This window comes from Labrys sp. LIt4 (assembly GCF_017813775.1).
In the GTDB taxonomy this organism is placed as follows: Bacteria; Pseudomonadota; Alphaproteobacteria; order Rhizobiales; family Labraceae; genus Labrys; species Labrys okinawensis_A.
Genome location: NZ_JAGIPY010000015.1, coordinates 57,248 through 114,918, shown reverse-complemented (window position 1 = coordinate 114,918; position 57,671 = coordinate 57,248). Strand labels below are relative to the sequence as shown.

Here is a 57,671-nt window from a genome sequence, read left to right as displayed (position 1 = left end):
GTTCTTACCCTCCCCTGGAGGTATCGGCACTTCCTCTTGGAAGTGCCTGGGGTTGGCCCGCAGGGCCGGGGTGGGGTGTTCCTCCGTCGGAAAACTCTTTCCCTGATATTGATTGCCACGGGGTGCGTAGCCACCCCACCCCGATGCTTCGCATCGACCCTCCCCCTCCAAGGGAGGGTAGAAAGGCCACGAGGACCCCATGACCGCTTCCCTCAATCTGATGGAAATCCGCGAAGCGGCGATCCGCGCGCATTATCCCCAGGCCCTGGCCGTGATGGAGGGCTTCGAGCATGCGCCGCGCATCGCCAAGGCGAGGCCCGCGCAGGCGGGCAGCGCGCCGGCCGAACGCTCGCCCGGCATTCCAACTGCGACCGGCCGGCTGTTCCGCGCCACCACGCCGGGGCTGACCGCGCGCTCCAGCGCGGCCCAGGACGGCGTCCACCTGATCGCCCGCATCAGCCAGGCCGACCCGGGCGAAGCCTTGATGAGCCCGGCCCAGGCCAGCGTGCTGCAGGCTCTGCGCCGCTCCCTGGCCACCGCCATGGCGGTGGGCGAGCTTTATGAGGAGCGCACCGCCCTCGGCCAGCTCAAGCGCGACAATCGCGAGGGGCGCCTCGATCCGGCCCGGCGCGCCGAATTCGCCGAGCTCCTCGCGGCGGCCTCCCTCATCGGCCTGCATGTCACCGCCAACATGCTCTCCTTCCTGCTTGCCGCGCAGGCGAGCGAGGGCCAGGCCGAAGTCGGCGAACTCGATGAAATCCTCACCGACAATCCCTCCATCGCCCTGCAAGGCGCCTTGTGGGAGCTCGACGGCATCCTGAGCCGGATGGATGGCAGCCTCAAGCTGGTACCGACCCTGACCGCCTGGTGCGAGCGGCTGATGGAAGCGGTCGCCCTGCGCGCCGGCACCGCACCGCGCCTGGAAGCCTTCACCAGTGCCGCCTACCGCGTCGAGGCCGACGACTTCCAGCTCAACGGCTTCACGCCCGCCACCCACAAGCGCTCCACCGCGCTGACCATGGCCTTCAAGAAGCCGACCGAGGTGGTGGGCAACCACATCGCCAAATACCAGTCGATGAAGCTGGCCAAGATGCTGATGGCCTATGATTTCGACAAGCGCCTCAACCCCTTCGCCGAGCTCGGCGGCTTCATCTTCACCTTCATGGGCGACGGCAAGCCCGGCACCGGCAAGACCACGCTGATCCAGATGATGGCCGGCCTGCTCAACGATTACTGCAGCAATGCCGGCTATCCCTTCCGCTATGCCAACCTCTCCACCGAGAGCATCGACAGCTACCAGGGCAAGTCGGCCCAGAACGCCAAGGCCTTCATCCGCGAGATCATCGACCCCGCCGTGATCGGCTTCGGCACCATCGACGACATCGACCAGCTCGCCGGCAAGCGCGGAGACCGACAATCCTCCTCGGGCCAGCTCGAGATTACCGCCGTGCTGATGGAGAGCTTTGCCGGCGCCAATACGGTGGTGCGCGGCAATTGCACCTTCGGCATGTTCTCCAACTTCCCGGAGAATGTCGACGATGCCCTGCGCCAGCGCGCAGGCGCCCGCTTCCTGGTGGACGGGCCGCAGAGCAAGGAGGACTATATCGACCTGCTCTCCCTGCTGCTCGGCAAGCGCCACAAGATCCCGCTGGGCGAGCACGACCTCTTTGCCGCCCAGGAGATCAAGAAGGCGGTGGCCGCCTCCTACGAGGCGCATTCGCGCCCGCAGGAAGAGGCCCTGACCAAGGTGTTCGACAGCGTGCAGGGAAACATCGGGGCGCTCGACACCGTCGCCAAGCTCGGCGCCTATCTCAAGGCGATCCAGGAGGCGGACGAACGCTTCACCGGCCGCGCCATCAAGAACATCACCGATGCCATCAAGGTCAGGGCAATGGATTTCGAACTGCCGGACGAGTGGATGGAAAAGCCCGACCTCTTCCTCACCAAGGATTACGCCACCAAGCTTGCGATGATCTCCGAGCTTGCCAAGCCGATCACGGTCGAGATGGTGATCCAGGAGATCAACCGTTACGCCGACAGCGAATTCCGCTATGCCGACAAGTCGGACGAGGCCGCCATCGACAATGCGGTGCGCGAGATGGGGCGCATGGAGGAAGCCAAGAAACGCTATCTGGAGCAGCGCGGAGCATGAGGCACGATGTCAGCACAGGGCCGGTTTCTGTCATCCCGGACGCGCTGCAGCACGCAGTGATGCGGCGCAGATCCGGGACCGCCGGCAGGATGAGGCTCGTCTCCCTCGCGGTTCCGGATCTGCATCGCAGCATTTCATGCCGGGATGCGTGCGGAATGACAGATGGTCTTGGAAAGTCGCCGTCATGATGGAGCGCCTGATCGAAGCGGGGCTGATGTTCGGGAACCTCATCGAGGTCTCCTCCCCCACCATGGTGGCGCGCTACAATGCGGCGCTGGAGAAACTCATCGGCAAGCGCACCACGCTCACCGAATTTCACATCGACCTCTCCGGCTTCTCGCCGGAGGTCGGCGACGAGCTCGACGACATCCGCTACCTCAATCCCGAGGGCTGCAACCGGATGTTCATCCTGCTCAGCCTCGACCAACTCAAGGCGCCGCTGCTGAATGCGCAGTTCTCGACCATGCGGTCGGTGCTGCGCAACTTCATCCAGGACAATGCCAGGGAACTGATGGCGCTCAGCGTGCGCGAGGCCGTGATGGGCGAACTCGTGCACTCGATGTGGCGCATCAAGAGCCCGGCCGACCTCTTGGAGCTGCGCTCCGTCACCGTCGAGGCCAACACGCCGACCGACCGGCTGGGCGAGGCCGAGCAGCTGTCGCGCCTGATCGAGGATTTCCGCGCCAAGGACGATCTGTGGCAGGACGACGCCTATATCGACACCATGATCAAGCTCGCCGGCCGGGTGGGCGACATCACCCGCCATCCGGTGCGTTTCCGCAAGACCGAGTACAGCCAGGGCAATTTCTACACCAACTATTTCGACGGGCTCTATCTGTTCAGGGACATGTCGTACCCCGCCATGCTCTATCGCGGGGTGGCTCCGGGTTTTCCCAAGATCGGTGCGGTGGAGACCAAGGATCTCGAAAGCGCCGTGGATGTCTGGCACTTCCTGCAGCTCAACGGCTTGATCACCTCTGTCTTCGAGGCTGCCGACCTCAATGCCAAGGCGCTGCTGCGCCAGCGGCTCGACTTCATGCTGGCCAATGTCCTCGCCGGCAAGGCCGACGCGCCGGCGGAACTGGCCCGCCTCAACCGCCAGGACCTGCGCCGCTTCGCCATGCGTCACGCCAATGACCTGCCGCCGGAATTCGAGGTGGTCGAGGCTGCCCTGCGCGCCGCCGAGCAGGGACTCAAGCCCCGCCTGCCCGGCCCGACGGAGCCGGGCTGCTTCTATCTCTATCGTGCTGCCCAACTGCCGGACCGTGATCTCGTCAACCAGCTCCTGAGCGAGTTCACGCCGCTCGACATCCGCCAGCTCTTCCTGTGCAACAAGCCCGCCTTCTACAAGGCCTATCAGGGCTGGACCGAGCGCAAGCAGAACTATGTGGTGGAGTTCCTGTCCAGGGACGAGGCGCTCAAGAACGACGAGGCCTGGGAGGATCTGTTCGGCGACGGCACGCCGGAGGAAGAGCCCCCGCCGCAGGCGGGACCCTGGGGCGCAATCCCGAAGGGATAAAGAACGGGTGGCTGGTCTTCAGAACCTGACTCTATGATCACAAACAGCGCGGAGAAAAGCTCAGTTTTGTCATACCCGGGCATCCAGCTACCGCCACTCGTCGAGAGTGCGGCACTGGATTGCCGGGACGAAGCCCGGCAATGACAGAAGCCGAGTTTTACAGATTTTCCGGTCAGGCTCTTCAGACCAGCCGGAGAGCCACCGCGCCAGCCGTGGAACGCGGGTCCGAACAGCCGCCCCCTTGCCGGCCTCTTGGAAAGGCCCCACCTGTCGGATAGGAAGAAGCGGGCGAGATGCCCGCGCACCCGGGAGAGTTCATGCTGCGCCTGTTCAAATGGTTCCTGATCGTCCTGGTGCTGGTGGTCGGCTATTGCTGGCTCGACCAGGTGCTGCCGCGCTACGACGTGGTGCGCATCGTCGGCACCGACACCAAGCGCCTCGACAGCTCCGGCTTCTTCGACAGCGAGGCGCCCAATGTGCAGGCGACCAACACGCGCGACGTGCGCTTCATCAACACCGTCTATCCCAGCGGCGCCCTCCGGGTGTATCGCAACGAGGATACCGACTGGGGCTTCCCCTGGTACTACAAGTTCGACTCCGGCAACCTGATGGCCGCGGCCCAGTCCTTCCAGTCCAGCTCCGAAAGCCCGAAATGGGTGGTGATCAAGAGCTATGGCTGGCGCGTCACCTATCTGACCATGTTCCCCAACGCGCTCTCGATCCGGGCAGCGACCGGACCGGATGACTATGTTATTCCGTGGCTGCGGATCTTCGTGTTCGGCGGCCTGGCGATCGGGCTGATCTGGCTCTATTTCCGCCTGCGTCGCTTCAAGCGCGAGAGAATCGACCCGATGCTCATGCGCATCGAGGATCACGTCAGTGCCGCCGCCGACGCCGTCGACGAACGGGCGGTGGCGGTGTCGAGCAGCGCCACCGGCTTCATGGCGCGGATCCGGCGCTGGCTCGACAGCTGGAAACCGAAGAACCAGCGGCGCTACAAGTAGGATCAAGTCTCGAGAATAGCTGACCTCGAGACTTCAGCCGCTCAGGCCGCCGCTCTGGCGATACCGTCGCCCACGATCGTCAAAGTCAGCGGTCCCGGCAGCATTTCGCCGATGGCTTCGAAGGCGGGATGCTCAAGCGTCACCGCCGGATCGAGTTCGATCACGCCCATGGTCTCGCCCTGCGCGAAGCTGAGCTTGGCGTTGAAGCGGCGGGCCAGCGCTTTCATGCTGGCGTTGTCGGCATGGGTGGAGACCTCGAGGCGGGTATAGCCAAGGCCGAGCGCGTGCAGCAGCAGGCGCGCGAACAGGCGCCCGCCAATGCCCTGATGCTGGCGGTGACGTTCGACGCTGAAGGCGATCTGAGCCGTCGGCTCCGCCAATTCGGGCAGTTCGTGCAATTCGGCCGCACCGAGAACCTGGCCATCCTCGACATAGCCGATCACGGTTGCACCATCGCGGAAGCTGCGCTCTGCATAGTCGGCGACGAAGGCGGCGCTGATGCCGCCGTTGAAACGGTCATGCCGGCTTTCGCGGTCCAGCCGCAGCAGGTGATCGCGAAACTTCGGCAGATCGGACGGTCTCAACTGCCGGATAATGCCCCGGGGGGCCATGGTGGTGATCTGGTTCATCTCGCAGTCCTCGTGGCTTACCCCCGAGTCGTCACCTCCCTAGGACCCAAGATATTGTGCACCGCAACATGAATTGCAAGAAATCTCTGCCGCACCGCACACAGGGCTGCCATGCAGGAAAAAGACGCCTGCCGTTTTCCTGGCACGGCCGGCCTCTCTGTCGGATGCGCGCTCATATTCACCCGGGTAATATTGACATCGATTTCGCCCGAGCTTATCCTCCGGGTCAAACTGGATCAGCGATCATGACCCATCTTGCCCTCATCGCCTTCGCTGGACGCAAGTGTTTGGCCGAAGGCGATGCCATCACCGTTGCCATCGCCATCCGCCAGGCCCAGGACGCGGGCGAGGCCTCGCCGGTGCATGTTTTCGAAGAGGCGACGGGCAGACCTGTCGATCTCGATCTGCGCGGCACGCCCGAGGACATCCGCGCGCGCTATGCCCTGATCGAGCCGCCGCCGCGCGGGCCGGGGCGCCCCAAGCTCGGCGTCGTCGCCCGCGAAATCACCCTGCTGCCGCGTCATTGGGATTGGCTGGCCTCCCAGCCGGGCGGTGCCTCCGTGGCGCTGCGCCGGCTGGTCGAGGAGGCACGCCATGCCTCCGAGGCGACGGACCGGCTCCGCGAGGCGCGCGAGGCCGCCTACCGTTTCATGAGTGCCATGGCCGGCGACGAGCCCCATTATGAGGAAGCGATTCGCGCCCTGTTTGCCGGCGACGACGAAAAATTCGCTGCCATGATCGCCGGCTGGCCCGACGACATCAGCAGGCATGCGCATAAGCTGGCCAAGGCTGCCTTTGCGATCGCACCACACGGCGATGGTCAAATCCCCTATCAGGCTGCGATCGCCGGTCGTCGCGCCTAAAAAAGGCGCCATGTAAGGCCCCGTGGCCCCGCTCCGGCCCCCGTCGTCGGCATGCGAGCGGGCCCTTGGCATAACTCCTTTGCCGGCCACGTGAATTTTGACTTTTTGCGCCGCAGAAAAATTTCGGTCCGGGCGAAAATTTTTCTTGCATGTGACGGCCATTCTCCCTATTTCCCGCCTTGCCCAATTTCGCACGTGCCTGTGGCCGCGTGTCGGTCGGTGGACATCCAGACAAGAGGCTGGACGGTCGCCAGGGATGTACAGGGATCGCGGCAGTGATCCCCTGAGGTGATCAGGCATCGTTCAAGTGCCGACATCATCTAATCCCGAACAACGATCGGCAGCCGGAGGCGACCGGTGAACCCCGTACTCCGCGGGGGACGCAGCTTGAAGCAACGACGAACGGGCTTTTTTGGTCTCGGCTGGTTTCCATATCCAGCGACTGAAGAGGCTTGTTTCTCTTTGCCAGGCGTGCGGACCGGGTATCCCGATCCAATCCAAGGCAGTTTCGAATCATGCAGCGGCTTGATCCGTTGTGTGGCGATTTGCATCCCGTCGCGGTGAGGCATCCGGCCTTTCCGGCGGTGGGCGGCGCGTCAGCATCGAACGTCCGCGGCTCCACCCCGCGGCGGCGGTGGTGTCGCACCGATCTGTGACACCCTTTGGATTCTGGGGAGACCCGCCATGACCGACCGCATCCTCGACTATCTCCGACGTACCCCCGCCGACGGCCCCCGGCTCGTCGTCGATCTCGACGTGGTGGAGCGGAACTATTCGGCATTCGCGCATGCGCTCCCCGACACCCGCGTCTTCTACGCCGTCAAGGCCAACCCGGCCCCGGAGATCCTCAACCTGCTGGCCGGCCTCGGCTCCAGCTTCGACTGCGCCTCCGTGGTGGAGATCGAGCAGGTTCTGGCCACCGGCGCCGGCGCCGATCGCGTCTCCTTCGGCAACACCATCAAGAAGGAGCGTGACATCGCCCGCGCCTTCGAGCTCGGCGTGCGCCTGTTCGCCGTCGACTGCGTGGCCGAGGTCGAGAAGATCGCCCGCGTCGCGCCCGGTTCGCGCGTGTTCTGCCGCATCCTGTGCGATGGCGCCGGCGCCGAATGGCCGCTGTCGAAGAAGTTCGGCTGCGCACCTTCCATGGCGCCCGACGTGCTCGAGCAGGCCCAGATCCTCGGCCTCACCGCCTATGGCGTGTCGTTCCACGTCGGCTCGCAGCAGGGCAATGTGCAGGCCTGGGACAGCGCCCTGGCCACCGCCGCCGGCATCTTCCGCGAAATGGCCGAGCGTGGCATCACGCTGTCGATGGTGAACATGGGCGGTGGCTTCCCTGCCAAATATCTGCGCGCCATGCCAGGCGTGCCCGCCTATGGCGAAGCGATCTTCAACGCGCTGCGCACGCATTTCGGCAACCAGCTGCCCGAGACCATCATCGAGCCGGGCCGCGGCATGGTCGGCGATGCCGGCATGATCGAGGCCGAAGTGGTGCTGGTGTCCAAGAAAGCCGAAACGGACGAGATCCGCTGGGTCTATCTCGACATCGGCAAGTTCCATGGCCTCGCCGAGACCATGGACGAAGCCATCCGCTACCCGATCCGTACCAACAGGGACGGTGACGCCAAGGCGCCCTGCGTCCTGGCCGGACCGACCTGCGACAGCGTCGACGTGCTCTACGAGAAGACCCCCTATGATCTTCCCGTGAGCCTGTCGATCGGCGACAAGGTGCTGATCGAAGCCTGCGGGGCCTACACCACCACCTATTCCACCATCGGCTTCAACGGCTTCCCGCCGCTGGCCTCCGTGGTGATCTGACAAGGGTGTCATCCCGGACGCATCTCAGCATGCAATGATGCGATGCAGATCCGGGACCGCTCTGGCGTCTCATCCTGAACCCAGTCCCGTGTCTGCGACGCATCGCTTTGCGCTGCATCGCGCACGGGATGACCTCCCATCGTCCCGTACGGCCGTTTCATCGGTGCGAGGGCTGTCGCTCTATCCTTTGAAGGAGCCACGGCCATGATCCGTATTGTCCAGGAAGCCTCCTCCCATCTCGAAGCTCGCGAGACCCTGCTCGACGCCTGCTTCGGTCCGTCCCGCTTCGCCAAGACCAGCGAGCGCCTGCGCGAAGGCCGCCTGCCGGCCAAGGGCCTGGCCTTCGCCGCCGTCGATGACGGCCGGCTGATCGGCACGCTGCGCCTGTGGAACATCTCCGCCGGCCCCGGCCGCCCGGCCCTGCTGCTGGGACCGCTCGCCGTCGATATCAGCTATCGCAGCGAGGGTCTCGGCGCGCGCCTGATGTGGCATGGCATCGGCTACGCGCAGGAATATGGGCACAAGGCCATTCTCCTGGTGGGCGATGCCCCTTATTACAGCCGTTTCGGCTTTTCGACCGACCTCACCGAGCGCCTTTGGCTGCCCGGTCCGGTGGAGCGCAACCGCTTCCTCGGCCTGGAGCTGGTGCCCGACGGGCTGGTGGGAGCGGCCGGCCTGGTGAACGCCACCGGCGAACTCGAAACCGCGCCCGATTTCGCGGCGCTCGTCGCCGAGGCGGCCAACGACACGGGCTTGCGCTTCGCGGCGTAGTTTTCGAAATTGGAGTGTCGACCTCCAGGTCGACATTCTTGAAACACCGCCATTCGGCAATGCCGAGCCCGTTGGAAGGACATGTCGACCTGAAGGTCGACACTCCGTGTCATCCCCGCTTCACATTCACGCGACAAAACTTGCACCCGCCGGTCCCAGCGCCTAAACGCTGGGGCTTGCACATTTTGGAGGATTGAATGGCTCAATGGCCTGTCTACGGTAAGATTTCCGGCCCCGTCGTGATCATTGGTTTCGGTTCGATCGGTCGCGGCGTGCTGCCGCTGATCGAGCGTCATTTCGAATATGACAAGGAGCGCATGGTCATCATCGACCCGCATCCGCTCGATGCCGACCGCAAGATCATCGAGGAGCACGGCATTCGTTTCGTGCAGGAGGCCGTTACCAAGGACAACTACAAGAGCCTGCTGCAGCCCTTGCTTACCGCCGGCGGCGGCCAGGGCTTCTGCGTCAATCTCTCGGTCGACACCGGTTCCGTCGACATCATGGAATTTGCCCGCAGCCTCGGCGCGCTCTACATCGATACGGTGGTCGAGCCCTGGCTCGGCTTCTATTTCGACAAGAATGCCGGCCCGGAAGCGCGCACCAACTACGCCCTGCGCGAAAGCATGCTGGCCGCCAAGCGCCGCACGCCCGGCGGTCCCACCGCGGTTTCCTGCTGCGGCGCCAATCCCGGCATGGTCTCCTGGTTCGTCAAGCAGGCCCTGCTCGACGTCGCCGAGGCCACCGGCCACGGCTCGGCCGATCCCAAGACCCGCGAGGAATGGGCCGCGCTCGCCCGCAAGGTCGGGGTCAAGGGTATCCACATCGCCGAGCGCGACACCCAGCGCGCCAAGCATCCCAAGCCCCGCGGGGTGTTCGTCAACACCTGGTCGGTGGAGGGCTTCATCTCCGAAGGCATGCAGCCGGCCGAGCTGGGGTGGGGCACGCACGAGACCTGGATGCCCGAGACCGGCCGCACCCACAAGGAAGGCTGCGGCGCGGCGATCTATTTGCTGCAGCCCGGCGCCAACACCCGCGTGCTGAGCTGGTGCCCGACGCCCGGCCCGCAATATGGCTTCCTCGTCACCCATAACGAAGCGATCTCGATCGCCGACTATCTGACGGTGCACGAGAATGGCGAGGCGGTCTACCGCCCGACCTGCCACTACGCCTATCACCCGGCCAATGACGCCGTGCTCTCGCTGCACGAGATGTTCGGCGCCGCCGGCAAGGCGCAGGACAAGTTCGTCATCCTCGACGAGAAGGAAATCGAGGACGGCGCGGACGAACTCGGCGTGCTGCTCTACGGCCATGGCAAGAACGCCTACTGGTACGGTTCCCAGCTCACGGTCGAGGAGACCCGCAGGCTCGCGCCCTACCAGAACGCCACCGGCATGCAGGTCACCTCGGCCGTGCTCGCCGGCATGGTCTGGGCCTTGGAGAATCCGGACGCGGGCATCGTCGAGGCCGACGAAATGGATTTCCGCCGCTGCCTCGAGGTGCAGAAGCCCTATCTCGGCCCGGTCAAGGGCTACTACACCGACTGGACCCCGCTCGACGGCCGCCCCGGTTTCTTCCCGGAGGACATCGACACCTCCGACCCCTGGCAGTTCCGCAACATCCTGGTGCGGTAAGCCACTTTACCTTCTCCCCTTGCGGGAGAAGGTGCCCGAAGGGCGGATGAGGGGTGGACGAAACCCCTCCCAGCACTAAACTGCTCAGGCCTCTGGATGGAAACCATGAAGCCTGAGCAACGCGATTTCGCACGTAAATTGCGTCACGATCTTACGGATGCTGAGGCCAAGCTTTGGCATCTTTTGCGCGGCCGTCGGCTTGCTCATTTGAAGTTCCGCCGCCAGGTACCGATCGGGCGTTATGTCGTCGACTTCGTCTGCCTTAGATATCGCCTCATCATCGAGGCGGATGGCTCCCAGCACGCCGAGAGCACGCACGACCACATTCGTGACAGCTGGCTGGCAGCACAAGGGTTTACAATCGTCCGTTTCTGGAATGCCGACATCCTGCAATCTCCCACGGTGGTCCAGGACACCATTCTGGCTCGGGCTGGGCTGCCTTGGTAGGATGGGGTGCGTCCACCCCTCATCCGCCCCTTCGGGGCACCTTCTCCCGCAGGGGGAGAAGGCTATCGGTTGGCGTTGCGCTTTCAAAAATCCCCCTCTCCCTTGCGGGAGAAGGGGCCGGCAGGCGGATGAGGGGTGGCGATCCCTATCCGAACCCTTTTCCCGGTCTGTTCGAAAGGCCCTTGCTTGCCACCAGTTTCTCGAGCGCCGACAGCCAGTGTTCGTAGTAATGCGAGCCATCGTCGGCAGGCGCCGCCGCGATCTCGCGGCCCAGCGCTTCGGCCCATTCCGGCCAGGTGAACACGCCTTTTTCGTGGAGGGAGACGGCAAGCGCGAAGGCGCGAGCCTCCCAGGGCTCCCGGAACACGGGTTCGCCACGATCGCGCGGAATGGATGGAATGGCGTCAAGCGGGGTCAAGATAGCTCTCCCACAGATCGAGCATCACTGTCAGCGTCGGATCGGCCTGCGGCCCCCAGAGCTCGGTGCCGGCGAAGCGCACCGTATAGAGCCATTCGGGGTTCTCGCCTTCGCCATGGGCGTTGCTGTCCGGCAGCACGAACATGCCATGCGCCTCTACGACGGTGCCGAGATGGCCGCGCGCATAGCGCGGCAGCCTCGTATGGGTGATCTTGTGCTCGTTGCGCGCCCTGACGCCTTCGCCGGCGGCAAAACGCGCGGGCTGGGTGACCGGGCGGTCGCAGCGCGTGCCGGCGGCGAGCGCAGCCGGCACCTCGGCGGCCTTGATCACGCGCTTTAGCGGTTTTCCCGGCTCGATCACCCGCCCCTCGGCAAGCTCGACCTCGCTGACCAGCGCTTTCGCCAGCAGCAGCTTGATCAAGGCCTTGATCCAGATCTCGTAATAGGAGGAGGACAGATAATCCGCCGGCGGCAGGCTCTCGCGCGCATAGCGCCCGGCATCGAGCGGCCAGGAGCCGGTCGCGCCCATCGCCAGCGTCACGGCCAGCGCCCGCTTCTCCCAGTCGGCATGGAAGAAAGGTTCGTCCTTTTCCGGCGCGATCGGCCCGAAGCCCATCATGCCGCCGAGGTCCTGCGCACCGTTCATGGCAAACTCCGAGCAAGGCAAGGCCAAGAACCTGTCTTACGCGGAGTCGGTCCTGCTTGGCAAAAGCAATGAAGCCTCAGCCCCGCCCCGGCAGCATGCTCTGCAGCACGCCGTCGCGATCCCACAGCCAGTGCTTGAAGGCGGCGGCCACATGTAGCAGGACCAGGCCGATCAGCACGAGCGCGAGGCGGTGATGCAGCGCCTTCATCCGTTCGGAAAGCTCGAAATCGGGCGCGACGAGATTGGGAACATGCCCTCCTCCGGGCAGTTGGATCGGCAGCGGCAGCGGCGAGGCCGAGATCATCACATAACCGGTGACCAGCATGGCGAAGATCAGGCCGTAGAGGGCGACATGCACGGTCTTGCTCAGCACGCGTTCATGGCGCGGCATGCTCTCCGGCAATACCGGCGCCCGGGCCAGGAGGCGCCAGGCGGCGCGCAACGCCATCAGCAGGAAGACGAGAGCGCCCAGACTCTTGTGCAGCTGGTAGAGATCGAAGCGCTGGCCCTGGTCCTCCACCCATTCCACCATGGCAAGGCCGAGCCCCAGCATGAACAGGATGAGGGCAGCGCAGGACCAATGCAGGAATTGCCCGGTCGCGCTCCAGCGATGGCTGCGGGACGCCGTTCCCTTCATCACCACCCTCGTCACTGGGCCTGCGCTTCCGTGGTGACGATCAGGTCGACGTCGTTGCTGATCGCCGGAAAGCCCGCGCTCATGTTGAAGGCGAGCCGCTTGATCACGCCCGTCGCCCGGAAGCCGATCTGCGAGCTTCCCCTGTCGGCCGGCTTGTCCAGGGCGACATCGATGGTAAGCGGTCGGGTAATGCCTCGGATGGTGAGATCGCCGGTGACCCGGGCGTGGCTGTCATCGACCTTCTCGACCTTGGTGGAGGTAAAGGTGATGGTGGGATATTGCGCCACGTCGAAGAAGGCATCGGTGCGCAGATAGTCGTTGAAGGAGGGCGAGCCGACATCGACCGATTTCGCCGCCACCTTGAAACTGACGCGGCTGGCGGCGGGGTTGTCGAAATTGATCGAGATCCTGCCGTCGAAATCGCGGAAGCGCCCCTTGGTGCGTGGCCAGCCGATGCCGTCGACGACGAAGCCCACCGAGGTCCGCGCCGGATTGATGCGCCAGTTGCGCGCCTGGGCGGAATCGGCCTGGCTCGCGCCAATGAGGCAGGCGACTAGGGGAATGACTCCCAGCGAGAGGCTCTTCAGTCTTGCGGTGGTCGTGCTTGCGGTGGTCATGGCTCAGTTCCGTCTCGATCCGTCACGCAGAAGGTTCGTCTGGAAAACACACCGTGCTGGATTTTATTCGTAACCCCGGCAATTGCCCGATCACAACGGGGTGAACGGGCAGGCCATACTCCGCCTTCTCTGGCACCGTCATTGACAACGCCACCCGCCTGGCGCATTGGGCTCGCCCCCAATTTTCATGATCGGTGCCACCATGCTGCCCACGACCGTGAAAGACTTGGCCTGCCTCGGCGAGCGCATCGTCGTCCTCGGCCCTTCCAATGCCGGCAAGTCGACGCTGGCCGTCGCCCTCTCCAAAAAGCTCGCGGTGCCCGCCGTGCATCTCGACCAGCTCCACCATCGGCCCCATACCGATTGGCAGCCCCGGCCGGAGGCCGAGTTCGCGGCCCTGCACGATGCTGCCATCATGGAAGAGCGCTGGGTGATGGAGGGCAACTATTCGCGCCTGATGCCTCAGCGCTTCGCCCGGGCGACGGGTGCGATCCTGATCACCTCCCATCACTGGCTGCGCTTCTATCGCTATCTCAAGCGCACCCTGGTCAACCGCTCCAGCCGCGCCGGCCATCTGGAGGGCGCCAAGGACAGTCTCAAATGGGAGATGGCCCACTGGATCCTGGTCAAGACTCGCGACAGCACCAGCAAATATGCCGCGATCATCGGCCAATCCGGCCTGCCCGCCGTCGAATGCCACACGGCAAAGGCACTCAACGAACTCTATCGGGCCTGGGATTTGTAGGGACCATCCTTCCTGGGACCGCCGGCTTCCAGCCGGCTTTTGCAACCACTGTACTTGTCAAGAAGGAAGAGCCGGCTGGAAGTAGCGGTCCCAGAAAACCGGCGCTGCGCCTATCGCTTGTTCGGTCTTGATACCGTTGGGCTCATCCCCCGATCTCCTCCTTGCGCCTGGCGATATAGGCATCAACAGCCTCACGCACGGCCGGATCGAGGGGGGGCGGGACATAGGCATTCCGCGTTTTTTTCCAGACATCCAGTGCACGGTCGGTCGCCGTGCGCTCGCCGGCGTCGCGCCAGTTCTCGAAATTGGACCAGTCGGAGAGCACGGGGCGATAGAAGGCGTTCTCGTAGCGGGCGAGCGTGTGGGGCGAGCCGAAGAAATGGCCGCCCGGCGCCACACCCCGGATGGCATCGAGCGCGATCTCGTCGTCGCCGAACTCGACGGGCTTGAGGATCTCGGCCCAGCCGCGCAGCAATTCGGCGTCGATCACGATCTTTTCGAGGCTCGCCGACAGCCCGCCTTCGAGCCAGCCGGCCGCGTGATTGATGAGATGGCTGTGGCTCATGATCGCCGCCCAGAGCGAGAAGCTGGTCTCCCAGGTCGCCTGGGCGTCCGGGGCCGGGCTGGCATTGACGGCGCTGGTGCGCACCGGCACGCCGAGGCGCCGGCCGAGCTGGGCCGTCGCCAGGGCCGCATTGACATATTCGGGCGTTCCGAAGGCGGGGGAGCCGGTCTTCATGTCGACATTGGAGGTGAAGCCGCCCATCACGCAGGGCGCGCCAGGCCTCAGCATCTGGCAGAGCGCGATGATCGACAGGGCCTCGGCCGTCTGCTGCACCAGGGCACCGGCGAGGGTCACCGGGGCCATCGCGCCCATCAGCGTGAAGGGCGTGATCACCACGCATTGGCCATGTTCGGCCATGATCATGATGCTGTCGAGGATGTCCTCGTCGACCACGCGGGGCGAATTGACGTTGGTCACCGTCATCAGGGTCGGGCGTTCGGCGAGGGTTTCGATGCTGCAGCCATGCTCGATCGCCGAAAGCGCCAGCGCATCGCGTGCCTGCACGCCGCCGACGCCGCGCGCCGCCCAGACCAGATCCGACAATTCGATATGGGCGCGGTACATTTCCAGATGCCGCACGGGGACGGCGACATCGACCGGCTCCACCACCACGCCGCCCTGCCAATGCAGCAGCCCGAGGCCGTTGGTGATCTTGAGGATGTCGCGGAAGGCCTCGAGGTCGCCATAGCGGCGGCCACGATCGAGGTCGCGGATGTTGGGCGCGCCGTTGACGGGGCCGAAATTGACGACATTGCCGCCCACATGCAGGTCCCGTTCGGGATTGCGGGCATGCAGGACGAAGCTGCCGGGCGCCTTGGCCAGCATGGCCTCGACGATGTCGCGGCCGAGGCGCACCATCTGCGTCGCTTCGTCGACCAGGGCGCCATGGGCGGCATAGGCTTGGCGCGCCCTCGGGCTGAGGATCTTCATGCCGTCGGTTTCGAGCAGCGCATAGGCGGCATCGAGGATGCGCTCGACCTGCTCGGGCGAGAGGATATCGACCGGCGCGAAGCGGTTGGTCAGCCGCGGCAATTGCGTCGTCAACGGTCCAGTGTTGCGGGCGCCGCGCTCGCGCCGGCGCGGATGGGCGTTTTCGCGGGAAACGGGCTGGTCCGTCATGTCCTGGCTCATCCTGAGGTGGGCAAATACTTTCGGCTGGGCGAGACGGCACCGTTCAGAACAAAGCGGGCCGTTGAAGTCCCCTCGCCCCGCTTGCGGGGAGAGGATAGAGGTGAGGGGCTGTGCGGACGGTGGGGGATTGAGGGATCGAAGATGCGTTATGGTCGATGGATGCGCAAAGCATAATCCTGTCAACCTTGGCACCGCCCCTCACCTCTATCCTCTCCCCGCAAGCGGGGCGAGGGGGCACGAGCGGTACGCCTTATCCTCGTTCGTCTCATCTCGCCCAACCGCTTCTTTACCCTCTCAGCCTCCCGCCATTGGGGTCGTGCAGGGGTGCCGCGCGCAGGATGGCCGGACGGTCCTCACCGAAAATGTCGATGGCGAAGGCGGCACCATCCTCGTGATACTCGCTCTTGACGTAGCCGATGGCGAGGCTCTTGCCGACATAATGGCCATAGCCGCCCGAAGTGACATGGCCGACGACGTTGCCGTCCTTGAGGATCGGCTCGTAGCCGATCACCTCGGTATCGGTATCGACCTCCAGCACCGCAAGCCGCCGCTTCGGGCCGCGCTCGCGCTCCGCCAGCACGGCGTCACGGCCGGTGAAGCCCTCTTTCTTGAAGTCGATGAAGAGGTCGAGCCCGGTTTCGGCCGGGGTGTAATCAGGCCGGAAATCCTTGTTGAAGGAGCCATAGCCCTTTTCGAGGCGCAAGGAAGAGAGCGCCCTGCCCCCGAACAGTTTGAGTCCGAGGTCGGCGCCCGCTTCGACGATCTCGTCATAGAGCGTGGCCTGGAAATCCGGCGTGGTCCAGACCTCATAGCCGAGCTCGCCGGTGAAGCCGGCGCGCGAGAAGATCACCGGGGACATGCCGACCGCCGTCTCCTTGACGGCGAAGAGCTTGAAGGCGTCCGGCGAGAGATCTTCGCGCATGAGGCGCTGCATCAGCGTGCGGGCGTTCGGGCCGGCAACGGAAAAGCCCGTCAGGGTCGAAGCCGCCGATCGCACATGCACGTTTTCGGGCGGCTCTTGCTGCCAGAACCAGCGCAGGTGATAAGCCTCGGCAAAGCCCGAGCCGATCAGGAGATAGCGATCGATGGCGAGGCAGGCGATGGAGAGATCGCCGACGATGCGGCCCTGCGAGTTGAGCATCGGCGCGATCGCCATGCGACCCGGGCGGGGCAGCTTGCAGGCCAGCAGCTTGTCGAGCCAGGCGCGCGCACCGGCGCCGGTGATCTCGTATTTGCCGTAGTTGGAAGTCTCGTAGAGACCGACGGCTTCGCGCACGGCCAGGCATTCGGCCTTCACATAGGGGAAGGCGTTGGAGCGCCTGTAGGTGGGATTCTCGACGGGTTCGACACCCGGCGGGGCAAACCAGAGCGCGTGTTCCAGGCCGAAATTGGCGCCGAACACCGCGCCGGCCTTCTTCAGGCGGCCATAGACCGGCGTGCGGCGCAGCGGGCGGGCATCCGGCAGTTCCTCGTTCGGAAAGGCCAGGCGGAAGCGGCGGCGATAATTCTCGATCACCTTGGCCTTGGTGTAGCGCGGCGTGGCAAACACGCCGAAGCGGGCGACGTCCATGGCCATGATGTCGGCGCCCGGATCGCCCTCGGCCATCCAGCGCGACAGGGTCAGCCCGATGCCGCCCCCCTGGCTGAAGCCCGCCATCACGGCGCAGGCGACCCAGAAATTCGGCAGGCCCTTGACCGGACCGACCAGCGGATTGCCATCGGGGGCGAAGGTGAAGGGCCCGTTGATCGATTTCTTGATGCCGGCGCGCCCGACGGCCGGAAAATGCTCGAAGCCGACTTCCAGCTCGGGGGCGATGCGGTCGAAATTGTCGGGCAAGAGCTGGGTGGCGAAATCATCCGGCGTCTTGTCGACCGACCAGGGCGTGCAATTGTGCTCATAGGTGCCGAGCAACGCGCCCTTACCCTCCTGGCGCACATAGATCTCGCCGGAGAAATCGGTGGTGTTGATGATCTCCTTCTCGAGGCCCTCCAGCTCCGGGATGGCTTCGGTGACGATGTAATGGTGCTCCATCGCCAGCACCGGCAGCTCGATGCCGACCATGCGCCCGATCTCGCGAGCCCACAGGCCGCCGGCATTCACCACATGCTCGGCATAGATGGAGCCCTTGTCGGTGGCGACGTCCCAAGAGCCGTCGGGACGCTGGCTGAGGCCGGTGACCCGGGTGAAGCGATGGATCTCGGCCCCGAGCTTGCGGGCCGCGGCGGCATAGGCGTGGGTGGTGCCCCAGGGATCGACATGGCCGCCATCCGAGCGCCAGAGCGCACCGGTGAAGTATTTCTCCTCGATCAGCACGTTGCGCCGCTTGGCTTCGGCCACCGGGATGATCTCGGTTTCCATGTCGAGGTAGCGGGCCCGGCTGGCGACCAGGCGCAGATAGTCCATCTCGCCCTCATTGGCGGCGAGCATCAGGCCGCCATTGGCGTGGATGCCGCAGGACTGACCCGTCAGCGCCTCCAGCTCGCGATAGAGGTCGATCGTATATTTCTGCAGCTTGGAGACGTTGGCATCGCCATTGAAGGTGTGCATGCCGCCGGCGGCGTGCCAGGTCGAGCCCGAGGTCAGCTCGTTCTTCTCGATGAGGGCGACGTCCGTCCAACCGATCTTGGCCAGGTGATAGAGGATGGAACATCCCACCACGCCCCCGCCGATCACCACGGCACGCACTTCGCTCTTCATTCTCGAGACCCTTTCAAAGCATGAGTCCCTGATACACGACATCAGCCCGCTTCGCGACGATGGTAGGGAAAACGCATCGATGACAAAACAAACATGATGAGAGTCAACTTATCGGGCCTTACGACCTAAAAGTTTGAATTATAAACAATTGGTAGAGATGGAAACGAACATTTCAGGCATGGGCCCGATCTTGCGGAGTACAGCGCAAGACAGGTGGATCGATCTCCAGATCGACCATCTTGAAACCGCCCGCTCGAAGGCAGCTGGTCGATCCAGCTCCATCAAATAATGGAGCTGAGGAGATCCCCACCAATCTGGCTCCTCCCCGCCTCACCCTGTCGCAAAGCGGGCCTCCAACAGGTCCAGCTCGCGCACCAATTTGCGAGCTACCTCGTCCGAAAGCCGCCGTGTCCGGGCGTATTGGAAGATCTCGTCGCGCTCGGCCCTGAGGCCCGCCAGGCGCAGCTGGCGCTCGATCTCGTCGATCCGGCGAGTCAGCTCGGCTTCCTCGCCGGTCTGCAGATGTCCGTCGATGCGCTGGCGATAGAGTTCCATGATGCGTACGCTGGCATCGACATAGAGATCGGCATCGCTGCGTCCCAGTCCCAATTCGTGCTGGGTGCGCTCGATCGCCTTGATGGCGGCCTCCGCCGCAGCGATGCGGGCCTGGTCCTCCTCTTCCTGATGGGACGGCTCGGGCGGCAATTCCAGGCCCTTGAGCAGCCGGGGAAGCCCCACGCTCGCTGCCACCAGGGACATCACGATCACCCCGGCCGCCAGGAAGATGGCGAGATCGCGCGCCGGGAAGGGCGAACCGTCGGTCAGGGCCAAAGGCAGCGTCAGCACGCCGGCCAGGGTGATGGCGCCCCGCACGCCGGCGAGCGAGGCGGCGGCGATCAGCCGCCAGCTTGGCAGCATCACCGCCTTGCCCTGGCGGGCGGCGCGGAACAGGGTGAAGCGCAGCGAGGTCCACACCCACAGGAAACGCAGGATCGCGAGCGCCAGCGTGATGGCGAGGACGTAGACGATCATCCAGATCGCCCCATGGCTCTCGGCCGCAGCCGCGACGATCTGGGGAATCTGCTCGCCGAGCAGCACGAAGATGATGCCGTTGGCCGCGAACTGCACCATGTCCCACACCGCACCGCCGCGCATGCGGGCCGCGACCAGCGACTGCCCCAAACGCTCGACATAGCTCATGGTCATGCCGGCGGCGACGGCCGCCAGGATGCCGGAGCAATGCAGTTCTTCGGCCAGGAGGTAGGCGGCGAAGGGGATCAGCAGGCTGACCAGCACCTGGGAGCCCGCCTCGTCGCCGAAGCGGCGCGCAACCCAGCGATTGGCGAGGGACGCACCCCAGGTGACGGCAATGCCGATGGCAATGCCCCCGCTCGCCACCCACAGGAAGGTGCCGAGCGCACTGGTGAAGGAGAAGGTGCCGGTCAGGGCCGCGGCGACGGCAAAACGCATGCAGACCAGGCCGGAGGCATCGTTCAGCAGCGATTCGCCTTCCAGCACATGCATCAGCCGCTTGGGGATGGGCACTCGGGCCGCGATGGCGGACACCGCGATCGGATCCGTCGGCGACAGCACGGCGGCGAGCGCAAAGGCTACCGCCAGCGGCATGGACGGGATGATCCAGTGAATGAAGAAGCCGACCCCGATCACGGTGAACACAACCAGGCCGAAGGCGAGCTCGAGGATGGTGCCCTTGTCACGGAACAGGCCATCCTTTGGAATGCGCCAGCCATCCAGGAACAGCAGTGGCGGCAGGAACAGGAGGAAGAAGACCTGCGGATCGAGCTCGACCCTGAAATTGGCAAAGGACGCGATGAGCGCGCCGAAGCCGATCTGAACCAGTGGCAGAGGCAGGACGATGGGCAGCATCCTGGCGAGCGCGCCGCTGAGAACGACCGCCAGCAACAACAATAGAATGACCGAGATCGTCTCCATGCCCGCCTTGTCCGCTCGTGTTGCGGTCAGGCTAGGAAGCGGCTGTTAAGATATTGTTGACCAGTCCGAGTTTTCACCAGCACGCGGGCAGATGGGCCTATCCGGCATTGCTGCCGGACGACCGAGAATTTTCCAAGGAACCCAGGCTACGACCAAGCCTCATCAACGCAATAACGCACAACAACAGGCGCAGGACGGCCAAGGGATGGGCATAGCCGCAATTGTCCATTGCGCGACATGTTGGCTTAATTCTAAAGCATTTTGCGATTAGACGGAGCCACCAAGAATCGCAAAGACGCGTCAGAACAATAAGCTAGAGCAAATAAGCGTTCACGCTTGAACGCGCTTTGCTCTAGGTTGAACCAGATGGTGGGCCGACAAAAATCTGGGCTGCCTTGCCGGTAAAGCGGCGTCGGGGGAAACAACATGTCTTCTTACAAATCCATTGAGCAAAATCCGAAATATCAGGAACTGGTGCGGCGCCGAAGAACGCTCAGCCTCACGCTTTCGGCAATCATGATGATCATCTATTTCGGCTTCATCCTGGTCGTGGCCTATCTGCCGGGCGTGCTCGGGCAGCATCTGGGCACCGGCGTCACCACCATCGGCATTCCGATCGGCATCCTCGTCATCATCGCGGCCTTCATCCTCACCGGCATCTATGTCCGCAAGGCCAATGCGGAATTCGACACGCTGACCCAGGAGATCGTCAAGGAGGCACGCGGATGAAGCGCAGCACCCTCGCCCTCGCCGCCTTCCTGCCGGCTCTCACCGCCACCCAGGCCCTCGCCGACGCGGTCTCCGGACCGGTCCAGCAGCAGGCGACCAACTGGCACGCCATCGTCATGTTCGGCCTGTTCGTCCTTCTCACGCTGGGGATCACCGCCTGGGCCGCCAACCGCACCAAATCGGCCTCGCAATTCTACACGGCGGGTGGCGGCATCACCGGTTTCCAGAACGGCCTTGCCATTGCCGGCGACTTCATGTCAGCGGCTTCCTTCCTCGGCATTTCCGGCCTGGTCTACATGAAGGGCTATGACGGCCTGATCTATTCGATCGGCTGGCTGGTCGGCTGGCCCATCGTCACCTTCCTGATCGCCGAGCCCCTGCGCAATCTCGGCAAGTTCACCTTCGCCGACGTCGCCTCTTTCCGCTTCAAGCAGACGCCGATCCGCGTGCTCGCAGCCTTCGGCACGCTGGTGACGGTGGCCTTCTACCTGATCGCGCAGATGGTCGGCGCCGGCAAGCTGATCCAGCTGCTGTTCGGGCTGCAATACAGCTACGCCGTCGTCATCGTCGGCGTCCTGATGATGCTCTACGTCACCTTCGGCGGCATGGTCGCCACCACCTGGGTGCAGCTGATCAAGGCCTGCCTGCTCTTGGGCGGCGCCACCTTCATGGCCCTGATGGTGCTGCTCACCTTCAACTTCAGCCCCGAAGCCCTGTTCGCCAAGGCGGTGGAGGTCCATCCCAAGGGCGCGGCCATCATGCAGCCGGGCACGCTCGCCAATCCGCTCTCGGCCATCTCGCTCGGCCTCGCCTTGATGTTCGGCACGGCCGGCCTGCCGCACATCCTGATGCGCTTCTTCACCGTCGCCGACGCGAAGGAAGCCCGCAAATCGGTGTTCTACGCCACCGGCTTCATCGGCTATTTCTACATCCTCACCTTCATCATCGGCTTTGGCGCCATCACTCTGGTGTCGACCAACCCGGCCTTCCTGACTGATCCATCCAAGGGGCTGGAGGCGATCCGGGGCGGCATCAACATGCCCGCTATCCATCTGGCCGACGCGGTCGGCGGCGATGTCTTCCTCGGCTTCATCGCCGCCGTCGCCTTCGCCACCATCCTGGCCGTGGTCTCCGGCCTGACGCTGGCGGGCGCCTCCGCCATCAGCCACGACCTCTACGCCACCGTGATCAAGGGCGGCAAGGCCAGGGAGCAGGACGAGATCCGCGTTTCCAAGATCACCACCATCGTCCTCGGCATCGTCGCCATGGTGCTCGGCATCACCTTCGAGAACGTCAACGTCGCCTTCATGGTGGGCCTGGCCTTCGCCATCGCGGCCTCCTGCAACTTCCCGGTGCTGCTGATGTCGATGATGTGGCGCGGCATGACCACGCGCGGCGCCGTGATGGGGGGTTATCTCGGTCTGATCTCGGCCCTGCTCGGCGTCATCTTCTCGCCCGGCGTGTGGGAAGCGGTGCTCGGCCACCCCAAGGGCTCGGCGCCGTTTCCCTATGAGAACCCCGCACTGTTCTCGATGGCCCTGGCCTTTGCCGGCATTTGGCTGTTCTCCAAGCTCGACAACAGCCAGCGCGCCGCCGAGGACCGGGCCGGCTTCGACGACCAGTATGTCCGGTCGCAGACCGGCATTGGCGCCACGGCGGCGAGCAAGCATTGACGAAGGTCGGATGAGGTTCCACCCCTCATCCGGCTGCCGCCACCTTCTCCCGCAAGGGGAGAAGGAATTTTGTTCGGCTCGAACTATCCCAATGAGGCCCCTTCTCCCCTTGCGGGAGAAGGTCCCGGCAGGGGGATGAGGGGTGGAACTTTCAGTCCAGCCTCAAGCCATATTCGGCCGCGCTCTCGACCAGCACCTCGGCGAAGGCCTGGGCCAGGGTCGAGGGGGCGAAGAGATCATAGGCCGGCTCGTCGGAGACCTGGTGCAGCAGGACCGGGATCTGCGCCATCAGGGTGCGCGCGACATGGCCCTGCCCGAACACGCGCGGATGCAGGTCGATCCGGCATAGTTTCATCAGTACGCTGCGCGCCTTGGGCCCCGACAGGCGCAGCACGCCGAAGGCAGAGGAAAGATCCACCACCGAGGCGCTCTCGCCGAGCGCATGCTTGAGGCTGACGGCAAGGCTGCCCGGACGTCCGTGCTTGTCCAGCACCAGCCAGTCGCAAGGCCCGAGCGAGAGCAGCTTAAGCGCCCCCGAGACCGCCGACCGGCCGGGCTCCGGCAGATCGAGGCCGAACTCGGCCTGGAGCGCCCGGCGCAGGCCCGCCTCCCCGCCCCGGCGCAGCTTGATCTCGGCGATATCGGGGCTGCGCTCGGCCAGTTGCACCTCTGCGACGCGATCGGAGGGACGATCGGGGATCAGGGCGTGATGACCGGGCACCGAACGCGGCAGGACCAGCGGCTCGACGGCCCCGACCGGCGAAGCATCCTTCACCCTGAGATTGTCCGGATCGACGAAATGCGGAGAGACGATGGTAACGTCGCAGGCCTCGCCGCGCACGGGATCGGCGGCATGAAGCCTCTGCCCGATCCGCTCCCTGCCCCCGCGCAGCAGGGCAAGGCCGATGAAGCCCTTCCCCTCGGTGGTCGGGCAGGCAGCGGTGACGAAGCCGAGGCTTTCCTTCGACTCCGGCGTCGCCGTGAGATGGGCACCGGCCCGCAGCTTGCGGCCGGGATCGTCCACCTTCACGCCGACCAGGACGAGGCGCCCGGGGTCGGCAAGGCCAGGGCGGCCCGCCAGGGCGCGGCCGACATAATCGCCCTTTTTCTTGAGCATGCGCCCGAGGCCGAGATCGGCGGCCGTGGTCTGGCCGTTGAGCTCGCTGCCGGCGACATGCCCCTTCTCGATCCGAAGCAGGTTGAGGGCATCGAGCCCATAGGGCTTGATGCCGAAGGGCTTGCCGGCGGCGAGGATCGCTTCCCACACCGGCTCGGCATGGCCTGAGGGCACGCTGACCTCATAGGCGAGTTCGCCCGAGAAAGAGATGCGGAAAAGCCGGCCGGAAACCCCGGCGATCACGGCCTCGGCGACGGCCATGAAAGGGAAGGCGACATCGTCGAGATCCTGGCTGACGATGCGGGCGAGCACCGCCCGGGCCTTCGGGCCTGCCACGGCGAAAGTCGCCCATTGATCGGCGACATTGGTGATCTCAACGTCGAGATCAGGCCACACCGCCTGATGGTGGAATTCCAGATGCTCCAGCACCGGCCCGGCATTGGCCGTGGTGGTGGTGACGAAATAATGGTCCTCGGCCAATCTCGACGTGGTGCCGTCGTCGAGGACGATGCCGTCCTCGCGCAGCATCAGGCCGTAACGGGCCCGTCCCACGGGCAGGGACGAGAAGGTGTTGGCATAGATGCGGTCTAGAAAGGCGCCGGCGTCGCGGCCTTGGACGTCGATCTTGCCGAGCGAGGAGGCGTCGGTGACGCCGACGGCCTCGCGCACGGCCTTGGCCTCGGCCAGCACCGGCGCCCAGCTGGTATCGCGTGAGGGGGAATAGACCAGAGGCCGCAGCCAGAGCCCGAGCCTGACGAAGACGGCGCCATGCCGCGAATGCCAGTCATGCAGAGCCAGGCGGCGCTTGGGCCGGAAATGCTCGCCCGTCTCGGCCCCGGCCAGCGCACCGAAGGAGACCGGCGAGGCATAGGGCCGGGAGGTCGGCAGGCCGGTCTCGGCAAGGCTCTCGCCCTTCTCGGCGGCGAGGATGGCGCTGCCGACGAGGCCGCCGGTCTTGCCCTGGTCGGTCGCCATGCCATGCGTGGTGTAGCGCTTGGCATGCTCGACATGGGCATAGCCCTCACGCACCGCCAGCCGCAGGTCGTCGGCGGTGACGTCGTGCTGCAGGTCGACGAAGGCCTTGCTCGCGCCGCGCGAAGGCCGGACCTCCCAGAAAGGCTGGGGCGGCGTGCCCTCCCCCTCCACACCGGCGGCATCGCCGACGATCCCGATCCGGTCATTGCCCCGGGCGCGGAAGGCCACGGCATTGTCGTCCCATTCGAACGGCAGGCGGGCCTGGCCGGCGAGCTGCAGCCGGGGATCGTGCCCGCCGGAGATGCAGAGCAGATCGGCCAGCAGCATTTGCGGCCGCAGCCTTGCCGCGACCGGCGTGATGGTCAGGACATGCAGCGGCGCGCCCTCGGTGGCCGAGACCTGCGAGCCGAACCAGACGGGGATGCCGGATCGCTCCGCTTCGCGGCCGGCCGCCGAATCGGGCCGGGTATCGATGATGCCGGCGATCTCGACGCCGGCAGCGGCAAGCTGCCTGGCCGAAGCATAGGCGCGGTCATTGTTGACGAAGAAGGCCGCCCTTCGCCCCGGTGCCACCCCGAAGCGTGCGACATAAGTCGCCGCAGCCGACGCCAGCATCACGCCCGGCCGGTCATTGCCGGGGAAGGCGATCAGGCGTTCCTGCGCGCCGGTGGCGAGCACGATCCGGCCCGGGCGGATGATCCACTGGCGTTGGCGCACCTCGTGCGGCCTCGGCACGGCGCGGTGATCGGCCACCCGCTCGACGGCGCCGACCACCAACCCGTCATAGAGGCCATAGGCGCCGGTGCGGTTGAGCAGCGTCACCTCGGGAAGCGCCGCGAGTTCGGCAAGCTTGTCGGTCAGGTCGTCGCGCGCCGCGGGATCGAGCAGCGCCGAGCCACCAAAGGCGAAATCCTGCTCCAGCACGATCACGCGCTTGCCGGCCCGCCCGGCCGCCAGCGCGCTGTCGAGCCCCGATGGCCCGGAGCCGACGATCAGGAGGTCGCAATGGGCATGCATGGTGTCGTAGCTGTCGGGATCGGGCTCCCGCGCTGCCCGTCCCAGCCCCGCCGCGCGGCGGATCAACGGCTCATAGACCTTTTCCCACCAGGCCGCCGGCCACATGAAGGTCTTGTAGTAGAAACCCGCCGGCAGGAAGGGCGACAGCCAGCCATTCACCGCGCCGAGATCGAAGCCGAGCGTGGGCCAGCGGTTCTGGCTCACCGCCTCCAGCCCCTCGAAGAGCTCGATGGTGGTGACGGGGATATTGGGTTCGCGCCGGGCGCCGGCACGCAGTTCCACCAGGGCCGAGGGCTCTTCCGCTCCGGCCGTGAAGATGCCGCGCGGCCGGTGGTATTTGAACGAGCGCCCGACGATGCGCACGCCATTGGCCAGGAGGGCCGAGGCCAGGGTGTCGCCGCGATAACCATGCAGGATCTTGCCGTCGAAGCGGAAGGACAACGGCTTGCCGCGGTCGATCTGGCCGCCCTCGGCGAGGCGATAGGGCCCGCTCATGCCGGACGCTCCGGCAGGGCGATCTCGTCATGCCTGCTGACGACGGCCTGGATCTCGTGGCTGACGGTATCGCGCAGCACCTTCAGCACCTGCCGGCAGCCATGCACATGCTGCCACCATTCCAGGTGCCAGCCCGCCGGATTGGCCCGCTCATAGACATAATCGTAATAGGCTTGCGCCTCGGCCTCTTCGCCCGGCCGCCGCACCGAGGCATCGCCCCGATAACGGAACTCGACCTCGTCACGCAGGCCGCAATGGGGACAGGCAATTCTCAGCATGACGGGGAGGCCTTGGCATTAAAGCTCGACGTCATTGCGAGCCTGGCCAATCCATATGGATTGGCTCGAGCGAAGCAACCCAGGGGCCAAAGGGCGCAAAGGCTGGATTGCTTCGCTACGCTCGTAATGACGATAATTGCTGCCACGGGCTCGCCCATCTCAATGCATCCAGGCAAAGGGGCCGATGCCCCGTTCATCGATCACCCGCCCCTCCCGGAAGCGCTCCAGGCCGAAATGGGCGATCAGCGGGTGCGGCGCGCCGGTCGCCACCAGATGGGCGGTGGTAAAGCCGCCGGCGGGGATCGCCTTGAAGCCGCCATAGCACCAGCCGCCATTGAGATAGAGATTGCGCACCGGCGTGGTGGAGATGATGGGATTGCCGTCGGCTGTCATGTCCATCGCCCCGCCCCATTGGCGCAGCACGCGCAGGCGCCCCAGGGCCGGCATCAGCGTGAGGCCGGCCGCCAGCACGTCCTCCACCATCGGCAGGCTGCCGCGCCTTGCGTAGGAATTGTAGCCGTCGAGCGCGCCACCGAAGACAAGGCCGCCCTTATCCGACTGGCTGACATAGAAATGCCCGGCGCCATAGGTGACGACGCAGTCGATCAGCGGCTTGACGGCCTCGGAGACGAAGGCCTGCAGCACATGGGTTTCCAGCGGCAGGCGGAATCCCGCCATCGCCGCCAGCAGCGAGGAATGCCCGGCCACGGCGAACAGCACCTTGCCGGCGCGGATGCTGCCGAGGCTGGTCTCCACGCCGGTCACGGCATCACCCTCACGCGTGATGCCCGTGACCTCGCACTTCTCCACGATGTCGACGCCGCGCCGGTCTGCGGCGCGGGCATAGCCCCAGGCCACCGCATCGTGGCGCACCGTGCCGCCGCGCCTCTGCAGGAAGCCGCCGAGCACGGGAAAGCGGCCATTGTCGACATCCACCAGCGGCACCAGGCGCTTGACGCCGTCCTTGTCGAGCAGCTCGGCATCGACGCCTTCCAGCAGCATCTGGTTGGCCCGCCGGGCGAGCAGATCGCGCTGCCCATCCGCATGCACGAGGTTGAGGGCACCGCGCTGCGAGACCATGGCGTTGTAGTTGAGCTCGGCCTCCAGCCCCTCCCACAATCGCAGCGAAAAATCGTAGAAGCGGATGTTTTCGGGCGAGAAATAATTGGAACGGATGATGGTGGTGTTGCGCCCGACATTGCCGAGCCCGATGCCGCCGCGCTCCAGCACCGCGACATTGGTGATGCCGTGATTCTTGGCAAGGTAGTAGGCGGTGGCCAGGCCATGCCCGCCGCCGCCGACGATCACCACGTCATAGGCCTGCTTGGGCACCGCCTTGCGCCAGGCCGGCCCCCAGCCGCGATGTCCGCGCAGCGCCTCATAGGCCAAGCGAAATCCCGAATAGGCGGAAGAGATGACGGACATGGGCTCCGCTGTGATGCCGCGAGGGCGCCGGCCCGACGCAGGCGCCCTCCCGACTTAAGCACCTCGCCCGCCGCTGGCAATCGAAACACCGACGCACGCTTCCATTTTTCTCGCCGGCCCTTTGGAACCAGGACGACAGGGCCAGATCGCCCGCCCGATCGTCCGCAGCGCCATGCCGCAATTTTCTCCCAATTTTTCCGCCATTCCGGTCTTGCCCCGCGCGGCGCATATCTATATGAAGCGCCCGACCAGCTGCGGAGAGGTGGCAGAGTGGTTGAATGCACCGCACTCGAAATGCGGCATGGGGGCAACTCCATCGGGGGTTCAAATCCCTCCCTCTCCGCCATTTACTCCTGAAATCGTTAGCGTTTTTGGCGCGTAGGCGAGTGGCCTTCGAGATGCGCTTTGCCGGTTAGGCGCACTGTCGCCGTAATTCGTAATTCGAGTGCGGTGGGAAAATGTTTCCAGATTTCTCTCCTGCGCAAGAAGCGCAGCCCGCTCGGAGTGGATGCGTTTCTCATCGGATCGCTATCCCACGAGCCCCTATTAATTACCCGTAAAGGCCGCCATATTAACCACGACATAACGTCGGATTTGAAGAGCGCGTAGATGCCTGCCGTAACGCCCGAAGTTCTTGTCTGGGCACGTGAGACTGCCGGTCTGACGGTGGATCAGGCTGTGACCAAACTCGGCATTAAAACGGCTCGCGGGATATCCGGACGGGATCGACTTACCCGCATGGAAGCTGGTGAAACTGAAGTGACTCGCCCGCTTCTCGTGAAGATGGCGAAGTTGTATCGGCGCCCATTGCTCGCGTTCTACATGGCTGCTCCTCCCGCTAAGGGGAACCGGGGCGAGGACTTTCGGAGTCTACCTGAACGACTTACTGATGCAGAGCCGTTGGTTGACGCCCTTGTGCGTGATGTAAAAGCTCGCCAGTCCATGGTTCGGTCGATGCTTGAGGACGAGGAAGCAGAACCGTTAGAGTTCGTCGGATCTATGAGCATGACCGATGGTGTTGGCCCTGTCATCGCATCGATAAGACGAACGCTCGATATCGACCTTTTGGAATTTCGAGCGCAGGGTACACCAGAGGCTGCATTTGCTTTACTGCGTGAAAAGGTCGAAGCAGCAGGTGTTTTCGTACTGCTCATTGGCAACCTGGGAAGTCACCATTCTAATCTGGCGGTAGAAGCTTTTCGGGGATTTGCGCTAGCAGATCCGCTTGCCCCGTTCATCGTGATCAATGATCAGGATGCCAAGACAGCTTGGTCGTTCACGCTGCTGCACGAACTAGCGCACATTTGGGTCGGGGCTACCGGTGTCAGCGGGGCCTATGCCGAGGGCCGTCTCGAACGGTTCTGCAACGATGTTGCAAGCGGATTTTTGCTTTCTGGTCAGGAGCTAGTCTTCCTCGCGGCACAGCAGCATCTCCCGCTTGCTGATCTCGCCGGATTAATCTCGCAATTCGCAAGAGATCGGCTAATTAGCAAGTCGCTGGTTGCCTACAGGATGTTTCGTGCTGGAACACTTACGGAGGCCAATTGGCGTCAGTTGGCTAGCCAGTTTCAAGCTGAGTGGCAGGCTGCGCGCCAAGTTCAGCGAGAACGTGCGCGAGATCGAGAAGGTGGTCCGAACTATTACGTGGTGCGGCGCCACCGCCTTGGTACAGCGCTCCTGCGCCTAGTTGCTCGCAACCTGGATGAAGGCGCCCTAACGCCAACTCGGGCGAGCAAGGTCCTTGGTGTAAAACCACGTAGCGTCGCGCCGCTTCTGAACGTCGGCCCATTTCCCCTAGCGCAGGCAGGCTAGAGAGATGATCTACCTGCTTGACGCGAACGTCCTGATCACAGCGAACAATTCCTACTACCCAGTAGAGGTGGTCCCGGAGTTTTGGTCTTGGCTTTCCCACATGGGAGCAACCGGCCACATCAAAATGCCTCGGGAGACCATGGAAGAAGTTCAGGACGGTGGTGACAACGAAGATCGGGACCCGCTTTTTGCGTGGATTCAGCAACCGGAGAACAGATCTAACCTTCTCTTGAATGAAGAGGTTGATGTGGTGTTGGTGCAACAGGTCCTTGAGCGTTACGCGCCTGACCTAACTGACGATGAGATAGAGCAGATCGGCAGGGACCCGTTCTTGATTGCCTACGGCTTATCGGTCCCGGCAGATCGATGGGTAGTGTCGGCTGAGGTATCGTCGCCTCGCAAGCAGAGACAGAACCGGAAGGTTCCTGACGTTTGTCGTGACGTGGGTGTCAATTGTTGCGATACTTTCGGAATGCTGAGGGCGCTTCGCTTCACCACCCGTTGGGCACCCTGATCTCGAATTGCGGCAACAGTTTATTATTGCGCAACCATCATCCGTTACGACTCCGCCCAGAGCCTTCACTTAGGCCGGCCCCCGCGCCAACAAGCGTAGTGGCGGGAAACGCGCGCGTCGCCCCTTCCCGCAAGCCTATAGCCGGCTGCGCAGCTCTGCCAGGTCGGCGGCGAACCAGATATCCTGCCCGCGATTGGCTTCCCGCACGAAATCGCGCAGGGCGTCGCTACCGGCGATCCAGGCCGAGATGTCGCCGATCACGGCGAGGCGCAGGCGGTAATTGACGAATTTCTGCACCACCGTGCCGGCGAGCCGCGTGCGCAAGCGGAAGAAATCGTCAGCGAGCCGGGCGACGGGAATCGCGATCATAGTCGCCTCCTGCTCCCAGGCCTTGCCGAGAAAGCAGTTCACATCGCCCTCGCCGGCGAGTTTCTCGCCGTCCCCGGCGCAGACCAGCACCCTGACCCCCTCGATCTCCTCGACTCTGTCGCTCACGGTACTTCTCCCAAGGGCACCCGCCACGGCGGCATGCGCCCGCCCCTCTCAGACAATCTCGTAGATGTGATATTGGTCGCCCGTCGCCTGGGGAAAGTCCCGGCGCCGGAAGGCGGGCGGCACCTCGCCGTCCACCAGGGCGATGTCGACATTGGAGATATAGAAGCCGCCCTTAGCCATCAGACCGGGCAGATAAGCGATGATGTCGGCCACGATCGGCACGGCGCCCTGCCTGTCCTTGAGGCCGAGATCGGAATGGGCCAGCGCAGCCTTGCGCGGCAGACGCTCGGCGGCGGTGCGGATGGTCTCGGCGATATCGCCGAGGAAGAGCAGTTCGTCCGCCGGGCGCACGAAGACATTGGGGCTCACCCTGATGTCGAAGGCATAGATGTCCCGATCGGGGAAGTTCTGGCGCAAATGGTCATAGGTCCGGCCGTGGCCGAGACCGAATTCGAGAACCGGCCCCTCGACGCCCCGGACGAGTTCGACCGCGAGGTCGAGGCAGTTGCGCTGGGCAGTCATGCGATTGATGAAATTATCGAGGTAGCTCATTATCCATTTCACATCATTGCAGAAAACCCGGCCGGGCGCCGGAAGCCGGTTTCCGGAGGCTGTTTCCGGAGCGGATATGCCGGCCGTCATAAGCCACCGGCCCGCAGCGAGGCAAGCGGTCCTGCAGGCTCCGGCAAGCCGGGCAAGGCGGCGGCCGCAGCCTGCGGGTCTCTTCCAATGTCCGTCAAATTTGCCGGTGTGCGCGAACACAGCGTAGCGGCTAAGTTGATTCTGCGAACGGCGCGGCAATCTCCGAACAGATCCCCTCCCTGCCGTGTTGTTCGCGTCTTTCCAGCTCGTCTCTCTCTCGTCTAACCTCCCAGCCCGCGTAAGCGGGCTTTTTCTTTTCCTGCCTGCATTGAGCGAGGGGGCTGGGTTGCATCAGCTTCCGTTCGGTTATCCCCGGGAATAGGGAATGCCGATCTCGGCCCGTTCCAGCAGCCATTCCCAATGGCCGCGGGCATAGCCGCGCGAGACGTCGGCAAGCAGCTTGGCCATCTCGGCCTCGAGCGCGGAGATTTCCGCCATGGCGTGGCTGTTGGCGACCAGCAGGACGCGCACGGCCATACGCGCATCGCCGTCGCAATCGGCGATGACGCGCTCCACGTCCGCCTCCAGATCCTCCGGCAAAGCCCGTTCGGATTTGCTGGCCTGCGACGTCATTGGCGGATCTCCCTGTTCAGAAAACCGAAATCGGCTGGTATCTCGCTCCACCGTGACGATGCACGAGTTCCGCCCAGCGGGTTCCTGCCGCTGCCGGCAAAACGCTGGACGACTTCGGAATCGAGACCGGAAAATTAGGCGAGCTCGCCGTGCCTGTCGAGCATTTTGTTCATGGTATGTTCTGATCTCGACAGTGCCGGTGCGCCCCACCCGAGGCTCTACGCAGCGCGCTCGCGGCCGCTTCAAAAATTTCTCGCCCGAGGCACGGAACCAAACCCCGGCCCACCGGTTGAGTTCGCAGTCGGATGCCTTGAGACCGTTCCTGGCATTCGAGCGGGCCTGCCCGCATGACTTCGAGCTGTTGACGCACTCGTGGTTTTCTCGGGCTTTGCGGCCCGACCCAACGACCCAACTGCCGGGTGCCCCCGCATCCGGCTTTTTCTTTGGGCGGCCGGCACCGGCCTCAATTGCGCAGCACCGCGCAGCTGCCACCGGCCCGGTGCAGCCTGTCGCAGATGAGGCCCGCCTCACGCATGCTGCGTGCCGGCAAGCGGACACGATAAAAGGCCCGCCGGCCGCGCCCGGCCATGCGCGTGCCGATGATCAAGGTCTCCCGGCCCGCCAGGATGGCCGGGAAGCGCTTGACCGCCCGCTCATAGGAGGCGATGGCGATCGCCTTGGAGAAATTGCCGGACAGCTGCACGCCGAAGGGCGCATAGGGCCCTTCGATCAGGCGCGGCGCCTCCTTGCGCACAGCCGTGACGACGGCGAGGCAATTGGCCGGCTTGGCTGGCTCCCGCTCACGCTTGAGCCCGTCGGCGGAAGCCCAGTCATAGACGCTGCGATGGGTGATGAAGCGGACATAGGCCTCGGTTTCCGCCGGCAAATAGCGCTGCCGCGTGAACCAGTCCGACAGGCGCCTGGGGCCGGCATTGTAGGCCGCGAGCGCCAGTCCCCAATTGCCGAACTGGTTCTTCAGCGCGGTGAGATAGGCGGCGGAAGCCGGTATCGCCTTTTCGGGATCGAAGGGATCGTCGAGCTTCCATTCGGCCGCCGTGCCCGGCATGAACTGGGCGATGCCCTGGGCGCCGGCGCTGGACGTGACGCCGGGCCGGAAGCTGCTCTCGCGCCAGATCAGCCGCGTGAAGAGCTCGGGCGGAATGTCGTTGGCGCGCGCCGAGGTCTCGATCAGGCGGCAGATCGCCTCATCCAGGCTCTCCTGGCGCGCCTGGGCTTTGCCCGGCGTGGCAAGGCAAGCGAAAACCGCCAGCAGGAGGGCAGCAGCGAAGAGATAGCGAACAGTCACAAACAATGTCTCGCCATTGCAGGGCAGGCGGAAGAAAAGCACCTAGCATTTAGGCGAAAATACTTCAGGGCTCCAGACACCGCGCGATGACCCATGACGCTGCGACCACCTTGCCAGGGCAGCACCAGCTGGGGCAAACAGATCGTCTTGCCAATTGGAAGTATCATCATGACTAGATGTCGTCTGGCCGTCGCCGCTCTCGCCTGGTTCGCGGCCGCCACCGGCACGGCCCTGGCCGCCTCCGACTTCGATCCCACGCCGCTGCTGCCCGTTTCGATCGAGGATGCCGATCGCACCCGCCTGATGAATTTCGAGCAGACACGCCGCAGCGCCGTCGATGCGGTGCTCGGCTCCAACGCCCGCTACACGGCCGACGGCATAGCCCTGGAGGAGATCCTCGCCGGTGAGCCCAGGCCGATCGCCAATACGCGCGAACTCGTCGGTAGCTGGCGCTGCCGCAGCGCCCAGCTCGACGACGGTTCCAAGGCTAATGACGGCAAGGGCAGCGTCTACGCCTATCCCTATTTCAAATGCGCCATCAGCGAACGCGGCGGCAAGCTGTTCTTCGCCAAGGTGAACGGCTCCCAGCGGGTCAGCGGCTTTCTCTACCGCGTCAGCAACACCCGTTTCGTCTTCCTGGGTGGCAATGCCAATGGCGACGATCCGCCGGTCGCCTATGGCGCCTCCCCCAAATCCGACGCGGTGGCCTATCTGTTCAAGGCCAGCCCACGCAAACTGCGGCTGGAAATGCCGCAGACCTGCTGCAGCACGCTCGAGATCCTTGAACTGGTGCGCTGAGGCTGTTCTCGGGGGGTAGGCCTCCCGAGCTTTGATCGAAAAGTCGCGGGAACCTCGACCTTCTTTGTCATTGCCGGGCTTGGTCCCGGCAACCCAGGGCCGCAATCTCGGCTGGAGCTGCATCTGGATGCCCGGGACAAGCCCGGGCATGACAAAACCGCGCTTTTCTCTGCACTGATCGAGACGATTGGTCAGGTCCTCAGACCAAGCATCCGCCGGGACGAAGATGGCGGGTCTGAAGACCCGCCCCCCAATTCATCCCGCCTTCGTGAAAGCCGCCCGATCCAGTGTCAGGAGATCGCCGATGCGCTCGATGGTGACGTCAGGCTTGGGCTCGATGGTGCTCATGTCCGCCTCCAGGGCGTAGTGGCCCTGGCGCACGAAGATGGTGGTGAGCTTTTCGCCCATCACCGCCTTCATCTTGGCGAGCAGTCGCGGCTTGTCGTCGACCATGGCGTAATGCGCCGCCGGATAATGGCGCTGCACGGAGTCCAGCATCTGCTCCTTGTGCAGATAGATCATCACCCGCCCCTCCACCGCATCCCACAGGCCGGCGCGCTGCACCTTGCGCGGCTGGAACACGATGTCGCCGTCCGAGAGCACGGCCGGAGCGCTGAACGTCTTGAGATGGGCGATCGCCTCCAGGGCCTTCGGAAAGACGCGCTCGGCGAAGGGATATTCCAAGAGGAATTTCGACATCTGCAGCAGGCCGGGGTCGTCGTCCAGCCCGGCGCGGAAGAGCTGGAGCGCGGCGAGGTAATCGGCATAGCCATATTCGTCGCGGATCTTGCCGTAGATCGTCCAGTAGCGGGCCCGCTGGTCCGCTCCGAAGGCCTCCTCGATATGGTCGCCGAGGTCCTCGCCGAAGCGGTCATTGTCGAGCAGCGTGTTGTCGACGTCGAGAAGGACGACGAGCTTGCGGTCAGGGGACACGGCGAACTCCTATGATTTTACACGAGGCGGGGACAGGGCCCGGACAGCGCCGCGCTAACGCCCCATCCGGTTCCAGGCGTCGAGGCCGGCAATCTTGTAGGCCTCGGCGAGGGTGGGATAGTTGAAGGTGTTCTCGATGAAATAGTCGATCGTGCCTTTGAGATTGAGCACGGCCTGGCCGATATGGATCAGTTCGGTCGCGCCTTCGCCCAAGATATGCACGCCCAGCAGGCGCCGCGTCTTGGTCGAGAAGATCATCTTCATGATGCCGCTGTTCAGCCCCATGATATGGCCGCGCGAGGTCTCGCGCAGCCGGGCGATGCCGACTTCGTAGGGAATGCCCTTCTGGCGTACTTCCTCTTCCGTCAGCCCCGTCGTGGAGATCTCCGGCACCGAATAGATGCCATAGGGAAAATATTCGGGCGGCGGCGGCGGATCGAGGCCGAAGGCGTGGCAGGCAGCCACCCGTCCCTGCTCCATCGAGGTGGAGGCGAGGCTGGGAAAGCCGATGACGTCGCCGGCCGCATAGATGTGCGGCACCTCGGTCTGCAAGGTCGCCGGATTGACGCCGATGCGGCCGCGATGATCGGTCTTGAGGCCGGCCGCATCGAGGTTCAGCCTGTCCGTATTGCCGACGCGCCCGGCGGCGAACATCAGCATCTCCGAGGACACCTTGCGTCCGTCGCCCAGCTTGGTGACGACGCGGCTGTCCTCGCACTCGATCGAGACCACCGGCGAACCCAGGCGCAGCGAGACGTTGCGGTCCCGCAATTCATGCATGAACTCCTCGATCAGTTCCTTGTCGATGAAATCGAGGAAGCTCGAGCGCGGCTCGATCAGCGTGACGGCGACGTCGAGGGCACTGAAGATGGTGGCATATTCGACGCCGATCACCCCGGCCCCGATCACGGTGAGGCTGCGCGGCAGCCGGGGCAGCTCGATGATCTCGTCGCTGTCGAAGACATTGTCCGCATTGAACGGCACGTAGTCGGGGCGGAAGGGGCGCGTGCCGCAGGCGATCAGGATGTAGTTGGCCGTCACCGTGCTGCGCGTGCCGGTCTCCGTGGTGATCTCGATTTCGTGCGGCCCGAGAAAGCGCGCCTCGCCGCGGGCCGTGCGCACGGTATTGCGGCTGAACTGATGCTCCAGCACCTCGACCTCGTGGTCGAGCGTCTTCTGCAGACGCACCATCAGGTCGGTGGCGCCGATATCCTGCTTGACGCGATAGGCGCGGCCGTAGAAGCCGCGCTCGCGCCAGCCCGACAGGTTGAGCACCGTCTCGCGCAGCGTCTTGGAAGGAATAGTCCCGGTATGTACCGACACGCCGCCGACGCGCCGCCCCTTCTCCACCACCAGGACCGACTTGCCGAGCTTGGCCGATTGTACGGCGGCTCGCCGGCCGGACGGGCCCGAGCCGATGACGAGCATGTCATAATCATACATGGAGGGAAGTCTCTAGGCCGTTGGAACAAGGTGTCGAAAAGGCGAGAAATGCCCTGCAGCATCGTCATGCTGCATGACAGCATGAATGCACATAGGGCTGCCGCCTGCCAAGAGACAAGAAAAAATGCCATGGCGGCATCGAACATGCGGTAAGCAGGAAGCGATGGCTCGCCTTCTTCGCGGAGCGGGGAAGGCCGTCACGCCTTATCCTGCTAGGTTCCCCGAGAGCACCTCGTCGACCGACGTCGACCATGCAGGATCATCGTGCCTAGCCCAATAGGCTTCGAGCAGCGCCCTCGTGACCGGCCCCATGCGGCCCGCGCCGACGGCGGCGGCGTTGATCCGCGTCACCGGCATGATGCCGCCGGCGGTCGAAGTGACGAAGACCTCGTCGGCTGCCAGCGCCTCGGCCGCCGCCACGAGCCGCTCCTCCAGGGGAAAGCCGAGCTCGGCGGCGAGGGCGATGGCGGTCTGGCGCGTGACGCCGCGCAGCACGCCACGATCCGGCGTGGCGATCCGGCCCTGGCGCACGGTGAAGATGTTGAAGCCGGGACCTTCGGCAAGATTGCCCCCGGCGTCCGTCAGCACGGCACTCTGGGCGCCGCGGTCATAGGCGTCGTAGAGGCCCATGACGAAATCCAGCCAGTGATAGTTCTTGACGGTGGGATCGACCGAATCCGGCGGGATGCGGCGGATGTCGGACAGTACGATCGACAGCCCGGCCTCGCGCTGTTCCGGCCTGAGGATCCAGCCGAAGGGAATGGCAAAGCAGATCAGCTGGTGACGGGCATCGCGAAGATCGCGCGAGAAAGTCGGCGAGGCGCCGCGCGTCAGCACCATCTCGACATAGGCATCCTGGAACCCGGAACGGGCGACGCATTCGGCGAGGATCCGGGCCAATTCCCCGGGCGAGACGGGCAGGGTGAGGCGCAGCCTGTCGGCTGAGCGCAGGAAGCGCTCGATATGACTGTCGAGACGGAAGAAGCGGCCCTTCCAGACATGCACGACATCGTAGGTCGCATCCGAATGCAGGAAGCCCCAGTCGAGCACCGAGATCTTGGCTTCCGACATCGGCACGAAGGCGCCATCGATATAGGCTGTTCCGGCAGGGTAGTTCATGCGACCTCGCTCTTTCCCCAACGCCCCTAGATCGGAATCGGGCCTGTTGGATCTGCGCCCGGCCCTGGAAATAATTCAAGGCCGATGTCGCCCTCCGGCAGGCTCGTTCGTCGTTCCAATAGGAGGCCGAAGAAATTCGCCTCACGCAAGGTAGAGGATGCGATGACAATCACCATCACGGCCTTTGAACGCTCGCCCGACGGCGGCAAGGGACTGGCGCGCGACACCCGCGTCCGCTGGGCGCTCGAGGAAGTGGGCCAGCCCTATGAGGTTCGCCTGGTTTCCTTCGAAGACATGAAGGCGCCCGGCCATCTGGCCCTGCATCCCTTCGGCCAGATTCCCACCTATGAGGACGGTTCCCTGTCGCTGTTCGAGACCGGCTCGATCGTCTTTCACCTCGCCGAGAAGCATGCGGGCCTGCTGCCGGGGGTTCCCGATGCCCGCGCGCGGGCGATCACCTGGATGTTTGCCGCGCTCAACACCGTCGAGCCCCCGATCCTCGAACTGGTGACAGCCAGGATATTCGAAGCCGACAAGCCTTGGAGCGAGGAGCGCCTGCCGCTGGTCAAGGACCGCGTTCGCGCCCGGCTCGACCAGCTCTCGTCTCGCCTGGGCGATGCCGACTGGCTCGACGGTGCGTTCAGCGCGGGCGATCTCCTGATGGTATCCGTGCTGCTGCGCCTGAGGCCATCCGGTCTTTTGGACGAATATCGAAATCTGGCGGCCTATGTCGCTCGCGGCGAAGCCCGGCCCGCCTATATCCGGGCTTTCGCCGCGCAATTTGCGATCAACGCGCCCTCACCCAGTTAAACACGAGCCCACAAAGGCGAACCGGGAGTCAAAACGGCAATCTCGGTGTCCTAGCCGGAAGCTATTGACTGCAGGAAGATTTTTGACCCTTGTCATCATATGACCAACGATGACAGAACTCGGGAAGTCCTCGATCGCTACGCAGCAGGGGACAGGGACTTTCGAGATTTGGATCTCGATGACAAGGTCTATGATTTCAGCGGTTCTGACCTTCGCGGTGCGATTTTCGCTGGAAGCTTTATCCTAGCCAGCTTCAGGAACGCCGATCTTCGGGGCGCGGATTTCACCAATTGCAATGTGAAAACATGCGATTTCTCGGGAGCAAGACTTACCCGCGCAACTTTCTGCGGATCGGTGCTGGATGCGACTACTTTTCAAGGAGCCGACTTAAGTAACGCCAATTTCGAGCGAGCAAGTGCGCAAGGGTACGTGTTCGCAAAGGGGGAATTGCCAAAATAGCCCTCCCCACCGGTTGCGAAGCTTAGATTTATGAATTCACACCCCGGTTTGGCGCCAGGACATGGCCGCGAATGCGCCAGCCGAGCGTGAGCGGGGTTCCGGGCTCGATCGTGAGCGCCGTGCGCACGCCGGCAAGCGCGATGGGATTGTCCGAGGCGGCGATCACCGATCCGAAATCGAAGGCCGAGGCCACGGGCTCGACACCCACGCACAGATGCCGCCCATTCCAGGGCGGGAACTTGCGGCCGCGATTGCTCATCCATAGGAGGCAGGACGGCAGCTTCGCCGTGTCCCAGGAAAGATCCCAGGCGACGCGGTCGTGCTCGTCGACGAGATGCACGCCGCCTTCGATGCCGCAGAGCTGCAAGATGTCCTCGCGGTCATCGGCGAAGGGCAGCCTGTCGAAACGTTCGCTGCCGCCCGCCTTCACCACGACATCGGCAAGTGTCGTGAACCGGCGGTCCGGCTCGGCCCGCGCCGCCGGCTCCGCGACCGGATGGGTCAGGCCGAACCGATAGGGGCCGGGCTCGATGCGGAAGGATCCCGGCGCACCACGCAGGGCGAAGTTGGGATGAAAGCCGAAGGGCCTGACGCAGGAGCGCCGGGCCCGGATCTCGACGGAGACCTCCAGCCCCGCCTGGCCATCGATCGGCCGGATCGTGCGGGTGATGCGTTCGATGGGCGAGTCGCCGGGATAATCGAGGCTGAGGCTGATCGCATCCTGCGTGCGCGACACCAGCTTCCATTCGGACGCCGCGCTGTAGCCATGCAGCAGGCGGTCGCTCGGGACGAGCGGATGGGCGGCGTCCGGCAGCGAGGCATCCACCAGTCCCCGCCAGGCACCGACCAGGGGATCATCGCCGCCATAGAGCCGCCCGAAGGGCAGGCAGGGCCAATCGCCGCGCAGATTCTCCAGGCCCAGCTCGACTTTTTCGCCGGCCGTGATCCAGGGCGCCTCGTGGAAGGGCTCGACGAAGCGGCCATCCTCGAGGCGAAAGCGCACGCGGCCCAGAGCGGCGGCACCGGCATGCACCGTCACCTGGCCATGCGACCAGTCGAGCGACCAGGATTGCGGCATGTGAATGTCCCGAATGTCTGAACGAAGGTGGCTCGAGCCTTGTCATTGCCGGGCTCGACCCGGCAATCCAGTCTTGCGTTCGAAGCGGCGACGACCCGTGCACTGGATGCCCGGGTCAAGCCCGGGCATGATAAGGCCCGCTCCCTTCGCCGGCTCGGCTAGAACTTGAATTCCTCGACATTGGCGGGCGTGACGATCTTGGCGGGGCCGAGGACCACTTCGCCCTTTTCGCCCACCGTATAGTCGCCGAGCCGCCCGGCCTTGAACTTGTCGCCCGGCTTGCCCTCGATCTTGCACTGCGCCAGTTGCTGGGCGCCGTAATAGGTCAGGTAGCCGAGATCCTTGACGTTCCACCAGATGTCCTGGACGGAGCCGTTCTGGATATATTTCTTGATCAGGGTGGCCGGCGCCAGGCCCGTCAGCTTGACCTTGCCGAGGCTGCCCGCCTGTTCGAGGGCGCGCGCCGCGGCCGGCAGGCCGATGCCGGCGGGAATGATGATGCCCTTGAGGTTCGGGAAGGCCTGGGCGAGGGCCAGGGCCTGCTGCTGGTTGACCTGCTCGCTCTCCTGGCCATAGGCGATCTGCACCAGCTTCATCTTGGCGAATTTCGGCTCCTTCATCTTGTTCTTGATGAAGTCGATCCAGGCATTCTGGTTGGTCGCGGTCGGCGTCGAGGAGAGGATGGCGAAATCCCCCTCATAGCCGATCATCTGCCCCATGCTTTCCAGCATCATCTCGGCCAGGCTGTCGCCCTTGGCCTGGTTGAAGAAGAGCGAACGGGCGGCTTCCGAGACGTCGGAATCATAGGAGACGATCTTGACGCCCTGCTTGGCGGCGCGCTTGAGGGCGGGCGCCACGGCATTGGCGTCATTGCCGGAGATGGCGATGACGTCGACCTTCTGGGACACCAGATTGTTGATGAACTCGATCTGGGCTTCGGCGGTCGCCTGGGACGGCGCCTGCTGGATCACCTTGCCGCCGATCTCCTTCTGGGCCTCTTCCGCCCCGGTCCTGGCGACCTGGAAATAGGGGTCGGTGTCGAGCTTGGGCAGGAAGCCGACGGTAACCGGCTCCTTGGCGCATTTCTCGACCGCGAGGGCCGGGACCGCTGCGCCGAGCAGGATGGCCGTGGTCAGGATCAGGTGTGTTCTCATCGCTGTTCTCATGGGCTCGTCTCCTCCTTCACGCCTTTCTTCAGGGCGTTGTTGGTCTACGCTTTCAGTCAGGTCGTCCGTTCCGGCCCTTTCGGCAGGCCGGCTGTCTTGAACTTCGCCTGGAGGCCGCCATAGAGGCGCTGGGCCGTGGTGCTGAGCAGCAGCGAGAAGATCAGCAACAGCCCGATCACCGTACCCTGCGCATCGCCACCGATCTGGCTGAGGCCCAGTACGTTGCGCAGCGTGGCGATCAACACCAGCGCCAGGAAAACGCCGGTGAGCTTGCCCTTGCCGCCGAAGACGCTGACGCCGCCGAGCAGCGCGATGGTGATGACGTCGAGCTCGAGGCCGATGGCATTGTCGGCCCGCGCATTGGCGAGGCGGGCCGTGAACACGATGGAGGCGATGGCGCAGATGAAGCCGCTGAGCACGAACAGGCCGAGGCGGATGCGCGCCACCCGCACCCCGGCATAGAGCGCCGTATCGGGGCTGCCGCCGATCGCATAGATGCGTCGGCCGATGCCGCTCCTCTGCAGGAGAATGGCGAAGACCGGCGCCAGCACGAGGAAGGGCACGATCGTCCAGGGGATCGGCGTGTCGCCCAGCGTGTCGATGCCGAAATCGGTAAAGCTCTCGGGAAATTCGTTCACCGAGCCGGTGCCGAGCAGGATGTAGCCGATGCCGCGGAACATCGCCATGGTGCCAAGGGTCACCACCAGCGAGGGCAGGCCGAGATAGGTCACCAGCACGCCGTTGAAAGCGCCTGCCAGAATGCCCGTCACCAGAGCCAGCGCGATCGCCCCCTCCAGCGGCAGGCCCTCGCGGATCAGCAGGCCGAACACCACGCTGCTGAGAGCCAGGATGCTGGCGACGGAGAGGTCGATCTCGCGGGCGATGATCAGCAGCACCATCGGCAGCACGATCAGGGCCCGCTCGGATGCGCCTGCAATGGCCTGCGAGATGTTGAAGACCGTAGCGAAGTTCGGCACCGCGAAGACCGCATAGGCGAGCACCGCCACCGTCAGCAACGCCAGGAAATTCTCCCAGCTGGCGATCCTTTCGACGAGGCTGGTCTTCATCGCGCCCTCCGTCCCTGCTGGGTCCGCCGCCCGATCACGGTGTCGACACCGATGGCGAGCAGGATGACGAGGCCATAGACTCCTTGTAGCCAGAGGGGATCGACGCGCACCAGCGTCAGTCCGTTCTGGATCACCAGCAAGGTGAGCGCCCCCAGGGCGACGCCCAGCACCGTTCCGGCACCGCCCCTGATGGCGACGCCGCCGACCACCACGGAGGCGATCACGGTGAGCTCGAAGCCGAGCGCCACGCGGGCATCGATGGTGGCGTAGCGCGAGGCCCACAAGGCGCCGTCGAAACCGGCGAGCAGGCCCGCCAGCATGAAGGCGCCGAGCACGAGTGCCGTACGGCGGATGCCGATGAGGGCGGCTCCATCCGGATTGGAGCCGATGGCATAGAGCTCGCGGCCGAGCGGCCAGTGCTTGAGGATCGCGCCGATCGCAACCAGGCAGGCAAAAGCAATGAGGATCACGGCCGGAATGCCGGCGATACGGGCGCTGGTCATGTCGAGCCAGGCCTGCGGCACCTGGTCGGCGCTGATCTGGCGGCCGCCCGCCCACAGGCTGTTCAGCCCGCGGAAGACCGAGAGCGTGCCGAGCGTGACCACGATCGCCGGCACGCGGCCAAGGGTCACCACCAGCCCGTTGAGCGCGCCGCAGGCAAGCCCGATGGCGCAGGCCGCGGCAACGCCCAGAAGCACCGAGCTGTCGGGATAAGCGTGCATGAAGCTGGCGGCGCCATAGGCCGACAGGCCGATCACCGAGGCCACCGACAGATCGATGTTGCGGGTGAGCAGGACCAGCATCTGCGCCACGGCGACGATCATGAGGAGCGCCGCGTCCATGGCGATGGCCGTGAGATTCTCGGGGCTGACCATGCGCGGATTGAGGAACATCACCGGCAGGACCACGGCCGCCATGGCCCCGACCAGCCCGACCTCGCGCCGGCGCAGCAGTGCCTTGAGCCAGGTACCCTCGGGCTCATCGCGCCTTGCAGCTTCTTCCCGCCGCGCCTGCGGAACCTCGCTGGCCAAGGCGCCGCCGGCGTCCGTGGCCGCACGGATTACCTTTTCCTGGTCGACCTCCCCGCGCGAGAAGGTGCCGGTCATCCGGCCCTCGCGCAGCACGACGATGCGATCGCACATGCTCACCAGTTCCGGCAGTTCCGAGGAAATCAGGATGATCGCCAGGCCCTGCTGGGCGAGTTCCGCGATCATGGTATGGACTTCGGACTTGCTCTCCACGTCGATGCCCTGGGTCGGCTCGTCGAGGATGAGGAGCCGGGGGCGGGTGGCGAGCCATTTCGACAGCACCACCTTCTGCTGATTGCCGCCCGAGAGCGTCTTCACGGGCTGGTCGAAGCTGCGGAATTTCAGCTTCAGGCGGTTGAGATGCGGTTCGACCAGGGACAGTTCCTGCCGCCGCATCACCAGCCCGGCCATCGTCGCCTTCTCGATCACCGGCAGGGACGCATTGTCGAGGATGGGAAAATCCATCACCAGGCTCTGGCCGAGCCGGTCTTCCGAGACATAGGCGATGCCGGCGGCCATGGCGGCGGGTGGATCGGCAAAGGTGACTGCCTTGCCTGCCATCTCGATGCGGCCGGCCGTCGGCTGGTCGATGCCGAACAGCACGCGGGCAATCTCGGTGCGCCCGCTGCCCACCAGCCCGCCGAGCCCGAGGATCTCGCCGGCCCGGACCGTGAAGGAGACGTCCTCGAACGCCCCTTCGCGCGACAGGCCGGAGACGGCGAGCACTTCCTGGCCGGGCCTGGAGTTCCATTGCGGGTAGATGGCCTTGAGCGGCCGCCCGATCATCATCTGCACGGCCTGGTCGCGGTCGAGCTCGGCCGCCCGCTTCACGCCGATCAGATGGCCGTCGCGCAGCACGGCGATGCGATCGGCGATCCGGTAGATCTCCTCCATGCGATGGCCCACGAACATCATCGCCACCTGGCGGGCCTTGAGATCGGCGACCACGGCGAAGAGACGCTCGACCTCGCGCTGGGACAGGGCCGCGGTCGGCTCGTCCATGATCAGCACCTTGGCGTTGACCGACAAGGCGCGGGCGATCTCGACGAGTTGCTGCTCGGAGGTGCGCAGTTCCTTCAAGGGATCCTCGGGCAGGCATTGCAGCCCGACCACATCGAGCAGGGCGCGCGCCTCCTCGCGCATGCGTTCATAGTCGATGCGGGCCAGCGAGCGCCGCGGCATGTGGCCGACGAAAATGTTCTCGAACACCGTCAGGTCGCCGAACAGGCCGGGATGCTGATGCATCACCGCAATGCCGCGACGCTGGGCTTCGAGGGGGGACCAATGCTCCACCGGCTGGCCGCCGATGGTTACCGCCCCCTCGTCCGGCTTATAGACGCCGGCGAGCAGCTTGACGCAGGTGCTCTTGCCCGCGCCGTTCTCCCCCAGGAGCGCCAGCACCTCGCCCGGCAGGAGATCGAAACTGGCGTCGGAAAGGGCGATCGTTCCGCCGAAACGCTTGGAGGCCTTCACCAGCCCGGCAGCTGCGAGGGGAGTAGCGAGCGAGGCTCCGAAATCCTCATCGGCTAGCCCGTTCTTCATGACGCTGCCCACCGGCGACGACGCGACCGAGATACGCCCTCCATCATCGCCCCCCCTTTAATTATTAAAGCAAATGGATATATCCATACCCCAGGACTGTCAAGCCTGCGGCCCCTCGCCTACCTCGCGCCGATATAGGCCTTCAGGCTGGCGCGACCGACGCCCGGCGCCTTGGCCTTTACCAGCGTGGCGCTGTCCGGCGCGAACATGGCGTAGAGCGGCAGGATGGCCGCGCCGATCGCCGCCGCCCGCGGCCCCATGGTGCCCACCTCGATCTCGGGCGCGAACAGGCCTTCGGGCACGATCGCCTCGAAACGGTGCGACACCGCCTCGACCGTCCGCTGCAGGATGGCGGCCGGCAGGATGCCGTCGATGACGATGCCCGAGACATCGACCACGGCGATGGCGCCGACGATGGCCTGGGCGAGCGCGTCGGCGCAGTCTTCGATCCACTCCCCCAGGAAAGGCTCGGCTTGCTGGCCGATCTCCGCCAGTTCGTGCGCCCGCCGGATCGGCACGCCATTCTCGCGCAAATGGTTGGTCAGCACATGGATCGAGGCCCGGCGCAGCAGGATCTCGAAGGGCCCTTTCGGCGGGGGCACGCTCGACAGCAGCGAAGGCGTCACCGGATAGGGGCCGAAGGCGGCCGAATTGCCGTTCGGACCGGTCTCCAGATTGCCGTTGATGATCAGCCCCCCGCCGATGAAGGTGGAGATGAACAGATAGATGAAGTCGCGGACCTCGCGGCCCCGGCCATAGACCAGCTCGGCCGTCGCCGCGCCGGAGGCGTCGTTCTCGAAGAACAGCGGCAGGTCGATGCTGTCGCCCAGGGCCTTGGCAAAGTCGAAATCCTCCCAGGCCTGGGTGATCGAAGCCGGCATGCCCAGTTCCTTGGTCCAGCTGTCCATGAAATAGGGCATCGCCACCCCGACGCCGACGACCCGGCTGCGCAGATCGGGCGCCAGGCCGGCCCGGAAGGTGCGGACATAGGCAGCCGCCAGCTCCGCCACCACCCGCGGCTCGGGATATTCGTATTCGCTGGTCTCCATGCGCAGGGTCCGGCCGGTGAAATCGACCAGCACGGCATCGAAGGCCCGCCGGCCGACATGCAGGCCGATCGAGAAGGCACCATCGGGCGCCGGCGCATAGAGCGTGGAAGGCTGCCCCACCTGCCCGGCCCGCTTGCCTTCATGGCGGATAAGCCCAACCTCCTCGAGATGGTCGACGATGGTGGCCACGGCCTGGGGCGTGAGATTGGCCGAACGGGCGAGTTCGGCCTTGGAGGCCTGGCCGAGGCGCTGCAGGGCCTCGAGCACCACACGCTCATTATAGCGGCGCACCTGGACGGAGTTGCTGCCCTTGCGGCTCGCGGGCGCGTTCGGCTGGGACATGATCGCCATCGTGCTCCAAGGAATGAAAGATCTCGAGCCGGAAAGTTCCCAATTATTAAAGCATAGTGCTTAATTATCAAGCGAGAGATGAGATGATTGGAGGGAATGCTCCCTGGCATCGCAAGCGTCCTCGCCTGCTCTTGAAATTGCGAGCTTGGAGGAGAGAAAGATGCAGGCGAGCGCGCCTATAGGCGCTAACGTAAGAACGGGGCGAAAGGGACTCGCACTAGCCTTATCTTCAATCCAATCATCTCGCCCGACCCTTATGTCGGTGCCCATGGGCGAGGAGACCTGCGATCCCAGAAACCTATCGAGCCGCCGTCTGTGCGTAGGCGCTGCCGAAGCGATTGGCGAGGAAGGCCGACAGCGCGATGTCCTCCTGGCGGATGAAGCCCTTCTGCGGCAGTTCACCCTGGGCCAGCATGTCCAGCACGGCGCAGATGGCGGAGGCCGTCGTCACCTGGATGGCGCTGCGCAGCCGGGAGCCGACGCGGCGGTTGTAGATCTTGTTGGCATAGGTTTCCTGCACCAGATGGCCATGACGCTTGCCGCTGACGGTGACGAAGATCACCACCACGTCCTGAATCGTCGCCGGCAGGGCATTTTCGAGGATGTCCTTGAGCACGTCGCGGCGGTGCCTGAGATCGAGGTCGTTGAGCAGCGCCTTCATGATCGCCGCATGGCCGGGATAGCGGATGGTGCGGTAGTTCAGCGTGCGGACCCGCCCCAGATAGGTCTCGCACAGGCTGCCGAGCCCGCCCGAAGTGTTGAAGGCCTCGTAGGTGACCCCGTCGAGCGAGAACTCCTCACGCTCCTCCATCGCGGGCACCTCGACCCGGTGGCCGTCGACAATCGCCTCGCAAGGCTCGCAATATTCGTTGATGACGCCGTCGGTCGACCAGGTCAGGTTGTAGTTGAGCGCGTTGGAAGGATATTGCGGCAGAGCCCCGACGCGCATGCGGATGGAATCGAGGCTGTCGAACTGCTGGGCGAGATCGTTGGCGACGATCGAGATGAAACCCGGGGCGAGGCCGCATTGGGGAATGAAGGCGCTCTTGGCCGAGGCGGCGAGATCGCGCACCCGGCGCGTCGAGGCGACGTCCTCGGTCAAGTCGAGATAGTGGACATCGGCACGCGCCGCCGCCTCGGCGATACGGGTGGTGAGATGGAAAGGCGCGGCGCTGAGCACGGCATAGGCGCCCTCCAGGACGGTGCGCAGGGCCCGCTCGTCTTCGATGTCGAGTTCGCGCTGTTCCACAGCCGCCGACAGTTCGGCCCCCTCCAGTTGCTCGGCCGACCGGTCGATCACGGTGACGTCATAGTCCCCGCTGACCGCCAGGATATCGGCGATGCAGGCCCCGATCTTGCCTGCTCCCGCCACTACGACCCTGCGCATCATGGGCCTCCCCTGTCGCGATTCCTGTCCAAGATCTCGTCAAAGAGCCTACGCCTGCCACCCTTCCTTTCGAAGCCTGCATTTCGACGATATGCCGAACTTTCTTTGCACAATGCCGCGCGCTATATCGTCACTATGACGACACCCGCCGATGATGCCCTGATTGCCATCCTGCGCGAGAACGCCCGCGCCTCCACGGCCGAGATCGCCCGGCGTCTCGGCGTCTCCCGCACCACCGTGCAGAGCCGCCTCGCCCGCCTCGAACGTCGCGGCGTGATCGCCGGCTACACCATCCGGCTTTCCGAGGAGCATAGCCGCTCGCTGCTGCGCGCCCATGTGCTGCTCACCACCGTGCCGAAACTGATCCGTCAAGTTGAAGCGGGCCTGCGCGAAATTCCCGCCGTGCGCACGCTGCATTCGGTCAGCGGCAATTTCGACATGATCGCGGTGATCGAGGCCCGTTCGGTCGGCGAGCTCGACGAACTCGCCGATCGCATCGGTGCGCTGGAAGGCGTCGAGCGCACCTCGACCTCCCTCATCCTGTCGACGCGGATCGAGCGTTAGAGGATCGTGCCGATAAGGGCGGGCTTTCGGCAAAAGCGATGCGGGAACAATGGATTGCAGCATTGGCCCCGATTCCGGCATCGCGTCCGACGCCGGGGAACGCGTCCCGGGCACCGACGGATATTCGGCGATCCGCGTTCAGTTTCGGTTCAGCCGCGATCGGGATGATGGCGGCCCAATCAAAAGAGGTCGCGATGCTCCTGCGCAAAAAATTGATCCGTCTGGCTGGTACGCTGATGCTCGCCGTTTCGCCCACGGCGATCGTGCTGGTGCAGACCGCGCTGGCGCAGGATGCCCAGGCGCCCACCACCGAAGCGCCCGCGCCGGGCGCCAAGCCCTCGGTCGAAGACATTCTGAAGCGCCACAAGAAGGGCGCCGGACAGGATGGCGAAGGCGCGCCGGCAAAACGGGCCGCGCCCGCCGAATCGCAGGACCAGGATGGCGGCGCTCCCGCCGCTAAACCGAAGCGGCAGAAGCCGAGCGACGAGCAGGGCGGCGCAGCGCCTGGTTCCGGCGCCGACGAAGCGCCCGCCGCCAAGCCCCGCCGCCAGAAGCCGGCTTCCGATGCGGCCGGCCAGGAAGCGCCCGGCGAATCAGCGCCCGGCGAAACGACCCCCGCCGCGAAGCCCAAACGCCAGAAGCCGAGCCCTGATGCCACTCAGGAAGCTCCCGGCAAGCCGACCGCCGAAGAGCCGGCGCGGGAGGCCCCGGGCGCAAAGCCCAAGCGCCAGAAGCCCGCGGCTCCCGGCGAGACCACCGGACAGGACGCGCCGGCAGCAAAGCCGAACGCTCCCGCCCAGCCCGATGCGGATCAAGGCGGCGACACCTCCCAACCGCGTGGCAAGCGCCGCGACCGCATGCAGGGCCAGCCCGGCACCGAGGGCACGCCGCAGGACCTCGATGACGGCCAGCCGCAGGATCGTCCTTTGGACGGCCGCCCCGGCGGTCGCAACCAGCTCCCCGGCCAGGGAGGAATTCCGCTCCCGGCCGACGGCACGCAACAGGGGCAGGAAAGCCGGCCGGGCCTTGCGCCTCCGCCGGGGAACGGCAGCCAGCAAGGCCAGGGCCGCCCCCTGCAGGGGCGGGTCGATCAGGCGGCGGAGCAGCGCGCCATCGGCCTTCTGGGCGACACCACGCCGCCTGACCGCCTCAATGACCAGCAATTGCGCCAGCGCCTCAACGTCTATCGCTCGGCTCTAGCTGCCGGAAACCTGTCGGAAGCCACAGAACAGGCCCTGATCCAGCGCCTGAACGGTGCGCGCGCCGCCCTGCGCAACCGCGTGGCGGACCAGGAATATGGCGGCGGGCAGCAACAGGACCAGAACGGGCGCGGTTCGCCCTTCGGCCGGTCGCAGTTCCGCCAGGATTCGCCCCGTCCCCAGGACATCCCCGCCATCCTGGCGGACCGGCGCCCCTCCAACGTGCTGACCGTCGACCAGCTCAACCGGCGCATCCTGGTCTATCGCGATGCCGCCAACGACCAGCGCTACAGCCCCGAAGACCGCGAGGCCTTCGCCCAATATCTGCGGGACGACCGCAACGACCTGCGCCGTCGCCTGTTGAGCGACCGCGGCCAGCGCACCGATCGGCTGCGGCGCTATGAGGGCGACGAGCGCTTCGACATGGACATCAATCCGCGCGGGCAGCGCTATCAGAGCGTCTGGGCTGCGGAGGTCGACGACGACCAGATCGAGCAGCAATTCGCGGCCCGTCCGCTCAGGCCCCTGCCGCGACGCTGGGCGCGGTCCGAATTCCTTGCCCAGCCAGAAGCGATCATGGAACAGCCCGCCATCCGCCAGTCCATCCCCAGCGTCGAGCTGGACACCATCCGTTTCGGCTTCAACGAATCATTCCTGCGCGAGGAGGAGATCGCCAATCTCGACCGCATCGGCCGCATCATCGAGCGTATCGTGGCCGCCCATCCCGATGAGGTCTTCGTGATCGAGGGCAATACGGACGCGGTGGGCGACGATGCCTATAATCTGCGCCTGTCCAAGGAGCGGGCCGAGGCGGTGAAGCAGGCCCTGACGCAATATTACGTGATCTCGCCCGACAATCTGGTCACGGCGGGCCTCGGCGAGCGCTATCTCAAGATCCCGACGCCCGAGCCCGAGCAGGAGAATCGCCGCGTGACCCTGCGCCGGATCACGCCCCTGCTGGAGAAATAGGAGAAGTCATCCCGGACGCGCCGCAGCACGAAGTGGTGCGGTGCAGATCCGGTACCGCAAGACCGGAAGACTCCGTTCGGTACGGCGCGCGCCTGCGGTTCGGCTTTGCATGCTGTACCGCAGGCGGGATGATCGCATGCCCATCCTTTCGCTTGCCATCCTCGGCCCTTTCGCTTAAATCCCGCGGCGCGGTGGCCGCAGGTCCCCGCATCTCCTCGCCTCATGCAAACAGCCACGGCCGGGACCGTATCCTGGCCCGCTTTTGTGCGGCGTCCCTCATCGAGAGCGTCTTACCAACGTTCGAGAGTTCATCGGAGCCTAGTGGCCGTATGTCCGGCAGCCCGCGTCCCCGTCTTGTCATGAAGTTTGGCGGCACCTCTGTCGCCAATGTCGAGCGCATCAAGAATGTGGCGCAGCATGTCAAACGCGAGGTCGCCGCCGGCTACGACGTCGCGGTGGTGGTCTCCGCCATGTCCGGCAAGACGAACGAACTGGTGGCCTGGTGCAACGAGGCTTCGCCGCTGTACGACCAGCGCGAATACGACACCATCGTCGCTTCCGGCGAACAGGTGACCTCGGGCCTGCTCGCGCTGACGCTCAGCAGCATCGGCATCAAGGCCCGTTCCTGGCAGGGTTGGCAGGTGCCGATCGAGACCTCGGCGGCCCATGGTTCCGCACGCATATCGGCGATCCCCTCCAAGAATCTCGATGACGGCTTCGCCGCCGGGGAGGTCGCGGTGATTTCCGGCTTCCAGGGCATCGAGCCCCTGAGCGGGCGCATCACCACGCTGGGGCGCGGCGGTTCGGACACCTCCGCCGTCGCCATCGCCGGCGCGATCGGCGCCGAACGCTGCGACATCTACACCGATGTCGACGGCGTCTACACCACCGACCCGCGCATCGTGCCGAAGGCTCAGCGCATGGACCGCATCGCCTTCGAGGAAATGCTGGAAATGGCCTCCCTCGGCGCCAAGGTGCTGCAGGTGCGCTCGGTGGAGCTTGCCATGGTCCACAAGGTGAAGACCTATGTAAGATCGTCCTTCGACGATCCCGAAAACCCCAATCCCGGAACCCTGATCTGCGACGAGGAAGACATCATGGAACAGCAGGTTGTGACCGGCATCGCCTATTCGAAGGATGAAGCGCAGATCACCCTGCGTGACGTGGCCGACCGTCCGGGTGTCGCCGCCGCCATCTTCGTGCCCCTGGCTGACGCCAACATCAATGTCGACATGATCGTGCAGAACATCTCGGCCGACGGGGCGTCCACCGACATCACCTTCACGGTGCCGCAGGCCGAGTTCCAGCGCGCCAAGGACGTGATCGACAAGGCGCGCAAGGACGTGGTGTGCGACAATGTCGAGACCAATATGGACGTCTCGAAGATTTCGGTGATCGGCATCGGCATGCGCAGCCATGCCGGCGTGGCGGCAACCTGTTTTCAGGCCCTCGCCGGCCGCGGCATCAACATCCGCGCCATCACCACGTCCGAGATCAAGATTTCCGTGCTGATCGATGCGGCCTATACCGAACTGGCGGTACGCACGCTCCACACGCTCTACGGGCTCGACAAGGCCTGAGCAACCGCGCCTTGTTCTGATGACGACGGCACAGCGCCCCGATGACGCAGTGCCCGGCAGAAACGGAAATACTTCTTTCAATTTCCGTGAAATCTTGCGACAGAACAAAAAGTTAGTGCGTGCTTCGTTTGGATTCTCGCGCGAGGCACGCCCCTATTCATTATCTGACCGGCCGCTTCGCCAGAACCGGCCGGCCCTCTGAGGCAGCGGACGGCCCCGGGTTCGCCGGGTCGCCGGACCTGTCGAGGACATGGAGGCATCGGATGCGTGGCGCGATCGGCGGCCCGCGCCTGCTCCTCAAGCGGCTCCGCGAAGTCATGGCGGAGCCTGTTTCGGCGCAGGAGAGGCTGGACAAGACCGTTGTCTTGATCGCCGCGAACATGGTCGCGGAGGTCTGCTCGGTCTATGTCCTGCGTACCGACGGCACGCTCGAACTCTATGCCACCGAAGGCCTCAATCCGAACGCGGTGCATTTGACCACCATGCGCAAGGGCGAAGGCCTGGTCGGCCTCGTCGCGAAGGAAGCCGAGCCGGTCACCACCTCGGACGCGCAGCACCATCCCTCCTTCGCCTACAAGCCGGAGACGGGCGAAGAGATCTACAACGCCTTCCTCGGCGTGCCGATCCTGCGCGCCGGCGAGACGCTCGGCGTCCTGGTCGTGCAGAACAAGGCCCAGCGCGCCTATTCGGAAGAAGAGATCGAAGCGCTCGCCACGGTCGCCATGGTGCTGGCCGAGATGATCGCCTCCGGCGAGCTCCAGGCCCTTGCCCGCCCGGGCGCCGACCTCGCCAGCCGCCGTGCCCTGCAGCTGACGGGCGCACCGCTTTCCGAAGGCGTCGGCCTCGGCCATGTCGTGCTGCACGAGCCGCGTGTGGTGGTGAAGACCCTGATCGCGGACGATGTCGGCCGCGAGACCGATCGCCTCGACAATGCCATCGTCGGCCTGCGCGATGCCATCGACACCATGCTCGACCGCGGCGATCTCGCCCGCGCCACCGAGACGCTCGACGTGCTCGAAGCCTACCGCATGTTCGCGCAGGACCGCGGCTGGATCACCAAGATGCGCGAGGTCATCGCCACCGGCGTCACCGCCGAGGCGGCGGTGCAGCGCGTGCAGTCCGATACGCGCGCCCGCATGCAGCGCGTCGCCGATCCGATCCTGCGCGAGCGCCTCTACGATCTCGACGATCTCGCCAACCGGCTGCTGCGCCAGCTCACAGGCGATGGGCACCACGTCTCCTCCGATTCCATGCCCAAGGATGCGGTGCTGGTGGCGCGTTCGATGGGCCCGGCGGCCCTGCTCGATTATTCACGCGACAATCTGCGCGGCCTCATTCTCGAAGAGGGCGGTCCGACCAGCCATGTCGCCATCGTGGCGCGGGCGCTCGGCATCCCCACCGTAGGCGAGGTCGAGGGCATTACCAGCCTGGTCGAACAGGGGGATGCCATCATCGTCGACGGCTCGGTCGGCGAAGTCCAGGTGCGCCCGGCCCCCGATGTCGAGCATGCCTATGCCGAGAAGGTGCGCTTCCGGGCTAAGCGCCAGGAGCAGTATCTCGCCCTGCGCCACAAGCCGAGCCGCACCCGTGATGGCTGCGACATCAAACTCTATATCAATGCCGGCCTCCTGGTCGACCTGCCGCACGTCAAGGAGAGCGGCGCCGACGGCATCGGACTGTTCCGCACCGAGCTGCAGTTCATGATCGCCTCGCAGTTCCCGCGCACGGGCGAACAATATGCCCTCTACAAGGCCGTGCTGGAGGCTGCCGGCGACCGGCCGGTGACCTTCCGCACCCTCGACATCGGCGGCGACAAGGTGCTGCCCTATATGCACCAGGTCGAGGAAGAAAATCCGGCGATGGGCTGGCGGGCCATTCGCCTCGGCCTCGACCGCCCCGGCCTGATGCGCTCGCAGCTGCGCGCCTTGCTGCAGGCCGCCGCCGGACGCGAGCTCAGGGTGATGTTCCCCATGATCTCGGCCTCCGAGGAGTTCGACCAGGCCCGCGAGGTGGTGGAGCGCGAGATCACCTTCCTGCGCCGCCACGGCAAGCCCCTGCCCGATCTCGTCAAGCTCGGCGCCATGGTGGAAGTGCCGAGCCTGCTGTTCCAGCTCGACGAGATCCTGCAGCGCACCGACTTCCTGTCCGTCGGCTCGAACGATCTGTTCCAGTTCCTCTATGCGGTCGACCGCGGCAATGCCCGCGTGGCGGGCCGCTTCGACACGCTCTCCCCCTCGGTGATGCGCGCCCTGAAGATGATCGCCGACAAATCCAACGCAGCCGGCGTGCCGGTGACGCTGTGCGGGGAACTGGCCTCCAAGCCGCTGGAGGCATTGGCCCTGATCGGCCTCGGCTTCCGGCAATTGTCGATGACGCCGTCTGCGATCGGCCCGGTCAAGGCCATGCTGCTCGAGATCGAAGCGGCCGAGATCACCGAACTCGTCGATCACCATCTCAAGCCGGAAGCGGACAGGCCGTTGCGCCTTGCTCTCAGGGAATTCGCCGCCGAGCGCGGCATTCCATTATAGCGAGGCTGGCCCGGGAGCGCGGACGGCCCCGTCCGCTTTTCATCCCATGCGCAGTTTCCAAAATGCGGACAGGATGTCCGCGCTCCGACAATCCCAGGACTACCCCATGCTTCCCCTCGACCGCCTTGATGCCCTGCTTCGCCGTCGCGATTTCGTCGAGGCCGAACTCGCCTCCGGCCCCGACGCCGATGCCTATGTGGCCCTGGCGCGCGAACTCGCCGAGCTCGATCCCGTCGCCGCGCTCATCCGCGAATGGCAAGGCGCGCAAGATGAATTGAAGGGGGTCGAAGCCATCATCGCCGAACCGGCCATGGCCGGCGAGATGGCCGAGATGGCGGAGGAGGAGCGCAAGACCCTGCTCGAGCGCCTCGGGGAGCTGGAGACGGCGATCAAACTGGCTTTGCTGCCCAAGGATGCCGCCGACGAAAAATCCGCCATTCTGGAAGTGCGCGCCGGCACCGGCGGCGACGAAGCTTCGCTCTTCGCCGGCGATCTCCTGCGCATGTATATGCGCTATGCCGATCTTCAGGGGTGGAAGACGGAGATCCTGTCCGAATCCGAAGGCACCATGGGAGGCTACAAGGAAGTCGCGCTGGCCATCAGGGGCAAGGGCGTGTTCGCCAAGCTGAAATTCGAATCCGGCGTGCACCGGGTGCAGCGCGTGCCGGTGACGGAAGCGGGCGGGCGCATCCACACCTCGGCCGCCACCGTCGCAGTGCTGCCCGAGGCCGAGGAGGTCGACATCGCCATCGAGGAGAAGGACCTCAAGGTCGATGTCTTCAGAGCCTCCGGCGCGGGCGGCCAGCACGTCAACACCACCGACAGCGCCGTGCGCATCACCCACCTGCCCACCGGGATCGCCGTGGCGGTGCAGGCCGAACGCTCCCAGCACAAGAACCGGGCGCAGGCCATGGCGATGCTGCGCGCACGCCTCTACGAGGCCGAGCGCGAGCGCGTCGACAGTGCCCGCGCTGCCGACCGGCGCGACCAGGTCGGCTCGGGCGACCGTTCCGAACGCATCCGTACCTATAATTTCCCGCAAGGACGCCTGACCGATCACCGCATCGGCCTCACCCTCTACAAGCTCGATCAGATCATCGCCGGTGATGCCCTCAACGAGGTGATCGACGCGCTGGTGACCGAGAATCAGGCCAGGCTGCTCGCCGCCAGCGAGGCCCGCGCGTGAGCGGAAAGCCTGGCTCGCTCGGGAACCACCCCGGCTGGGACCGCGGACGTCCGGTCCACCTCTTCCCTGCCATATGCGCGGTGCTTCCAGGAGCGGGCGGGACGTCCGCGGTCCCAGCCGGGGCGTTCTCATGACCACGCTCGGCGGCCTTTATCGCGAGCTTCTCGCCGCTTTCCGCATAGCCGATCTTCCCACCCCCGAGCTCGATGCCCGCTGGCTGGTCGCCGAAGCCACGAGCCTGCGGCCGACCGCGATCACCCTGTCTCCCGACAGCCCGGTGACGGCAGAGGCGGCGGCAAAAGCCCGTTCCTTCGCTGCCAGGCGCCTCGGCGGAGAGCCGGTGGACCGTATCCTCGGGCATCGCGCATTCTGGAGCCTGGAATTCCGCCTGGGTCCGGCGACATTGTCACCCCGACCGGATACCGAGACCATCGTCGAGACCTGCCTTGCCTTGCTGGCCGAGAGGGATGCAGCCTATCGCCTGCTCGATCTCGGCACCGGCACCGGCGCCATCCTGATCGCCCTGCTTCATGAAAGACCCGGGGCAAGCGGGATCGGCATCGATCAGGCGGCCGATGCCCTGAGCCTCGCAGCCCTGAATGCCGCCGACAATGGCGTTGCCGGGCGAGCCCATTTCCAGCTGGGGAACTGGATGGAGGGGCTGGAAGGCGAATTCGATCTCATCGTCTCCAATCCGCCCTATATTCCCTCCGCCGACATTGCCGGGCTGGAACGGGAGGTGCGCGAGCATGATCCCGTGCTCGCGCTCGACGGCGGCACGGACGGCCTCGACGCCTATCGTGCCATCGCCAGCGGCGCGCCCCGCCTGCTGCGCCCCGGCGGGCTGCTGGTCTTCGAGCTCGGCATCGGCCAGGAAGAGGCGGTGGCGGAACTGATGCGCCATGCGGGCTTCGAGATGCTCGGCCCGGCGCGACAAGATCTCGGCGGCATTCCCCGCGCCTTGGCAGGCAAACGGCCGGGTTGACGTCTTCCTCCGGGCCCGGGCACGTCTTCTCCGCATCTTTCTCCCCTGCCGGCGCAAGGCTTCGAAGAGCGGACGGGGCCTCCGCGGATCCGGAAAAGAAAAACCCCGCCGAAGCGGGGTTTTCCGTATGTCTGATCGGGAAAGCGCCTCAGGCGGCCTCTTCCTCCTCGGCAGCCTCGTCGAAGTCCGCCTCGGCTTCCTTGGCGCCACCGCGCTTCGGACCCTTGGCAAGGTTGGCTTCGATCACCTTCACGGCCTCGGAATCGATGAGGTCGTCGACGGCGGCGAGCTCGCGCGCCATGCGATCGAGAGCCGCTTCATAGAGCTGACGCTCGGAATAGGACTGCTCGGGCTGAGCATCGGAGCGGTAGAGATCGCGCACGACCTCGGCAATGGCGATCAGGTCGCCCGAATTGATCTTGGCTTCGTATTCCTGCGCACGGCGCGACCACATGGTGCGCTTGATGCGGGCACGGCCCTTGAGCGTGTCGAGCGCCTTGGCGACCACGGCCGGCTCGGACAGCTTGCGCATGCCGACGGAAGCGATCTTGGTGGTAGGCACGCGCAGCGTCATCTTATCCTTGGAGAAGGAAATCACGAACAGCTCAAGCTTGAAACCGGCTACTTCCTGCTCGTCGATCGACACGATTTTGCCGACGCCATGCGAGGGGTACACAATGCTCTCGCCCGTCTTGAAACCCTGCTTCGTGGACGTCTTCTTCGCTGTCGTCATGACGCTTCAACGCTCCTATCATTGGCGGATGCCGAACCGGCAGCCGCACCAAACCACGGGCAGGCTCGCGCCTGTTGCCGCAAACACCATTCGACAGTGAAACCAGGCCAAAGCTTCAAGAGCCGCCGCGAGGAACGTCGAACTGAAGGACGGTCAAAAATTCCATGTATCTATCGGCGCAATTTGCACCGACCGACTGAGGTCCCTTGAAGCTGGCACAAAAAAATTGCCCCTGTGCGGAGCAGCGGCGGGGTAACTCGGTCTCTCTCTTGACCATGCCCCGTATATATACCAAAAATCGGCAAAAATCAACGCTTTTACGCGCAAAAACGGCGCGGAAAGCGCCCGTTAAGGTTGATACCGCGCGGTTTTTGTGAATAGCCGCTATGCAAAAAGCGACGG

The 57,671-nt window shown here is 64.9% G+C and carries 46 protein-coding genes, 1 tRNA gene and 1 pseudogene; 23 read left to right on the top strand and 25 right to left on the bottom strand.

The features are described from left to right. Positions 1-199: 199 nt before the first annotated feature. From J8I29_RS23545 to J8I29_RS23535, 3 genes are all read left to right on the top strand, one after another. Positions 200-2,152, top strand: coding sequence for an ATP-binding protein (locus J8I29_RS23545; RefSeq protein WP_245197287.1), 1,953 nt, complete (start codon positions 200-202; stop codon positions 2,150-2,152). A gap of 184 nt (positions 2,153-2,336) precedes the next feature. Then, entirely contained in the window at positions 2,337-3,671 is a 1,335-nt protein-coding gene (locus J8I29_RS23540) for a DUF6638 family protein (protein WP_105865362.1), read from the top strand. Positions 3,672-3,964: 293 nt separating this feature from the next. Continuing rightward, a complete protein-coding gene (locus J8I29_RS23535) occupies positions 3,965-4,675 on the top strand; it encodes a DUF1523 family protein (protein ID WP_209433503.1) in 711 nt (236 codons plus the stop codon). Positions 4,676-4,716: 41 nt separating this feature from the next. On the opposite strand, the gene J8I29_RS23530 is transcribed toward J8I29_RS23535, so the two are convergent. Further along, complete coding sequence (locus J8I29_RS23530; protein WP_105865364.1) at positions 4,717-5,304, bottom strand: GNAT family N-acetyltransferase; 588 nt, start codon at positions 5,302-5,304, stop codon at positions 4,717-4,719. Between the two features lie 245 nt (positions 5,305-5,549). On the opposite strand from J8I29_RS23530, the gene J8I29_RS23525 reads away from it, so the two are divergent. The 5 genes from J8I29_RS23525 to J8I29_RS23505 all read left to right on the top strand — a co-directional run bounded on the left by J8I29_RS23525 (position 5,550) and on the right by J8I29_RS23505 (position 10,834). After that, positions 5,550-6,167, top strand: coding sequence for a DUF2239 family protein (locus tag J8I29_RS23525; protein WP_209433502.1), 618 nt, complete (start codon positions 5,550-5,552; stop codon positions 6,165-6,167). A 684-nt stretch (positions 6,168-6,851) separates the two neighbouring features. Then, the gene (locus J8I29_RS23520) at positions 6,852-7,982 is read left to right on the top strand and encodes a type III PLP-dependent enzyme (protein WP_209433501.1); all 1,131 of its coding nucleotides are present in this window, start codon (positions 6,852-6,854) and stop codon (positions 7,980-7,982) included. 204 nt (positions 7,983-8,186) lie between these two features. Beyond that, positions 8,187-8,753 (top strand): N-acetyltransferase, encoded by a 567-nt coding sequence (locus tag J8I29_RS23515; RefSeq protein ID WP_105865367.1) that lies wholly within the window; start codon positions 8,187-8,189, stop codon positions 8,751-8,753. Between the two features lie 197 nt (positions 8,754-8,950). After that, positions 8,951-10,387: a homospermidine synthase gene (locus J8I29_RS23510; RefSeq protein WP_105865368.1), complete on the top strand. Its 1,437-nt coding sequence runs from the start codon at positions 8,951-8,953 to the stop codon at positions 10,385-10,387. A gap of 105 nt (positions 10,388-10,492) precedes the next feature. Next, positions 10,493-10,834: a DUF559 domain-containing protein gene (locus J8I29_RS23505; protein ID WP_245197285.1), complete on the top strand. Its 342-nt coding sequence runs from the start codon at positions 10,493-10,495 to the stop codon at positions 10,832-10,834. Between the two features lie 169 nt (positions 10,835-11,003). Here the strand turns inward: J8I29_RS23505 and J8I29_RS23500 are convergent. The 4 genes and pseudogenes from J8I29_RS23500 to J8I29_RS23485 form a co-directional block, all read right to left on the bottom strand. Next, a pseudogene (locus tag J8I29_RS23500) lies at positions 11,004-11,270 on the bottom strand (nitrile hydratase accessory protein); the annotation flags it as partial. Next, on the bottom strand, positions 11,239-11,898 hold the full coding sequence (gene nthB, locus J8I29_RS23495; RefSeq protein WP_209433499.1) for a nitrile hydratase subunit beta: 660 nt from the start codon (positions 11,896-11,898) through the stop codon (positions 11,239-11,241). The pseudogene J8I29_RS23500 and the gene nthB, both read right to left, overlap by 32 nt. Before the next feature lie 76 nt (positions 11,899-11,974). Further along, positions 11,975-12,535, bottom strand: a complete 561-nt coding sequence (locus J8I29_RS23490) for a cytochrome b (protein ID WP_209433498.1) — start codon at positions 12,533-12,535, stop codon at positions 11,975-11,977. Between the two features lie 11 nt (positions 12,536-12,546). Further along, positions 12,547-13,152: a YceI family protein gene (locus J8I29_RS23485; RefSeq protein WP_105865373.1), complete on the bottom strand. Its 606-nt coding sequence runs from the start codon at positions 13,150-13,152 to the stop codon at positions 12,547-12,549. 202 nt (positions 13,153-13,354) lie between these two features. Between J8I29_RS23485 and J8I29_RS23480 the strand changes: the two genes are divergently transcribed. Beyond that, the gene (locus J8I29_RS23480) at positions 13,355-13,897 is read left to right on the top strand and encodes an AAA family ATPase (protein ID WP_209433497.1); all 543 of its coding nucleotides are present in this window, start codon (positions 13,355-13,357) and stop codon (positions 13,895-13,897) included. 142 nt (positions 13,898-14,039) lie between these two features. On the opposite strand, the gene J8I29_RS23475 is transcribed toward J8I29_RS23480, so the two are convergent. From J8I29_RS23475 to J8I29_RS23465, 3 genes are all read right to left on the bottom strand, one after another. Further along, on the bottom strand, positions 14,040-15,581 hold the full coding sequence (locus tag J8I29_RS23475) for a trimethylamine methyltransferase family protein (protein WP_209433496.1): 1,542 nt from the start codon (positions 15,579-15,581) through the stop codon (positions 14,040-14,042). Between the two features lie 298 nt (positions 15,582-15,879). Beyond that, positions 15,880-18,291 (bottom strand): FAD-dependent oxidoreductase, encoded by a 2,412-nt coding sequence (locus J8I29_RS23470; RefSeq protein ID WP_209433495.1) that lies wholly within the window; start codon positions 18,289-18,291, stop codon positions 15,880-15,882. A 330-nt stretch (positions 18,292-18,621) separates the two neighbouring features. Next, a complete protein-coding gene (locus J8I29_RS23465; protein WP_209433494.1) occupies positions 18,622-20,244 on the bottom strand; it encodes a Na+/H+ antiporter in 1,623 nt (540 codons plus the stop codon). A gap of 426 nt (positions 20,245-20,670) precedes the next feature. Between J8I29_RS23465 and J8I29_RS23460 the strand changes: the two genes are divergently transcribed. After that, on the top strand, positions 20,671-20,973 hold the full coding sequence (locus J8I29_RS23460) for a DUF485 domain-containing protein (RefSeq protein ID WP_105865377.1): 303 nt from the start codon (positions 20,671-20,673) through the stop codon (positions 20,971-20,973). After that, positions 20,970-22,646 (top strand): cation acetate symporter, encoded by a 1,677-nt coding sequence (locus J8I29_RS23455; protein ID WP_209433493.1) that lies wholly within the window; start codon positions 20,970-20,972, stop codon positions 22,644-22,646. The genes J8I29_RS23460 and J8I29_RS23455 overlap by 4 nt, the downstream gene beginning before the upstream one ends. A 151-nt stretch (positions 22,647-22,797) precedes the next feature. On the opposite strand, the gene J8I29_RS23450 is transcribed toward J8I29_RS23455, so the two are convergent. From J8I29_RS23450 to J8I29_RS23440, 3 genes are all read right to left on the bottom strand, one after another. Then, positions 22,798-26,250: a 2Fe-2S iron-sulfur cluster-binding protein gene (locus tag J8I29_RS23450; RefSeq protein ID WP_209433492.1), complete on the bottom strand. Its 3,453-nt coding sequence runs from the start codon at positions 26,248-26,250 to the stop codon at positions 22,798-22,800. Then, a complete protein-coding gene (locus tag J8I29_RS23445) occupies positions 26,247-26,525 on the bottom strand; it encodes a sarcosine oxidase subunit delta (RefSeq protein WP_105865449.1) in 279 nt (92 codons plus the stop codon). Before J8I29_RS23445 ends, J8I29_RS23450 begins: the two co-directional genes overlap by 4 nt. 162 nt (positions 26,526-26,687) lie before the next feature. Continuing rightward, a complete protein-coding gene (locus J8I29_RS23440) occupies positions 26,688-27,953 on the bottom strand; it encodes a sarcosine oxidase subunit beta family protein (RefSeq protein WP_209433491.1) in 1,266 nt (421 codons plus the stop codon). 256 nt (positions 27,954-28,209) lie between these two features. Between J8I29_RS23440 and J8I29_RS23435 the strand changes: the two genes are divergently transcribed. From J8I29_RS23435 to J8I29_RS23425, 3 genes are all read left to right on the top strand, one after another. Next, positions 28,210-28,299, top strand: a tRNA-Ser gene (locus tag J8I29_RS23435). Positions 28,300-28,631: 332 nt separating this feature from the next. After that, positions 28,632-29,765 (top strand): ImmA/IrrE family metallo-endopeptidase, encoded by a 1,134-nt coding sequence (locus J8I29_RS23430; RefSeq protein WP_348536139.1) that lies wholly within the window; start codon positions 28,632-28,634, stop codon positions 29,763-29,765. Between the two features lie 4 nt (positions 29,766-29,769). Next, the gene (locus tag J8I29_RS23425) at positions 29,770-30,279 is read left to right on the top strand and encodes a DUF4411 family protein (protein WP_245197284.1); all 510 of its coding nucleotides are present in this window, start codon (positions 29,770-29,772) and stop codon (positions 30,277-30,279) included. A gap of 135 nt (positions 30,280-30,414) precedes the next feature. On the opposite strand, the gene J8I29_RS23420 is transcribed toward J8I29_RS23425, so the two are convergent. The 4 genes from J8I29_RS23420 to J8I29_RS23405 all read right to left on the bottom strand — a co-directional run bounded on the left by J8I29_RS23420 (position 30,415) and on the right by J8I29_RS23405 (position 33,295). After that, on the bottom strand, positions 30,415-30,774 hold the full coding sequence (locus J8I29_RS23420) for a DUF4180 domain-containing protein (protein WP_105865381.1): 360 nt from the start codon (positions 30,772-30,774) through the stop codon (positions 30,415-30,417). A gap of 48 nt (positions 30,775-30,822) precedes the next feature. Further along, positions 30,823-31,326 carry a class I SAM-dependent methyltransferase gene (locus J8I29_RS23415; RefSeq protein ID WP_105865382.1) on the bottom strand — a complete coding sequence of 168 codons (504 nt, stop codon included), beginning with the start codon at positions 31,324-31,326 and terminating at the stop codon, positions 30,823-30,825. A gap of 396 nt (positions 31,327-31,722) precedes the next feature. Beyond that, on the bottom strand, positions 31,723-31,989 hold the full coding sequence (locus J8I29_RS23410; protein ID WP_105865383.1) for a hypothetical protein: 267 nt from the start codon (positions 31,987-31,989) through the stop codon (positions 31,723-31,725). 463 nt (positions 31,990-32,452) lie between these two features. Continuing rightward, positions 32,453-33,295 (bottom strand): lytic transglycosylase domain-containing protein, encoded by an 843-nt coding sequence (locus J8I29_RS23405; protein ID WP_209433489.1) that lies wholly within the window; start codon positions 33,293-33,295, stop codon positions 32,453-32,455. Between the two features lie 168 nt (positions 33,296-33,463). On the opposite strand from J8I29_RS23405, the gene J8I29_RS23400 reads away from it, so the two are divergent. Further along, a complete protein-coding gene (locus J8I29_RS23400) occupies positions 33,464-34,093 on the top strand; it encodes a DUF4893 domain-containing protein (RefSeq protein WP_209433488.1) in 630 nt (209 codons plus the stop codon). A gap of 255 nt (positions 34,094-34,348) precedes the next feature. On the opposite strand, the gene J8I29_RS23395 is transcribed toward J8I29_RS23400, so the two are convergent. The 3 genes from J8I29_RS23395 to J8I29_RS23385 form a co-directional block, all read right to left on the bottom strand. Further along, the gene (locus tag J8I29_RS23395; RefSeq protein WP_209433487.1) at positions 34,349-35,026 is read right to left on the bottom strand and encodes a hypothetical protein; all 678 of its coding nucleotides are present in this window, start codon (positions 35,024-35,026) and stop codon (positions 34,349-34,351) included. A gap of 54 nt (positions 35,027-35,080) precedes the next feature. After that, positions 35,081-36,469: a Si-specific NAD(P)(+) transhydrogenase gene (sthA, locus tag J8I29_RS23390; protein ID WP_105865386.1), complete on the bottom strand. Its 1,389-nt coding sequence runs from the start codon at positions 36,467-36,469 to the stop codon at positions 35,081-35,083. Positions 36,470-36,673: 204 nt separating this feature from the next. Beyond that, entirely contained in the window at positions 36,674-37,588 is a 915-nt protein-coding gene (locus tag J8I29_RS23385) for an aminotransferase class IV (protein ID WP_105865387.1), read from the bottom strand. Between the two features lie 162 nt (positions 37,589-37,750). On the opposite strand from J8I29_RS23385, the gene J8I29_RS23380 reads away from it, so the two are divergent. Both J8I29_RS23380 and J8I29_RS23375 read left to right on the top strand, forming a co-directional pair. Next, the gene (locus J8I29_RS23380; protein ID WP_105865451.1) at positions 37,751-38,398 is read left to right on the top strand and encodes a glutathione S-transferase family protein; all 648 of its coding nucleotides are present in this window, start codon (positions 37,751-37,753) and stop codon (positions 38,396-38,398) included. Between the two features lie 99 nt (positions 38,399-38,497). Then, a complete protein-coding gene (locus J8I29_RS23375) occupies positions 38,498-38,857 on the top strand; it encodes a pentapeptide repeat-containing protein (protein WP_209433486.1) in 360 nt (119 codons plus the stop codon). Positions 38,858-38,885: 28 nt separating this feature from the next. On the opposite strand, the gene J8I29_RS23370 is transcribed toward J8I29_RS23375, so the two are convergent. The 6 genes from J8I29_RS23370 to J8I29_RS23345 form a co-directional block, all read right to left on the bottom strand. Beyond that, positions 38,886-39,935, bottom strand: a complete 1,050-nt coding sequence (locus tag J8I29_RS23370) for a hypothetical protein (protein ID WP_209433485.1) — start codon at positions 39,933-39,935, stop codon at positions 38,886-38,888. Positions 39,936-40,093: 158 nt separating this feature from the next. Then, positions 40,094-41,089, bottom strand: a complete 996-nt coding sequence (locus tag J8I29_RS23365) for a rhamnose ABC transporter substrate-binding protein (RefSeq protein ID WP_245197283.1) — start codon at positions 41,087-41,089, stop codon at positions 40,094-40,096. A gap of 68 nt (positions 41,090-41,157) precedes the next feature. Beyond that, positions 41,158-42,168 carry an ABC transporter permease gene (locus tag J8I29_RS23360; protein WP_209433483.1) on the bottom strand — a complete coding sequence of 337 codons (1,011 nt, stop codon included), beginning with the start codon at positions 42,166-42,168 and terminating at the stop codon, positions 41,158-41,160. After that, the gene (locus J8I29_RS23355) at positions 42,165-44,738 is read right to left on the bottom strand and encodes an ATP-binding cassette domain-containing protein (RefSeq protein WP_209433482.1); all 2,574 of its coding nucleotides are present in this window, start codon (positions 44,736-44,738) and stop codon (positions 42,165-42,167) included. The genes J8I29_RS23360 and J8I29_RS23355 overlap by 4 nt, the downstream gene beginning before the upstream one ends. 119 nt (positions 44,739-44,857) lie before the next feature. Further along, positions 44,858-46,129, bottom strand: a complete 1,272-nt coding sequence (locus J8I29_RS23350) for an ROK family transcriptional regulator (RefSeq protein WP_209433481.1) — start codon at positions 46,127-46,129, stop codon at positions 44,858-44,860. 307 nt (positions 46,130-46,436) lie between these two features. Beyond that, positions 46,437-47,525, bottom strand: coding sequence for a saccharopine dehydrogenase family protein (locus tag J8I29_RS23345; protein ID WP_209433514.1), 1,089 nt, complete (start codon positions 47,523-47,525; stop codon positions 46,437-46,439). A 135-nt stretch (positions 47,526-47,660) separates the two neighbouring features. Between J8I29_RS23345 and J8I29_RS23340 the strand changes: the two genes are divergently transcribed. The 6 genes from J8I29_RS23340 to prmC all read left to right on the top strand — a co-directional run bounded on the left by J8I29_RS23340 (position 47,661) and on the right by prmC (position 56,536). Then, positions 47,661-48,089, top strand: a complete 429-nt coding sequence (locus tag J8I29_RS23340) for an Lrp/AsnC family transcriptional regulator (RefSeq protein ID WP_105865391.1) — start codon at positions 47,661-47,663, stop codon at positions 48,087-48,089. Between the two features lie 194 nt (positions 48,090-48,283). Continuing rightward, positions 48,284-50,257 (top strand): OmpA family protein, encoded by a 1,974-nt coding sequence (locus tag J8I29_RS23335; RefSeq protein ID WP_209433480.1) that lies wholly within the window; start codon positions 48,284-48,286, stop codon positions 50,255-50,257. A 329-nt stretch (positions 50,258-50,586) separates the two neighbouring features. Continuing rightward, the gene (locus J8I29_RS23330; RefSeq protein ID WP_245197281.1) at positions 50,587-51,837 is read left to right on the top strand and encodes an aspartate kinase; all 1,251 of its coding nucleotides are present in this window, start codon (positions 50,587-50,589) and stop codon (positions 51,835-51,837) included. Positions 51,838-52,100: 263 nt separating this feature from the next. After that, a complete protein-coding gene (gene ptsP, locus J8I29_RS23325; protein ID WP_209433479.1) occupies positions 52,101-54,365 on the top strand; it encodes a phosphoenolpyruvate--protein phosphotransferase in 2,265 nt (754 codons plus the stop codon). 106 nt (positions 54,366-54,471) lie between these two features. Continuing rightward, positions 54,472-55,551, top strand: coding sequence for a peptide chain release factor 1 (prfA, locus tag J8I29_RS23320; RefSeq protein WP_105865394.1), 1,080 nt, complete (start codon positions 54,472-54,474; stop codon positions 55,549-55,551). Between the two features lie 130 nt (positions 55,552-55,681). Further along, entirely contained in the window at positions 55,682-56,536 is an 855-nt protein-coding gene (gene prmC / locus J8I29_RS23315) for a peptide chain release factor N(5)-glutamine methyltransferase (protein WP_209433478.1), read from the top strand. A 148-nt stretch (positions 56,537-56,684) separates the two neighbouring features. Here prmC and J8I29_RS23310 read toward each other — a convergent pair whose 3' ends face one another. Beyond that, on the bottom strand, positions 56,685-57,269 hold the full coding sequence (locus tag J8I29_RS23310; protein ID WP_105865396.1) for a CarD family transcriptional regulator: 585 nt from the start codon (positions 57,267-57,269) through the stop codon (positions 56,685-56,687). Between the last annotated feature and the right edge of the window lie 402 nt (positions 57,270-57,671).

Bases quoted from the DNA above. Each gene is read 5' to 3' on its own strand.
- J8I29_RS23545 (WP_245197287.1), top strand. From the start codon at position 200: ATGACCGCTTCCCTCAATCTGATGGAAATCCGCGAAGCGGCGATCCGC.
- J8I29_RS23540 (WP_105865362.1), top strand. From the start codon at position 2,337: ATGATGGAGCGCCTGATCGAAGCGGGGCTGATGTTCGGGAACCTCATC.
- J8I29_RS23535 (WP_209433503.1), top strand. From the start codon at position 3,965: ATGCCCGCGCACCCGGGAGAGTTCATGCTGCGCCTGTTCAAATGGTTC.
- J8I29_RS23530 (WP_105865364.1), bottom strand. From the start codon at position 5,304: ATGAACCAGATCACCACCATGGCCCCCCGGGGCATTATCCGGCAGTTG.
- J8I29_RS23525 (WP_209433502.1), top strand. From the start codon at position 5,550: ATGACCCATCTTGCCCTCATCGCCTTCGCTGGACGCAAGTGTTTGGCC.
- J8I29_RS23520 (WP_209433501.1), top strand. From the start codon at position 6,852: ATGACCGACCGCATCCTCGACTATCTCCGACGTACCCCCGCCGACGGC.
- J8I29_RS23515 (WP_105865367.1), top strand. From the start codon at position 8,187: ATGATCCGTATTGTCCAGGAAGCCTCCTCCCATCTCGAAGCTCGCGAG.
- J8I29_RS23510 (WP_105865368.1), top strand. From the start codon at position 8,951: ATGGCTCAATGGCCTGTCTACGGTAAGATTTCCGGCCCCGTCGTGATC.
- J8I29_RS23505 (WP_245197285.1), top strand. From the start codon at position 10,493: ATGAAGCCTGAGCAACGCGATTTCGCACGTAAATTGCGTCACGATCTT.
- nthB (WP_209433499.1), bottom strand. From the start codon at position 11,898: ATGAACGGTGCGCAGGACCTCGGCGGCATGATGGGCTTCGGGCCGATC.
- J8I29_RS23490 (WP_209433498.1), bottom strand. From the start codon at position 12,535: ATGAAGGGAACGGCGTCCCGCAGCCATCGCTGGAGCGCGACCGGGCAA.
- J8I29_RS23485 (WP_105865373.1), bottom strand. From the start codon at position 13,152: ATGACCACCGCAAGCACGACCACCGCAAGACTGAAGAGCCTCTCGCTG.
- J8I29_RS23480 (WP_209433497.1), top strand. From the start codon at position 13,355: ATGCTGCCCACGACCGTGAAAGACTTGGCCTGCCTCGGCGAGCGCATC.
- J8I29_RS23475 (WP_209433496.1), bottom strand. From the start codon at position 15,581: ATGACGGACCAGCCCGTTTCCCGCGAAAACGCCCATCCGCGCCGGCGC.
- J8I29_RS23470 (WP_209433495.1), bottom strand. From the start codon at position 18,291: ATGAAGAGCGAAGTGCGTGCCGTGGTGATCGGCGGGGGCGTGGTGGGA.
- J8I29_RS23465 (WP_209433494.1), bottom strand. From the start codon at position 20,244: ATGGAGACGATCTCGGTCATTCTATTGTTGTTGCTGGCGGTCGTTCTC.
- J8I29_RS23460 (WP_105865377.1), top strand. From the start codon at position 20,671: ATGTCTTCTTACAAATCCATTGAGCAAAATCCGAAATATCAGGAACTG.
- J8I29_RS23455 (WP_209433493.1), top strand. From the start codon at position 20,970: ATGAAGCGCAGCACCCTCGCCCTCGCCGCCTTCCTGCCGGCTCTCACC.
- J8I29_RS23450 (WP_209433492.1), bottom strand. From the start codon at position 26,250: ATGAGCGGGCCCTATCGCCTCGCCGAGGGCGGCCAGATCGACCGCGGC.
- J8I29_RS23440 (WP_209433491.1), bottom strand. From the start codon at position 27,953: ATGTCCGTCATCTCTTCCGCCTATTCGGGATTTCGCTTGGCCTATGAG.
- J8I29_RS23425 (WP_245197284.1), top strand. From the start codon at position 29,770: ATGATCTACCTGCTTGACGCGAACGTCCTGATCACAGCGAACAATTCC.
- J8I29_RS23415 (WP_105865382.1), bottom strand. From the start codon at position 31,326: ATGAGCTACCTCGATAATTTCATCAATCGCATGACTGCCCAGCGCAAC.
- J8I29_RS23410 (WP_105865383.1), bottom strand. From the start codon at position 31,989: ATGACGTCGCAGGCCAGCAAATCCGAACGGGCTTTGCCGGAGGATCTG.
- J8I29_RS23400 (WP_209433488.1), top strand. From the start codon at position 33,464: ATGACTAGATGTCGTCTGGCCGTCGCCGCTCTCGCCTGGTTCGCGGCC.
- sthA (WP_105865386.1), bottom strand. From the start codon at position 36,469: ATGTATGATTATGACATGCTCGTCATCGGCTCGGGCCCGTCCGGCCGG.
- J8I29_RS23385 (WP_105865387.1), bottom strand. From the start codon at position 37,588: ATGAACTACCCTGCCGGAACAGCCTATATCGATGGCGCCTTCGTGCCG.
- J8I29_RS23380 (WP_105865451.1), top strand. From the start codon at position 37,751: ATGACAATCACCATCACGGCCTTTGAACGCTCGCCCGACGGCGGCAAG.
- J8I29_RS23375 (WP_209433486.1), top strand. From the start codon at position 38,498: ATGACCAACGATGACAGAACTCGGGAAGTCCTCGATCGCTACGCAGCA.
- J8I29_RS23370 (WP_209433485.1), bottom strand. From the start codon at position 39,935: ATGCCGCAATCCTGGTCGCTCGACTGGTCGCATGGCCAGGTGACGGTG.
- J8I29_RS23365 (WP_245197283.1), bottom strand. From the start codon at position 41,089: ATGAGAACACACCTGATCCTGACCACGGCCATCCTGCTCGGCGCAGCG.
- J8I29_RS23360 (WP_209433483.1), bottom strand. From the start codon at position 42,168: ATGAAGACCAGCCTCGTCGAAAGGATCGCCAGCTGGGAGAATTTCCTG.
- J8I29_RS23355 (WP_209433482.1), bottom strand. From the start codon at position 44,738: ATGAAGAACGGGCTAGCCGATGAGGATTTCGGAGCCTCGCTCGCTACT.
- J8I29_RS23350 (WP_209433481.1), bottom strand. From the start codon at position 46,129: ATGTCCCAGCCGAACGCGCCCGCGAGCCGCAAGGGCAGCAACTCCGTC.
- J8I29_RS23345 (WP_209433514.1), bottom strand. From the start codon at position 47,525: ATGCGCAGGGTCGTAGTGGCGGGAGCAGGCAAGATCGGGGCCTGCATC.
- J8I29_RS23340 (WP_105865391.1), top strand. From the start codon at position 47,661: ATGACGACACCCGCCGATGATGCCCTGATTGCCATCCTGCGCGAGAAC.
- J8I29_RS23335 (WP_209433480.1), top strand. From the start codon at position 48,284: ATGCTCCTGCGCAAAAAATTGATCCGTCTGGCTGGTACGCTGATGCTC.
- J8I29_RS23330 (WP_245197281.1), top strand. From the start codon at position 50,587: ATGTCCGGCAGCCCGCGTCCCCGTCTTGTCATGAAGTTTGGCGGCACC.
- ptsP (WP_209433479.1), top strand. From the start codon at position 52,101: ATGCGTGGCGCGATCGGCGGCCCGCGCCTGCTCCTCAAGCGGCTCCGC.
- prfA (WP_105865394.1), top strand. From the start codon at position 54,472: ATGCTTCCCCTCGACCGCCTTGATGCCCTGCTTCGCCGTCGCGATTTC.
- prmC (WP_209433478.1), top strand. From the start codon at position 55,682: ATGACCACGCTCGGCGGCCTTTATCGCGAGCTTCTCGCCGCTTTCCGC.
- J8I29_RS23310 (WP_105865396.1), bottom strand. From the start codon at position 57,269: ATGACGACAGCGAAGAAGACGTCCACGAAGCAGGGTTTCAAGACGGGC.